Raw genomic sequence first — 55,202 nt, 5'->3', positions numbered from 1 at the left:
CAGCGACGCGTCCGCCGCCGCGTACTCCAGGGTCGCCGAAGCGGGATGACGGCAGTCGTTGTCGCCGCCCTTGGCCGGACAGTCCTTCCCCGGTTCCAGCCCGCTGGGGATGTAGCCACGTTCCTGGTAAGCGGTGATGCCCGCGCGGCCGTTGTAGGGGGAATCGTCCGGCGGCGCACTGAGGGCGTTCTTCCTGAGGAGCGCGTACGCCTCCTTCTCGTGGCCCGCGAGCAGGCCCTTGGACCACGCCTCGACGAGGAAGGGAGTCACCGGGTCACCGGTCATGATGTTGGTCTCGCTGTTGGCGAGTGACCAGCGCGGCAGCCAGCCGCCGTCCCGTCCGATCGCGACGACCGAGAGCGCGACATCGCGGGCGACCTTCGGCTGCAGCATCTGGAGCAGTTGGTTCTGCGGCCGGTGGGTGTCCCACAGCGACAGGTTCTGGTAGGGCGTGAATCCGGACGCGGTACGGTTCTTCCCGTCGAAGCCCGCGTACCGGCCGTCGACGTCCCCGGCGAGGTTCGGGTGCAGTTGCGCGTGGTAGAGGGCCGTGTAGAAAGCGCGTTGCCGCTCGGTGGACCCACCGTCGATCTTGACGGCGGCGAGTTGCCGCTCCCAGGTCGCGTGCAGCGCCGCGCGGGTGGCGTCGAAGTCGTACGAGTCGTCCGTCTCCGCCTTCAGGTTCTTCCGGGCACCTTCGACGCCCGTGTAGGAGAGCCCCACCTTGACGACGACGTCACGGTCGGCGCCGGCGTCGAAGGTCACCCAGGCACCGTTGCCGCCCTCACCGGCCGCGTCCCGCTCGCCGGGGGCGGGGGTGGTGCCCCGCCAAGTGCCGTGCGAGGCGAACGGCCTGTCGAAGGTCGCTGTGAAGTAGACGGTGTGCCGGTCCTTGCCCGCGCAGAAGTTGCCCGCCTCGATGCGGCCCTCGACCGTCCGGTCGCCGACGACATGCACCTCCGAGCCGTACACCCTCTGGTTGGCCTTGCCCGTGTTGAACAGGACGTTGGCGCGGTCGGTCGAGGGGAAGGTGTAGCGCTGCCATCCCGTGCGGGGCGTGGCGGTCAGTTCGGCGTCGATGTCGTACGTCTTCAACCCGACGCGGTAGTAACCGGGTTCGGCGTGCTCGTCGTCGTGCGAGTAGGCCGAGCGGTAGGCATCGGGATCGACGCTGCTCACCGCTCCGGTCGTCGGCATGAGCGGCAGCTCGCCCATGACGGAGCAGCCGACGCCGGAGAGGTGGGTCTGGCTGAATCCGTGGATCTTGTCCTGTTGGTAGTCGTAGCCTCCCTGGCCGCCGGTGTCCGGGCTGACCTGGACCATGCCGAAGGGGGCACTCGCGCCGGGAAAGGTGTTGCCGAAGTTCTGTGTGCCGATGAACGGGTTGACCAGGGAGGTGGGTCGGGGGGCGGCCGCAGGGGACTGGGCGACGGCCGGCGCCGGGCCCAGGGCGCCGCCGGCAACGAGCAGTGCGGCGAGGACTGTCGATGCGCGGTGACGCAATCGGCGGAGGGGTCTGTGCATGGAAGAGGTCTCCTGTTCCTCACCCGTCATGTGCTGCGCGACATGAGAGGCGATCTCCAAGCGACGGACGGAGTGGGCGCGTTCGATCGGTCGCGCGTGCGGTGCTCGGGTACGGGATGCGGGTAGGGGCTGATCGGTCCGTGTCAGATGTTCGCCGGGGGCACGGCTCCCGCACGGCCCAGGCGTGCGGGACGCACTCCAAGGCGCCGGACGCGCACGCGATGGAACGCCGGCCCGAGGGACCCGGCGCTCGTACACCTACTTGGTCTCATGCGCGGGAAGGCGGGGGTGTGCAGGTCATCGTGGTGAGCCTCCCTTCGCGGCGCGATCAGCGGCACCCGGCTGGATGGAAGCGGACTAGATCATGCGCCTGACATCGTTGTCAAGGCTTTTGGCGCAGGCCGGTACCGGCACATCACCCCGACTCGAAGCACCACTTGGGCGCGGACGGGCACGGCACCCGTCCGCGGTCCTGCCGACGGGCGGCAACCGTGACGGCGCCACCCGACCGCCGCCCCTGCCCGAAGCGGCCCCGCTGGTCCGCGGCCGGGCCGGACGGCCCACCGCCGGATCGGTCGCGGCCACCCCCGGCGCGGACGTCGACAGCAGTTCTTCGGCCCGGCGTCGGGCGATGGAAGTGCGATGCGTCGTGATGGACCCGATCGCACCGAGGGCCGCCATGGCCCGCAGGCGCTCGTCAGGCAGTGGGTGCTCGCGCTGCACCGCCCCGTCGACCCGCTCGACGAGGCGACCGGCCTTCACCCCGAGACGTCGGCGGTCCTCGCGGTCGAGGTACCGGGCCTCCCACCGGTACACGCCGCCCGACGCGCGATGAGCGACGGTGACCCGGGTGATGACGGTGAGCGCATCCGTCAGGGCCACCCGGCCGGCACCTCGTCGAGCACGGCGACCAGTCCGTCCACCATGACGTGGGCGCACGCGGCGAACAGCGCGTACTTGTTCGGGAAGTGCCGGTACAGGGCGGTCGCGGTGATACCCACGCCGGCGGCGACCTCCTCCACGGACGCCTTGTGGTAGCCGCGCTCGCTGAAGACCCGCCCGGCCGCGTCGACGATGAGCTGCTTGCGGTTACGGGGCCGAGTGGCCGCGGCCGGCGCCCGGACGGATCCGCGGAGTGCTGACGTTCAGGCGGGGACGACGAGGCCGCCGGTGAGCCGGGTGACGGGCGACGGCGCTCCTGTACGACCCTCTCCGGAGCGGATCGTGGTGGTGCCGGCTGTGCCGAGTTCCATAGGGAGCACCCCCTGTGAGTCGAAGATACTGAAACTATTGATTTGTTTCACGAGGGTCAATGCTCCGGACGTGACGGAGACGCGGAGACGCCCGTGGCCGCGGCCGGCTCCGCCCTTCCGACCGCGGCGCGTTCCTCGCCGACTGCCCGGCCGGCCTCGACGCCCCACTGCGTGAGCGTGCCGGCCGCAACGTGCCCGCCTGGCCGGCTCGCGTGCGGTCCGCGCCCTCCGTCCGGCGTGGGCAGTCGTCGGACGGAGGACCGGTGAGGCCCGCGGGCGGGTGTCCCGCGTGCCTCGGTGAGCGAGTACGTGAAGGTCACGCGGGTACCCGTCGCCGACCGCGCGGTACGCCCGTCGGGGCGGAACCGCGGGCCCGGGTTCTCCTGGCCCGGCGCTCCGGCGCTCCGGCGGTCGAAGAGGAGCGAGGAACGTATGCACACCCTCACCAGGCGCCCTGCCGCCGAGCTCCAGGGCTCGCCCCTGCGGGGGCGTGTCGCCGTCGTCACCGGGGCCGCCCGCGGTGTAGGCGAGGCCCTCGCACAGCGGCTGTCCCAGGACGGCATGCGAGTGGCCCTGCTCGGCCGTGAGGCCGAGACGCTGCGGCGGGCCGCGGCCTCGCTCCCCACCCCGAGCCTGTGCGTCGAGGCCGACGTCACCGACCGGACGGCACTCGACAGCGCCGCGCGGCAGGTGGCGGAACGGTTCGGCGACGCGGCCGTGGTCGTGGCCAACGCGGGTGTCGCGGCCGGCGGCCCCTTCCGCCGCACCGACGCCGACCTGTGGCAGCGCGTCGTCGACGTCAACCTGGTCGGGTCGGCGAACACCGCCCGGGCATTCCTTCCCCAACTCGCCCGCACGCGCGGCTACTTCCTGCAGATCGCCTCGACCGCCGCCTTCGGCTCGGCACCGATGATGAGTGCCTACTGTGCCTCCAAAGCGGGCGCGGAGTCCTTCGCCCAGGCCCTGCGGGGCGAGGTGGAGCCCGACGGAGTCGCCGTCGGCATCGCCTACCTCCACTGGACAGGCACCGACATGATCAGCGGCCTGGACGACCATCCGGTGCTGCGCGCCCTGCGCGCCCACCAGCCCTGGTTCGCCCGCAAGGTGCATGCCCCCGGCGAGGTGGCCGACTGGCTCGCCGCCGGTGTGCGGCGCCGCGCCCACCACATCTACGCGCCGCCCTGGCTGCGCGTGGGCCAGCCACTGCGGCCGCTGTTCCCCCCACTGGTCGCCCGCGCCGCCCGGCGCGAGCTGCGCCATGCCCCCGCCGCCGAACTCGATGTCGACGCCGACGTCATGGGCGCGGGCGGACGTGCCGACCGGGAGGCCCACAAGCCCGCGGAGCACTGGGCGCGGGGCGGCCCGCACGAGGAACCCTCCGGATGACCCCGCCGGCCGCTCACCGGTCGAGGCGGGCGATGGAGGCGTTCAGGGCGGTCGCGAAGCAGCACCGGGAGACATACGGAGAGGGCGCGCGGCCGTGCGGTCGACGCGTACGGTGCGGCAGGCCGGCGTTGCCGAGGCCGAGCAGCAGGGTGCCGGCCGGCCCGGCGGTGGGGCCGCGCCGCGCGCCGGCCGCCGCCGCGCCGTAGCACCAGGGCCGGGAGCGGGAGGGACCGCGGTGGAGATGTGTCAGCCTCATGGTCCACGAGTGCCCGACGGACGGGCGGCCTCCCCCGGACAGGACAGGAACCGGGGGCTTCGGTGCTCCGGCGGTCATACATGCATGAACCATGGTATTCCGCCCTGCCCGTGCGTAGGCTGTCAGGGACCCCTGCCGGGTGCGCGGCGCCGACACGCGCCGCGTCGTCACCTTGGGCACTCGAGCCCGTGGAACAGGCAGGGGCAGGCGATGGCCGACCGTCACACATGGGCTGGCACACAGGACTGGCTCGATCGCGCGGCTTGTGCCGGCGAGGATCCCGAGATCTTCTTCCCGCTGTCCGACACCCTTTCGCCCGGCGCGGAGGCCCGGGCCGCGCTGGCATTGTGCCGCCGCTGCCCCGTGCTGCCGGCCTGCCGTGGCTGGGCCGTCGAGCACGGAGAGGACGACGGCATCTGGGGAGCCACGACGGCCGCCCAGCGCCGGGCCATCCGGCGCGCGGCCGTGGACGACGGGACGCGGCCCACGTACCGGCGGCGCCGCGAGCCGACGGACAACGCCCCGGACGAGCGGCGTCCCCACGACGACCGGCCGGGCCCTGCTCAAGGGCGCACCGATCCTGTGGGGCGGGGCCACGGCCTTCCTGGACCGGAGGACGAACGGGCCGCATCGTCCGGCGCGGCGCGCAACTGCACGGACGGCCGTTGCAGGTGACCGTCACGGTGAGGGGGATGACCCGTAGCGGGGCACCGGCGGCGGACGAATCGGAGGATCCGCCGCATCAGGCGCCTGGCCGGGCACTCGGCCGGCCCCGGGCTGCAATCCCGCGCCCCGGGGAGAACCCCAGGCGCTCCTGGACGCGCACGGTGGCCGCCCGCGCCTGACGTCCAGGCACCTCAGCCCTCCATGCGGGAAGGCGCGCCATGGCCACCCCGTCCCGTGCCCCCGGGGAATGCACCCCAACGGCCCTACTTCTGGCCTTCCGCGGAGCGCGTCGCCACGACTGTCGTTAGCGTTGTCGCTGGACGGACGGTCCGTCATGAATATGGACGGGATTCGTCACGACAAGAGTGAGCATGACGAACTTTCCCAGTGATTCCGCGGGCCTTCTCGTACGTTCTCGCCCACGGTCCCCAGAACCGCTCGGGTGTCCTGCCCTCGGCCGACCGGCCCGACACGTCGCCGTCCGGCCGCACCGGCTTCGGGCAGAGCCCGGACGGCGCTGACTCTCTTCATTCCCACGAACACGGAGGCGACCATGGGCCTCACAGGCCGGCCCTTCATATTCCTTACCGCTGCGGTTCTCGGCTGCTCCGCCGGGCTCGCTCTCATCGGATCTGCGACGGCCGACGTGGCCCCCCGGAAGACGTCCTCGGCTGCGACACCCCGCCCTGACGACGGCTCCTCGGCGAAAAGCCGCACCATCCGCGTAGAGGCCCGGCTGCAAGTCGGCGAAGAGCTCGATCTGGGTGCGACGGGCCGCAGTGTCGGCGACCAGTTCGTCTTCAGCGGGAATCTGATGTCGGCCGAGGGGGCCGAAGAACGCCTCGTCGGACGCATCGGCGGGTTCTGCGTCATCACCGACCCCGAACGCAACGCGGGACAATGCGCGTCGACTGCGGTGCTGCCGGAAGGGCAGATCACCGTCCAGGGCGAGCAAGCCGGAATTCCGGTACCGGGCCCGGCAGTCAACGCGATCACCGGAGGTACCGGGGATTTCCGTAAGGTGCGTGGCCAGGTGACGCAGCGGGTGTTGACGCCGGCGACCTGGCAACTCACGTTCGAAGTCTCCGACGTGCAGCCTCATCGGACCGGGGACGGCCGCGGTCCGTCCGAGACGCCGATGCCTATGCCCATGCCTCCGTCCCACCCCGGCAAGTAGCTGCGCCGAGCGGTCTCGACGCCGTCCGGGACGCAGTGGCGAAAGCAGTGGCCCTCCCGCCCGCGCCAGGTATCGGACCGTCCCTGCCACAGGCCACAGGCCACCGGGCGGAGGCGGACCGTTCGGACCGATGCCGGCACAACCGTCGACCGGCCGTGAGATGCGCCCGTTCGGAGACGATGCGCAGCACCTCGGGAACCCGCACCGATCACCACACATGGAGACGTCGTGTCCAAGTACTTCCGCACACGCACAAGCTGGGGCCTCGCCCTGGCGGCCACCGCCACGGCCGCCACCGTCACGATCGGCGCAACCACCGGTGGTCCGCCGAACCCGCCGCCCGCCGACCCGCAGGCCCGCCCGACGGCCGGTCAGGGGAAGGAAACACAGACCGGGCCCCGGACGACGGAGCGCCGACGGATCGCCACATCGGTCCTGGACAGGGACTTCACATTCACCCTCACCGCCCTGAGGTCGCGGACCGATCCGCTCGCGGCATCCGTGCGCCTCCAGGTCTTCACCTTCGAGGACGGCGCGTGGAGAGAATCGGACCGTGCCCTGGTCGGCAAGGCGGATTCCTGGTTCTGGTTCCCACTGACCGGCCACCACGCGGTGTGCGAGTTCTCCACCTCCGGCACGGAGCCCGCAGCGGTCGCCGTCAGCATGCTGATCACGCCGTCGATCGGCTGCTCACCGGCCGAGAACTTCCGCATCGACCACGGGCGGATCGTCCCCGCCTGACAGCGGCCGGTGGCCGCGGCACCGACCGTGGCCGTCCGGGGCGTCCACGGTGTGGGACGAGCAGACCGGTGCTGATGCGGACGCCGTCGCCGAGGACACACCCCCTCCGCCTCTTGCTGCGCGAACGCGTGGCGCGACGGCGAGCACCCTGCGCGCGGTGATGCCGCTCCGCCCGTACGACCACAGGCCGGCGTCCGTCGTAGGCTGAGCCCCCGACGCGACGGACGGGAGACGGCGATGGCCGAGACGACGGCGGCCGAGGTGATGGCCGAGCTGGCCCGGCTGGACGATCCGAAGATCCGCGCGGTGAACGAGAGACACGGTGACGATCACGGTGTGAACCTCACCAAGCTGCGTGCGCTCGCGAAGCGGCTCAAGACGCGGCACGAGCTCGCGCGTGAGCTCTGGACGACGGACGACACCGCGGCGAGGCTGCTGGCGCTCCTGATCTGCCGCCCGAGGGCGTACGAGCGCGACGAGCTGGACACCATGCTGCGCGAGGCGCGCACCCCCAAGGTGCACGACTGGCTCGTGAACTACGTGGTGAAGAAGAACCCGCACTGCGAGGAACTGCGCCTGGCCTGGTTCACCGACCCCGACCCGGTGGTGGCGAGCGCCGGGTGGGCGCTCACCACCGAACGCGTGGCGAAGAAGCCCGAGGGCCTCGACCTCGCGGGGCTGCTCGATGTGATCGGGGCGGACATGAAGGACGCCCCGGACCGTCTGCAGTGGGCGATGAACCACTGTCTGGCGCAGATCGGGATCGAACACGCCGAGTACCGCACCCGCGCGATCGGTATCGGAGAGCGCCTGGAGGTGCTCAAGGACTACCCGACCTCCCCGGGCTGCACTTCGCCGTTCGCGCCCGTCTGGATCGCCGAGACGGTGCGCCGGCGGCAGGACGGTGCGGTGGCCTGAAGCAGGGCGGCCCGTACGTACGGCGCGTGGCCGACGGCTGAGGGGATACCGGCCGTATGCGTCGGGCCGTACGCGTCGGGCATTCGTCCACGACGCGGTCGTCGTCATGGCGCCGGGCGGTGACGTGCGGGTTCCCCGGGGCGGCCGTCACCGTCGCGCTGTGCGGGCACGGGAAGCATGGAACCTCCGTGCCGTCCGCGCCCCACCACACCGCCGCGGAGCCGCACGGCGCCGGGACGCGGCTCGTCAAGGTCGTCGTCCCGACGCCGGGTCGAGACCGCAGGTTCCCGAGGCCGACATGTCGTTCTTTCCCATGAGCCGCACGGTGGCCCGGCCGTCGGCGTCGTGGCTGTAGGCGATGGTGCAGATCAGCTGGCGCAGCGCGGTCCGGCCCAGTCCGTCCAGTGCGATGGGCAGGTCGGCCGTGACCTCCTCGCCGCCGGGCGAGACCTCCACCCGGAGCGGTCCGGCCGATGGGGCGGGGGGCAGGGATGTGCTGAGCCCTGCTTCGCGGTCCTGCTCGTCGGGACCGCTGAGCAGCGCGAGGATCACTTTCTCCGTCGGCACGGGCGGGGCGTCCGCGTCGTCGGGGTCCTGGCCGGCGACCAGGCCGCCTTCGGGACCGTACTCGAGCGTGGACCCGGGGGACCGGATCACCGGACTGATCCCGCCTTCACGGGAGTGGAAGAAGAGCAGCATCTTGTAGTCGTGGTCGACGAACGCCTCGACGGAGGCGGGACCGCCCGCCTCGATCACGTCGGTCTCCCGGATGCCGCAGCCGCCGAGCAGCAGCACCCCCGACGCGACGGCGACCGCGCCGGTACGCCGGCACGTCCGCGCACGCCTCATCCGTCGGCCTCCTCCAGGTGGAGCGGTATCTCGACGGTGAAGACGGCACCGCCTCCGGGAAGGTTCCCCGCGCGGACGGTTCCGCCGTGCAGCCGCACGTTCTCCTGGGTGATCGCCAGTCCCAGGCCGCTGCCCGCCGAGCGGGTACGTGCCGCGTCGGCCTTGTAGAACCGGTCGAAGATGTGGGGCAGGGCGTCGGGCCGGATGCCGGGTCCGCTGTCGGCGACCCGGGTGATCAGTACGGGCGGGCCGGGGGAGCGCGTTTCGCTGCGCAGGCTCACGGTGACGGGCGCACCGCCGTGCCGCAGGGCGTTGCCGACGAGGTTGGCGATCACGATGTCGAAGCGGCGCGGGTCGAGCCGGGCGCGGATGCCGGGGGGCAGCTCGGTGCGGACGCGGCCGTCGGTCCAGTGCCGGTTCTGCAGCGTCTTGCCGATGGTCTCCGCGATGTCGACCTCGTCGGTGTTGAGCTCGGCGGCGCGGGCGTCGAAGCGGGAGATCTCCATCAGGTCCTCGACGAGCACGGCGAGATTTCCGGTCTCGGCGCTGACCAGCCGGACCGCGCGGGCGGTGTCGGGGTCCAGCCGGCCGGCGTCCTCGTCGAGGACCTCGGTGACGGCGAGCATCCCGGCGAGCGGTGTGCGCAGCTCGTGGGAGACGTCGGAGGCGAAGCGGCGGGCGCGTGCCTCGGCCTCGCGCAACTCACGTACGGAGCGTTCGAGTTTGCCGGCGGACTCGTTGAAGGTGCGGGCGAGGTCGGCCAGTTCGTCACCGCCGCGCACCGCGATCCGTGTGTCCAGTCTGCCGCTGCCCATGCTCTGGGCGGCCTGGCGCAGTTCCCGCACCGGCCGCAGCACGCTGCGCGCGGCGATCAGGCCGGGGATCAGCGCGATGGCGAGGCCGGGCAGGGCCCCGTCCCGGGCGGCCACCAGGAGCGCGTCGACGTTGGCCTGCTCGTCGGTCATCCGCATGACGGCGTAGAGGACGAGCCCGCTGGGCAGCACGCCCTCGGGGCCGGTCTTGAACACGGTGGGCATGGCGATGGTCAGGTAGGGCACGCCGTCCTTCACGACCCGCTCGAAGCTGCCGTTGGGGTGGGCGCGTGCGGCGTGGCGCAGTTCGGGGGTGATGACGGTGGAGACGGGGTTCTCGCCGGAGGAGGCGCGGACCGAGCCGTACTCCGCGAACACCACCCAGGGGCGCGGCTTCCCCTTGCGGGCGATGTCACGCAGGACCTCCTCCAGCCCCTCCCTCCGCACGGGCAGGGCCCAGCCTGTCTGCTGGACCTGGTCACGGAACGAGGAGACCGCGGTGTCCTGGGCGGTCTTCAGCAGGGCGTTGCGGGCCTCGCGGTAGGTCAGCGCGGACGTGGTGCCCGCGCTGACGACGGCGACCAGCAGGAAGGCGAACACCAGCCGGGTGCGCAATCCGAACGCCCTGGCCCGCGCCCGCCCCGCGGGAGCGTCCCCGGGCGTGTCGTCGTCGGCTCCGTGGCGGCGGCCGCCGGTGTCGGAGAGGCCGCGGAGGAGTCGCCGTGCCGGGCCGGGGCCGGAGGTCACAGCGGTCCGAAGCGGTAGCCGAAGCCCCGCAGTGTCTGGATGTAGCGGGGGCTGCCCGCCTCGTCCTCGATCTTGCCGCGCAACCGTGCGACGCAGGCGTCGACCAGTCGTGCGTCGGCGTGGAAGCTGTGCTCCCACACGTGCTCCAGCAGCTGCTGTCTGCTGAACACCTGCTCGGGGGCGGCGGACAGATGGAGCAGCAGCTTGAGCTCGGAGGGGGCCAGCGCGAGGTGTCTGCCGGACTTGGTCACGCTCAGCCCGGCCCGGTCGATGGCCAGTTCGCCGTAGACCTCGATGGCCGTCCGGCCCTGGCCGGTGTGGTCGATGCGGCGCAGCACGGCGCAGATCCGGGCCTCGATCACCTCGGTGCGGGCGGGCTTGACGATGTAGTCGTCGGCACCGGCCTCCAGGCCGATCACCACGTCGAAGTCGTCGCCCCGCGCGGTGAGCATGATGATCGGCAACTGGCTCTGATCGCGGACCCGCCGGCAGACCTGAACCCCGTTCATGCCGGGGAGCATCAGGTCCAGCAGCAGCAGGTCGGGCCGGAATTCGGCCAGCGCGGCGAGACCGGCCTCACCGGTCGCGGCCACCCGTACCTCGTGTCCACGGCGGCGCAGACCGAGCTCGACCCCTTCGCGCACGGAAGGGTCGTCCTCGATGAGGAGCACGCGGGGCATGGGCAGTTCTCCCTCGGTGGTGGTCAGGCCCGGGCTGCTCTCCGGCGTACGCCGGAGAGCAGGGCGTCGAGTTCGGCGAGCCGCAGCGGGCGGGCGAGCAGGGCGAAGGTGAGCACGATGACGGCGGCCCCTGCGGTTGCGGCGGCGAGGGCTCCCGCCCGTGCGGCGCCCAGTGCGGCCAGGTGGCCCAGTACGGTGGCGGGTACGGCGGCGAGGACGAGCCGTGCGTGCGTTCTCGCGGCGGTCGAGCGCAGTGGACGGGCGACGGCGAGACGGCGGCTCAGCACCCGGGCGGTCACCGCCCAGCCCGCGCACAGCGCCACGGAGTACGCCGCTGCCATGCCGGTCACGGCCCAGCGGGCGGGCAGCAGGTGGGCGGCCGCCACGGACAGTCCCGCGTTGAGGGCGACGATCACCAGGTTGAGCAGGAACGGCGTACGGGTGTCGGAGAGCGAGTAGAAGGTGCGGGACAGCACGTACTGGCCCGACATGGCGACGAGTCCGGGCGCGAAGGCCGTCAGGATCGCGGCCATGGCCGCGGTGTCGTCGGCGCTGGTCCTGCCGTACCCGAAGACGAGGGTCATCACCGGCTGGGCGAGGGCGAGCAGCATGCACGCGGCGGGTACGACGGCGGACGCGGAGGTGCGCAACGCCCGGGAGACGTCGCGCCGCAGGGCGGCGGTGTCCCCGTCGGCGGCGGCCGCGCTCATCCGGGGCATCAGCGCGGTCACCAGGGAGACCGTGATGATGCCGTGCGGTACGACCCACAGGACGTAGGCGTTGTTGTACGCGCTGTATCCGGGGCCGCCGTCGAGGCCCGCGGTCGTGGCCAGCCGGGTGGTGACCCAGTAGGCGGCCTGGTTGGCCAGCACCAGCAGCACCAGCCAGAAGGCAGCCCGCAACGGGCGGGTCAGTCCGCTGCCGCGCCAGTCGAAACGGGGCCGCCAGCGGAACCTCGCCGCGCGCAGCGCGGGGAGGAGGGCCAGGGCCTGGACGGCGATGCCGGCGGTGGTGCCCCAGCCGAGCAGGGCGGTCTCGGCCGGGGTGAGGGTGCCCCCGCCGTCCGTGGCGAAGGCCAGGTATAGGCCGAACACGGTCATGACGACCAGGTTGTTGAGAACCGGCGCCCACATCATCGCGCCGAACCGGCCGCGTGCGTTGAGGACCTGCCCGAGCAGCGTGAACAGCCCGAGGAAGAAGATCTGCGGCAGGCAGTAACGGGCGAACGCGGTGGTCATGGCGGCCTGCCGGCCGCTGTAGTCGGTGTACGCGTCGACGATCGCGGGAGCCGCCCACACCGCGGTCGCGGTGATCGCCAGCAGGGCGGCCGCACAGACGGTGACGAGCCGGTCGGTGTACGCGACACCGCCGTCCTCGTGCTCCTTGGCCGCCTTGACCAGCTCGGGGACGAAGACGGCGTTGAGCGCGCCGCCGAGGAGGAGCATGTAGACGATGGTGGGCAGGGAGTTGCCGACCGCGTAGCCGTCGGCGGTCGTCCCGATGGTGCCGAGCGCCGCCGCGACCACGGCGGAGCGGACGAAACCGGTGCCCCGGGAGACGATCGACCCGGCGGCCATGACGGCACTGCTGCGTGCCGTGGAGGCCGCCTTCGCACCGGCACCGCCGTCGTCGGACCGCTCGATGTCCGGCCGGGAGGCGGAACTGTCCGCACCGGTCGGAGTCGTGGCGCTCACCGGCGGTTCAGATACGCCTGGAAGGCGCGGTACAGCGTCTGGTTGGCGGTGCCGCCCAACGGTCTCTCCCATTCCCCCAACGTCTCGACCACCTGTCCGCCGGTGCCGAGCTTCCACCGCAGCAGTCCGTACGCACGTTCGGCAGGGTCGAGAGTGGAGGGTACCCCGCGCATGTCGTAGACGTCGGCGCCGAGGGCGTGGGCGTCCTGCAGCATCCGCCACTGCAGGGCGTTGGAGGGCCGTACCTCGCGGTGGTGGTCGGCCGATGCCCCGGTCTGGTACCAGACCCGGCGGCCCACCGTGATCATCGTGTGGGCGGCGAGGATCTCACCGCGGTGACGGGCGAGGTACAGCTTCATCCGCCCCGGCTCCTCGGCGTTGAGTGCCGCGTACTGACGCTCGTAGTAGGCGAGGGAGCGGCCGAGCCGGAAGCCGTCGCGCTGCTCGGTGATGCCCAGCAGCCGGTAGAACTCGGGGAGTTCGGCGGCGCTGCCCACGACCACCTCCACGCCCTCCTTCCGGGCGCGCCGGACGTTGCGCCGCCACTCCTGGTTGAGCCCGGACCACAGGTCCTCGGTGGTGCGTCCGGCCAGCGGTATCCGGAAGACGTGACGGGGCTGGGCGTCCCCGTCGTCCGCGGTCCCGTCACCGCCGCAGCGGCGCCACCCCCGGGCGCGCAGCCGCTCGGCGACGGCCGTGCCGAGCGGGTCGACCTCGCTGGCGAGCACGTCGCCCAGCCGGCGGCCAGGTCCGGCGAGCGGCTTCAGCGCGGAGGCGTCCCAGCGCCGGTACGCGGGCGAGGGGCCCATGCGTACGGCGAACGCGCCCGCGCCGCGCAGATGGTCGAGCAGCGGCGTGAGCCAGACGTCGACGTCGGGATCCGCCCAGTCGGCCACGGGACCCTCGGGAAGGTAGGCGAAGTACCTGCGGGTGCCGGGGAGCTGACGCAGCAGCACCAGCGCCACGCCGCTCAGTGCCCCCGATCCCGGATCCGTTCCCCAGCCGAGCAGCCGGGCCCGCCAGCCCTCCTTGACGTCGGCCCAGGAGGGGCACTGCAGGAAGCCGGGGCCGAGGGCCCGGCCGGCGGGTGACGCGAGGAAGCCGCGGTAGGCCTCGGGCGTGACGGGTCCGAGGAACACGGGTCCCTTCTCCGCCCGGGGGACGCGGCCGGGCGGTACGAGTAGTGCTGACACGGTCCGAGCCTCACTTTCTCCCCGGCTTGTCGCAGGGACGCCGACGATGCTCACAGCGGCCCGTGACCGCTCCGCGCGGCGAATATGACGGGACCATGACTGTTCCGCACCAACCGCCGTCACCTTGCTCCGTAGCGACTGACCTGGTCTTTTCCGGCTCTACAGTCACAATCGTCCGCTCGTCACCGCGGAGTTGTCCGCCATGGAGGTTCCCTTGCACCGCACACGTGTGTTCGCCCATGCCCCGATACGGGCCGCGGTCGCGGCAGTCCTGCTGGCGCCGCTCGCCGCCTGCTCGTCGAGTTCGTCGCCGACCGCGTCGGACGCGCCGCGGACCGGGAAGTCCGACGACCGGCCCGTCACGGTCACGGTCACACCCCAGGGGCGGCAGGCCGCGCCGGGCCGGCCGGTGACCGTCACCGCCTCCCACGGCCGTCTCACCTCGGTGACCGTCACCGACGCCGACGGCCACCGCCTGCCCGGCAAGGTCGCGGCCGACAGCGGAAAGTGGGTCTCGGACCGCAAGACCGCGCCCGGCACGGCGTACACGGTCGCCGCCGCGACCCGGACCGGGGGCGGTACCGCCACGACGACGAAGGCATCCTTCACCACGGCCGAGGCGGACAAGGTCAACAAGGTCGACTGGCGTCCGGGCACCGGCACCACCGTCGGCGTGGCCCAGCCGATCTCCTTGGTCTTCGACAACCCGGTCAGGAACCGGGCCGAGGTCGAGAAGCAGCTCGAGGTCACCGCCTCGGACGGCACCGAGGGCTCCTGGGGCTGGATACGCGACTGGTCGGGCAGGGACCGGGTCGACTGGCGTCCGAAGTCGTACTGGAAGCCCGGGACGAAGGTGACGCTGAACGCCGAACTGAACGGCACCGACTCGGGCCCCGACGGCGGCTGGTTCGTACGCGACTACACGACGACCTTCACCGTCGGCGCCCGGCAGATCGCCGAGGTCGACCTCGACCGCCACCGGCTCACGCTGGTACGCGACGGCAGGACCGTCCGGAGCATCCCGGTCTCCGGCGGCACGCCCGGTGGCGACAAGCGCTCCTGGCGCGGAACGGCCGTGCTCATGGCCAAGGAGGGCACGATCAACATGAACTCCGAGACGGTCGGCCTCGGCGACGCCTACGACAAGATGGTCGACTACTCGATGCGGCTGACCTGGTCGGGCATGTACGCGCACGCCGCCCCGTGGAACGCCCCCCACTTCGGCAACGCCAACCGCAGTTCGGGCTGCATAGGCATGAGCGACGCGGACGCGGCCTGGTTCTACGGGCAGGTACGGCCGGGCGACCCGTTCGAGATCACGGGTGAGGAGACCAAGGGCGTGGTCGACCCGGGGAACGGCTTCGGTGCGTGGAACGTGTCGTGGACCGACTGGCAGCAGAGGAGCGCGCTGCGGTGAGGACGGCCTCCGTCGGCGGGGACGCGGCCTGGTCGGCTGATCGTTGCCGGAACGAAGAGCGCGGGCGGCGAGGGCGTTGCCTCCCGGACCGTGGGAATGGGCACCTCGCTGTGAGAAGTGTCGGTGTCCTCCTGCTCCGATCGCCGAGGCCGGCGATCACGCGCCTCTGTGCGTCGACGCCCGTGCACGCGATCACTGGAGGGCGCCGCTGCGCCTGCCCTCGTCGAGCAGGGCCCGCACCAGGGTGGACTTCGCTCCCGGCGCCACGAACCAGAGGGGCGTGGAACGGCTTCTGGAGATTTCCATGCGGTGGCAGCCCATGACGAGACCCACCACCGCCATCTGCTGCACCCCGGTCACCTCGCTCCACGCCACGGAGTCGCGTACCCGGCCGAACCGGTCGGTGACGGCCACGCCGTCCGTGAACAGGTAACACCTGTTCACACCGAGCAGGGCCGTCAGCCGGCGCCATCCGAACTTCAGGGCGTACACCACGGCCACCACGGCTGTCGCGACAGCGGCATTGTCGTTGACCGCGTCCGGGTTGACGACAGTGGTCACCAGCAGGGCGATCCAGAGAAGCAGCAGGAATCCCCGCAGCACTTGCATCATGGAGCCTGTCGCCGGGTTGATGACGGCGTAATCACCGCGGATTTCACCGAGTCCCAGGCCAGCCACTCTGTTTCGCACTGACGCCCCCTTGGACGAAGCCGGATCCGCGCGCATGACATACCCGCGCCGTCAGTGCTTCGAACGGGGTTGCCACGGCGGGTTTCCCAACGCCTCTGTCCCTCAAGTGACTTGTGCAGCACAGCAGTTGGTTTTCACGAGCGTGCGTCGTAGGCCCGTCGACCGGAGGCGTTCCCGCGAGACGTCAGCCCGAGGACACCACCCCCGCAGCGGTCGGCGGGCGACGATCCGCGCATGTCGGGTGGTGCCGGAACAGGAGAGGTGACGGCTACGGCCCGGACGGTGCGACCGGTGTTCCTGTGCGGCCGGTCGCAGGACTCGGTGGAGCCGCGGTGGTACGGCCGGGAGAAGGCCGGCCCGACGCCGTCGCTCCACCGGGAGCGGCCGAGCGCTCTGCTTCCTCAGGAGCCGTCGGCCGGCCCACCCGTCTTCGGGTCCCGCCCCGTCAGGCAGTAAACACCGCCGGCCGGATCCCGCATCACCGTCCAATGGGCTCCTCGGGCGACGAGGCTCGCGCCCAGTTCCTCGTGCCAGGCGCGGGCCGCATCGACATCCGCGCAGGCGAGGTCCAGGTGGGCGGAGGCGGGGCGCTCCTCACCGAGCCGTTGGAGCAGGACGCGGACCGGCATCCCGGACGGCGGCGCGAGCACATGGAACTCGGGGCGGGAGCCGGGCCTCGACTCCCAGCCGTCCAACAAGCCGCTCCAGAAGACGACTTCGGCGTCATACAACGAAGGTGGTACGTCGACGCAGACCTGGTCGAGGCGGCTGCCACGCACCACGGGCGGGCGCACCGACTCCCGGTGCCAGGGCACCGCGCAGAACAACTGCCCCGCGGGCGAACGCAGCACGGCCCACCCCTCGTGCTCGGCGACCACACCCGCCCCCAGTCGCAGTGCCGATCTCACGAATTCCCGCGCGTCGTCCACCGAGAAGTCGAGATGCGCGCCACCGGAGCCCGAGTCGACCCCCTGTGCCTTCACACAGGGATCAGCTCCGCCCTCCGGCAGCAGGGTCACGAACTCTCCCTGCTCACCCCGGAATCCGGACGGCCGAGTGTCCGTCACCACGGTCCAGAACGCGTGGGCGAGGCCGAAGGACGCGGCGGGGCGGTCGACGAAGGCGTAGGTCCAGCGGATGCTCATGAGGAGATCGTAGGTCGGTGGGCGCGGTGGCGAGCCCGGCGGGGCCGGTGGAGCCGTCCGCGCGCGATCCCACGGACAGCCGGCCGGCCTGCAGCGACGGCTCGGCCCACTGCCGGCGGGCTTCGAGGGGTCGGTCGGCGTGACGGGCGTGGCCCTGAGCAACGACGCGTACCGCCTCGAACTGCCGGCCCCGGGCGTTCGAGGCGAGAGCCGGTCGATCCGGGCGAACCTGTCCGTGGCTCCCGCAAGGCCGGCACGTGACCCTTCGGCTTCGCCCAGCCGTCCTTCTCGCTCGGCCTCGGCGACGCGGGCGATGGGGTGGTCACGGATGTCGACGAGCCGTGCCCGCCGGGCCGGGCCCGGTCGTAGGAGCGGGCATCTGGGACAAGGGGACGAGGACCGTCGCCCGTCGGCGGTTTCCCGGCCGTCCGCCTCCGGCCGGCGAGGCGGTGCCGGCGGTCCGGGCCGAACCGGCCCGGAGGCGTGATGGCCGTGGCGTTCGGTGCCGTCAGTCCAGGAAATCCATGAGCCGGTCGTTCAACTGTTCCGGTGCGGTGAGTGGCAGGGAGTGGTGGGTGGCTTCGGGGAGCAGTGCCACCTCGCCCTGCGGGAGTGCCCGGCGGGCTCTGGCGGCGACCCTGGTGGCGTGGTGGGCGCGGCTGTGCTCCGCGAGCAGGACCAGCACCGGCATGCGGAGGTCGGCGGTCCGGGGACGGCGGCCGGCGATGAGCTTGCGGCCGGGGACGGTGGTGGCCAGCGCGTAGAGGCGCTGCCAGGTTTCGTCCGGCTGGGCGTCCGCCGTCTCCCAGGCCAGGAAGGCGCGGGCACGGGTCCGGCTCGGGCGGATCAGGGTGGGCAGTGCGCGCAGCAGGTAGCCGGGGCGGAACCCGGCGAAGACCTGGGTGGGGTCGACGAGGGCGAGGCGGTCGACCCGCTGCGGCGCGTGCAGTGCGTACCTGACGGCCAGCCAGGCGCCGTACGAGTGGCCGCACAGGTGTGTGCGGGTGAGCCCGAGCCCGTCCAGCAGCGCGTCCAGCCAGGCTGTCAGATCGTCGGCGTTCTTCAACGGCGTGCCCCGGCGCTCGGTGCGGCCGGCGTCGCCCAGCAGGTCGACCGCATGGACCCGGTACCGCTCACCCAGAGCCGGTGCGTTGGCGAACCAGACCAGGCCGGTGGCCGAGCCGCCGGGCAGCAGCACCAGGGGGCTGCCGTCCACCGGGCCGTACACATGGACCCGGGTGGGCCCGTACGGCGTGGCGACGTCGTGTTCCTCGGTGGACTCGGGCCAGCGGGCGCGAAGCTCGGCGTAGGCGAGGTCGAAAGCGGACAGGGACACGGGGTATTCCTCTCGCCAAGCGATAATCTCGGTCAACGAGATACTATGCGGGAATCCGAGGGAGTGTGCATGGACGATCAGAACCCGGTGATGGGACTGGTTCACTTGCTGCGCGCGGTGACCGTGGAGTTCGACCTGCTCGGTGCCGAGTTCGCCGAGCGCCACGGGCTGCATCCCACCGATGTGCGCGCGCTGATCCACCTCCTGGACGCGGCACGGACCGGTGTCCGTGCCACGCCCGGGTGGCTCGGTGAGCAACTGCGGCTGAACTCGTCCGGGACCACCGCCCTGGTGGACCGGCTGGAGGGGCTCGGGCTGGTCCGGCGCAGCAGGGACACGGCCGATCGGCGACGCGTGCTGCTGGAGGTGGAGGAGAAGGCCGTGCAACTGGGGTGGACCTTCTTCGGGCCGGTGATCGACGAGGTGGTGGCGGCCGCGGAAGGTTTCGAGGCGGGCGAGTTGGAGACGGTACGTCGCTTCTTGACCTCGGTGTGGGAGTCCGCCGGGCGGGCGCGTTCAGCCTGACAGGGTGTCGGCGTGACGGTTCCGGTGCCGCGGCGGCGGACGTCGTGGGCGCCCCAGCGGATGCGGAAGTCCTTGCTGAGGGTGGGCAGTTCCTTGGTGCGGGGACGGCGGAGAAGGAGGGCCTGTCCCGACCCGTGGACCTCGGGTTTTCGCGTCAGGGCCCGTCCAGCGTGTTGTTCACGGGGTGCGGTCCGGTGATCGTCGTGTGAAGGCCGCTACGTCCTTGTTCATCCCGACGGTCAGACTGCCGTCAGGGGTGAACTCGACGGTGTGCGGACTGGGCACCCGTACGAGCCCTATGGTTCGGGCGGTGCGCGGGTTCCAGATCTTCACCGTGTCGTCCCGGCGTCCGCAGGTGGCTGCGACGGGGACACCGTCGACGGTGGAACACGCGACGTCCGACACGCCGTCGGGGCGGCCGTCCCACGGCGTGCCCATGGCCATTCCGTTTCCCAGGTCCCACATCTGCAGCCGTCCGTCGTCTCCGCCGCTGACGGCGACGACCTGTCCGTCGACGGCGGTGCACGCGAGTCCCGAGACACCCCCGATCGGTCCGTGCAGCGGACCTGTCCGCGCCTGTCCCGTGCGCAGATCCCAGATGTCCTCCCAGGGCAACCCCTGCCCCTGGGCGAAGGCCAACGGACGCAGGAGGTCCGCGGCCCGCTGGGCATCGGTCCCGAGGCGGTTTGCGAGGTCGTCGCGCATGGCGTCCCCCGCATGGCGCGGAAGGCCGTCCTGCCAGACTCCGTCCTGCGGGTCGCAGACGACCTCGGACTCCGCTGCCAGAGTGCCCGCCGTGATACGGGCGACGAGGAACGAGGTGCCCGCGGCTGCCGCGACCGCTTCGGCCACCGGCCGTAGCGCGTCGGGGCGGAGCCGGTAGGGCGATGCCCGGTGGGACTCGACGAGGACCCGCACGGTGTAGGCGGTGAGGGCCTGGGGATCGGTGTAAAGCGGATCGTCCAGGTCGATGAGCCGATATGTGCCGATGCCGTCGTACGGCCGGGGGCCGAGTCGATCGACCAGGGAGCGGCGGGTGCCCAACAAGAGCCGGATCCGGCCGTCGCTGTGGTCGATCAGCGGTCGCAGGACCTGGCTGCACAGGGTGTCGGGCGTCGCGGCCTCGTCGAGGGCATCGATCAAAGCGGTGAACGGGCGCCCCTCGGCACGGTCCTCCAGAGCCAGCAACAGCTCGCCCACGGTGTCCGCTCGTACGTGCGCCGCAGCGGCCAGTCCTTGGAGCACGTCGGTGTCGGTGAGGTTCTGGGCGTACATGGCGACGTCGATGGATCGCGGTGCGGGCACCTGCGACAGATCAAGTCCCAGTGAGCCGACCGGTACCGAACGGTGGCGTTCGGGATGGGTCAGTGCTGCCGTGAGGCCAAGGACGGCGGTCTTGCCCGAGCCCGGGCCGGCGGTGACCACGAGGGCTGCCGTGCCGTCGTCGGCAGGTGCGCCCAGCCAGTGCGCGAGGTCGGTGAGTGCGGCACGGCGACCGCAGAACCACCACCCCGGCAGGACATCACCGTGATGGCCCATGGCTCGCACCAGCAGCCGCCGGGTGAGTTCCGTGTCCCGGCGGCGGGCCTGTTCGTCGAACTCGGCTGCCTGCTGAATGGCCAGGTCCACGGTGGTGAGGACCGCGCTGTGCCGGGGGTTGGCGAAGAACGCCGGCGGCTCCCCGGTCAGTCCGACCATGGCCAGGTTGACGCGCTGGAACGGGGGTCGGTCGCGGTGGTCGTTCATCTGCTGCACCACGGTGGACACGGGCAGTGCGGTCGGGCCGTGGCCCGCTGTCGCCCAACTGCGCACGGCGTCCGTGAGCAGGCGGGGGAAGAGCCCGGCTCGGGCCTGCTGGTGCGGCTGTGCCGAAGAGAGGATGGCCAGCCCGGAGCCGGTGGCCTGGCCCCACCCGGCGCTGATGCGCTCCAGTGCCGCCGCTGCCAGTTCGTTGCCGCCCTGCCCTGAGTAGCAGGTGTCCAGCACCAGCAGGAGGCGCCGTACCGCCGTGCCGCGCAGTATCGCCCGGGCCAGTTCCACCGTGGGAAGCGCGGTGCAGGCGATGTCGTCGGGGTCGGTGTCGGCGGTCAGGAGCACGTGCTCGCCGCCGTCGTCGAGGACCTCGCCGTGGCCGGAGACGTAGACGGCGAGCAGGTCGTCCTCCCGTCGGTCCGGTGAGCGGCAGAATGCGCGGATCCGATCGGTCAGCTCGACGCGCGTCGGATTCATCGCCAGGGCGGTCTCATGCCGATAGCCGAGCTCCCCGGTGAACAGCTCGATGATCCTGTCCCGGGCCCCGCTCAGTTCAGGCCGGTTCCACTCGGGGCACTTGGGATAGGAGGAGACGGCCGTCGCCGGCAGGAACCGGCGCGGCTCCTCATCGTTCCCCGTGGTGTCGTCCCTGTCGCGGCGGCGTGTCGTGGGACTCATGTCAGGCCGACTGCGACGGCGTTCCCGCAGAGCACGTCCGTCAGGTACGCCGTCGCGTCGTGTGCGTGCGAGCCATTGTGCACCTTGGCCGACCGCACCGCCGAGCCGAACGCCGGCCGCAGGTCCTTGACCAACGCGACCACGTCCCCGTCGTCGGCGATGTTCGTCCACGTCAGGTCCGGGCCGCCCGGCCACACCCCCTGGACGACGCCGTCCCGCGCGAGTGGTTCCGGCCGCAGCCGGTGGAGTATGAGGTTCGGGATCCCCAGTGGGGAGCCCAGCGTGACGAAGGCACGCACTCCGTGCCCGGGCCGGGCGCACAGCGCCTCATGGGCGATCACCGAACCCAGCGGGTGGGCCACCACGACACGCGTATCCGCATCGACCGCCTCCAGCACCCGGCTTCGGGCACGCTCCCGCACATCGGCATCCCGCAGGTAGCTGTGCACCTGTTTCAGGTCGGACACCATGGCCCGCAAGGCGGCGCCGGCGAAGAACCGCGACCCTGACAGCGCCCGGAGCGCGGCCTGAACGGAGCGGGGGCCGCGGCAAGCGTGTTCGCGCCGGGAGGCACCGCTGCCGGGTCGGTCTTCGCGGCCTCGCACCACCACCGCAGCAACAACTCCTGCTCGAAACCCTCCTCGACGTCGGCGGCGCCGAAGCGAGGGCTGCCAGGGGCCAGCAGCTGTCCGGCAGGACGGAACAGGTCACCGTAGAACGCCATCGCCGTGTCCGGCCGCCGCGCGACGCCGTCCGCTCCCGCTCGGCGCAGGCCGTCGGCCAGGGCGGGCCACCACTCCTTCAAGAGGCTCTCCTCGCCAAGGAGTTGCTTGCCTATCCCGTGCACCGCCACTACACGCGCCACTTGCACCGCCCACCTGTGCCCCACTGGTCGCTGCCACTCCAGGAGTTGTCGGGACCACGGGACACGATGGAGCAGGAAACCCCACGGCGCGAGCCGTAGGGATCCCCCTCCGTCAGGAGGAAGTCAAGGCTGCCCAGAACTCGTCGAAGGACATCCGGCGGTCACCGTCGGTGTCGAGTGAGTCGATCAGTCCCCGGGCCTCCGACTCGGTGATGTCGGTGCCCTCCAGCTCCGCCACGACCTGCCGGTACTCCTCTGCGGTGACCAAGCCGTCACCGTCCAGGTCGTAGCGCTCGAAGACACTCCGCGCCGCCTTCTCCACCATGTCCGCCATGTGCTTCTTCCTTCCGCGATCTTCACTTACGGCGCCAGCCTATCCGTCGGTCTCCGAGCGGCCGGGCGGGCGGGCACGCCCTTCCCGACCAGCGCCCCGTCCCGACCGCTGCGTCACCCATCGGTGACTGCGCCGAACCGCACGGCAGGACGCCGGCCCCCATCGCGCGGCCCTCGGCCGCACACGGCAAGGCGCCTCTCTGCGGCACGTCCCGGACCGCACACCGGATCTCGCGGATTCACGCGATGTGCGCCCCCGCGCCCGTTGGCACGGTGTCCGGAAAGCACCATTGCTGAAGGGCGGAGAACGTGGCACCCGATTCATTGCCGCCGGACCCCGGGAGACGGCTGTCAGGCACCGTCTGCACCACGGATTCGGTGCCCGCCCACCGAAGACGGACGTATTGGCGCGCGGTCCTGTCCCGGATCCAGGTGTTCATCGACCGGCACCTCGCTGATCCGGACCTGACTCCGGAGGTCATAGCCCGCGCCCACTCCATCTCCGTGCGCTACTTGCACAGGCTTTTCCAACCCGAGGACCGCACGGTCAGCCGGTGGATCCAGCGGCGTCGGCTGCAGGAGTGCCGGCGTCAGCCGGCCGGCCGGGAGGCGGCGGGCCGGACCATCGCAACCGTGGCCCACCAGTGGGTTTCACCAGTGCCGCCCACTTCAGCCGGGTGTTCCGGGCCGCCTACGGGAGGTCCCCGGCCGAGTGGCGGGGCTCCGCGATGCGAGCGCGCCGTATGCCTCCCTCACCGAGCGGCGTGTCAGGAGGACCGGAAGCCGCGACCGTGTCGTCGTCCCTGAGGCCGTCGCCAGGAGGAGCAGGGGTCCGGCCGCCCATGGACGCTGGGCCGTCTGCGGGGGCAGCCGTCGGTAGGACGTCAGGAGCGCGGCGAGGACCGGGGTGCCGTGGCCGAAGTCGAGGAAGCCGAAGCCGGCCGGGGCCGGTGGCCGTCACGATCCGGCCCGCCGGCCACGACGGGTCGCCCAGCACGTGATCGGCGGTGGCCGCGTACTGGTCGAGATCTGAGCCTGCACCTGTCGTCCCGTCGGGTTCAGCAGTACCCCTTCGCGAAATGCCGGGGTGTTGGCCTGTTCGGCGTGAGGTCGTCGCATCCACCAGAGAATAGTAGCCATGGATATAATGTCCATGTACTGTATCTGTATGAGCAAGGGTTCACCGGGTCCCACGCCCGGCTTCCTGGTATGGCGGCTCGCCAACAAGTGGCGTGTCGCGGTCGATCGCGCGGTGGCTCCGCTGGGCCTCACGCACGCGCAGTACTCACTGGTCGCGTCGCTGTACGGCATGCAGCGCGCCGGTGAGCGGCCCAGCCAGCGCCGACTCGCCGACCACACCGGCCTGGAGGCGCTGTACGTCTCGAAGCTGGCGCGCGCCCTGGAGTCGGCCGGCCTGATCGAGCGGGCCCGCGATCCCCGCGACCCGCGCGCCGTACAGCTCGCCCTCACCGAGCGGGGACAGGCCGTCACTCGGCAGGCCGTCGCGGTGGTCCAGGAACTGCTCCAGCAGTTGCTGGAGCCGCTCGGCGGCCTCGACGCCTCGCGGACGCGCGCGTTCACCGACGAGCTGACGACCCTGCTCGACGTACCTCTCACACCATCCGTATCGAACGACGAGAGCACTCAGGGGACAACACCATGACCACCACCGCGTCCACCATCGCACCCGTCGCCGACGCCCGCGCCCTCGGCCTGGCCCACTACGCAGCCCGCGGTGTCCTGGAGCACGTCCTGGCCCGGTACGGCACCACGTTCCAGCAGCAGATCGCCCTGCGCGCCGCCGTCACCGCCGACGCCCCGCAGACACCGGACGATCTCGTCGCCCAGGTCCGGGACTTCCTCAAGGCCGATCCGGTCGGCATCCGCGTCACTCTCGACGAGCTGCTGGCCAAGCAACTGCTCGTCACGGACGGCGCGCACCTTCGTCCCACGGACGCGGGGCGCGAGCTGATCGCCGCCGTCGGCGCGGAGACCGCCCCCATCAGCGCCCGGATCTGGGGCGGGATACCCGCCGAGGACCTCGCCGCCGCCGGCCGCGTCCTCGCCCTGGTCACCGAGCGCGCCGACGCGGAACTTGCTGCGCTGACCACCTGACCACGTCGATCGAGGTCTGCTGCGACCGCGCGGTGACGTCTCAGCCGGTATCCGGAGGGGGCCAGGAAGGACGCGGGCGCGCTCTGTCGCACTGTGGCCGGGAAGCGGACGTACGTGGATCTCGGCATCACCGCGGAGTTCCTGCGGACGCTGGTTCGCAAGGGCGGGGCCCTGCGCTCGGTGGCGCGCCGCGGCGCTCCCGGCGCCAGTCCCCGATGAGCCGGGTGACAAGGCGGGGACGGCCCGTCCACGGCTCGCACGCCACGATCGCGTCGGTGGGGACGAACTCGGTGGTGACGACCTGCTCGAGCTGCCCGATCGACCGGTACGGGTCGATCGGGGACGTCGCCGGGTTCCCCGAAGACCGCCGCGTCATGGGTGGGAGCAGCGTCGGAGGTGGAGCAGCCGACATGGGGGAGGGGCCGGCCGAGGTGCCAACCGCCGACGAAGACGGCGTACAGCGCCCGGACTGCGCGGAGTCGTCCAGGTGGGCACGGTCCGTGGTGGTCCACACGCACGCCGGGCCGGTTCGGCTGTGATGACGAACAGCGGGGGAATCGCGGCGCGCATGCCGACGCCGATCGGGTCCGCCGTTCGCGCCGGCCTTGACGGCCGGGGTGTTGCACCGGGCTTCCTGCGGTAACGGCCGGCTATGACCGTGCCATCACCACTGGCTGCCCCGGGTGATGGAGAGGTTTCCAGGGGCCGGACAGGTGTCGCAGGGCGTAAGTATGCGGTTACGGGTTATCTGAGGCGTATGACGGGGCGGTTGCCCGAGAGGGGAAATGTCGGCTGTCCAGCAGCCAGGAGCCACGGGCCATTTCGGGACTGCCGCCACGTTTCCGAATTCCGGCGGCCGGATGTGAAGGGAAACTCCGGACGGGACCACAGGGGACGAGTAAGGGGCTGATCGCGATGACTGTGATGGCGCAGCAGGGCAGTGGGGGAGGCTCCAGCGGTCTGTACGACGTGCTGGAGTTGATTCTCGACCGAGGGCTGGTGATCGACGCGTTCGTGCGGGTCTCCCTGGTCGGTATCGAGATACTCAAGATCGACGTTCGGATCGTGGTGGCCAGTGTCGATACCTACTTGCGCTTCGCCGAGGCGTGCAACCGTCTCGATCTGGAGGCGGGACCACGCAAGCCGGCCGGGCTGGTCGAACTCCCGGGACGGATCAACGAGTCGGGGGCTCGGGGTGTGACCAAGGGAGTCTTGTCCGGTGCCGCGCAGACGATCTCTGATGCTTTCCAGCAGGCCCGCGACCAGGCACGGCAGAAATAGGGCGGTGCGCGCAGGGGATGAGAGGTACGGCGGGGAGCCCGCGCTGGCGTCCCCGAGCGCCCGCTGGACCTCGACGTGCCGCTGGAGCAGGGGCGCGCGGCGGCGTGCCGGCCGCTTGCGGCACGTTGTCCTGTCAGGAGGAACTGACCTTCGTGCACGGCTTGGAGCGCGTCGCTCATCGGCTTGAAGTCTGTTCCGGTCCCAGCGGGTTCCTGCGGGCCGAGTGCCAGGTCGCGGGCCTCGAAGCGGTCATCCGGCCGAGTCAAGATCACGTCGATGAGCAGCTCGCTTCGACGCCGCTGTCGACGAACGAGTCGATGTTGATGGAGTACCCGGCCCCGGTGGTGAGGTCGGGGCGGCTTCCGTGGCCGTCCTCCGCGAGGCGTTGAGGGGTGAGGAAGACGATCTGCAGGATCGTCCCCTCTCTGGCGAAGCACAAGTCGTCGGGCAGGGATTCGGGGGCCCGGTGCCAGCCGTCCCGTACCGCCGCCGTCCGGTAATGTGCGGCCACTTCGGCCTGCGTGCCGGGGAAGGCGTACGTCCGGCCGGCGTACACCGAGACATCACCGCTGTCCGCCCAGCAGCCGGCGTCGACCCTCTCGAACCCCTGGGCGACGGTGGCCCCGGCAGGCCGGGAGTCGAGTATGTCGAGCGCCGCCAGCTCCTTCACCCGGTTGTCGGTCCCCTCGCAGTCCCTGGTGAGTTCCAGCAGCGCGCAGCCGGTGAGCGTTCCGGCCGCGAGCGCGATCGTCAGGAGCAGGGGTATCGGGCGGGTGGTACCTGTCCGCAGAGGCAAAGCGGGCTCCAGGGTGAAGGCCGGGGCGGGAGGAGGGGACCCGCCGGACTGGATGGTTGTCCGTGCTCGCTCCGGAGCGGCACCGCCCAGTTCTACCAAGCAGCCGTCACTCCCGCATCGTTCCTGATGCGGGCGTGACATCGTGGCGACACCTCCCAGGACGTGTGTCGGAAGCGGATCCCGAATGTGAGTTGATCTCGGTTCGTGTTTGAAGACACGGGGTCGTGGCCGCGAGGTACGACAAGCTCGCGGTCCGCGACGAGGCGATCGTCCTCGTCGCGGCTGTCAATGAGTGGCTGTGACCAGCGCATTCGGTACACGCTCTTGGGTGCTGAACGAGAAGCCCGCCGAACTTCTCCTGAGATGGGGCTCGTTGATCGCCCTGATCAGAACATCGTGCAGGTGCGGGGTGTTTTCGGCGGTCGGACGGCGTCGTTGCTCAGTCGCCGTCGAAGCCGCCGGAGTCCACGTCGGCGCCGTCTCGGCTGTCCCCCAGTCGGACACGCCCGAGGGCCCGACCGCTTCGCGGCGTCGCGTCCTCACCTTGTCGGAAAGGACCGTCCCGGTGATCAAGCCCGCTGTACAGGACGGTCGAACATGCGCCGCCCCCGTGTGTGGGTACTGTCCCGGGCTTGAATCATGCCCACGTCAGGGAAGTCGTAGATGAGGGAGACCGGACGGCGGAGCGGGGTCGGGGCCCGGAGGACGAGAGCGACGAGGACCGAGCCGTCCATAGGGCCGGATCGCCGAACCCGGCACTTCTTCGAGGTGGTGCGCCTCGACGGACGGAGCGGCGCCGGACTCAAGATCCACCAAGTGGATCCATGCTGCTCACAGCCTCGCCTATTTGACAGCAGGCTTCGCTGGTGTGCCCGAGTCCTTGTCGTGTACGAACCCTGAGCCGGGCGGAGTCGCGTACGACTGGCGGCAGCGACAGGGCGCACACAGACTGGATACAGAGGGCCTCCAGCGGTAGTCCGACCAGGAGGAGACTCAGGTGTTCGGGCACGTGCGAGCAATTTCCGACAGCAGTCCGATCTTCATGATCAGGGTCAGTGTCCATGGCGGTGATCTGACTGAGATCGATCACGTCTTCACCGACGAAGAGGGCCGCTACAGCGTGGCGATCGCCGCAGGCGAAACGGTCACCGTTCGGTTCGACACCCACCACTCGCTCACCAACGCCGAGGACTGGCAGCCGTCGGTGGTCGCGAACGCGATCACCAGCGACGAGACCCCCCTGGACCGCTGCCTGCTTCCAACAGGTCAGGATTTCGGCGCAGCGTCGAACATGGACGCTCTGAACGGGTTCGTGATCGCGGCGGCAGTGGGTGAGGGCGAGGAGTACGCCGCCACAGCGGTGAGACGCCTTGCGATGCTCAAACAACCGAACCCGGTGCTCCAGGGGCTCGAACAAAGGCTTCTCGACCACTTCAGCGAACCGACGTGAACTCGTGCACGGTAGGCGGTGAGGTCTCGGGCTCCTGATCATCGAGCATGGCCGTGTGGTGGGGGACGCGTCTCGTACGGCGGTCACCAGCGATCGGAGGATCGCGGGTCCGTCGACCGACGTGATCGCTGAACTCGCCACCGGAATGGGCCCGTTGTGGTAGGAACGGCACCAGGTCAGGCGTGCCTCCAGTGTTCGGCCGCGAGGGCAGTGCCACCCCGCCGGGTGCCGCGTCGGCCGAGTACGGGCGCATCGGCAAGACCGTGCTCCTGCCCGCCCTGGTCGACCCGGTCGACGACACCCGCCGGAGGCTGATGAATCGGCAACTCACCGTGCAGGAGTCCCGTCACCGGTTCGCGGGCGCCGTCTGCCACGGCGGCCGGGGCCGGATCCGCCAGGCGTACCGCGAGGGCCGGGAGGGTCGGTTCGCCGCCCTCGGGCCGGCCCTGGATGATCCGCGAGCCGGTCAGCCCGTCGGGTGGGAGCCCGGCGTGTGGCCGAAGGTGCGTCGGAAGACGTCGATGAACGCGCTGGCCGACGACCAGCCGCACCGGTGCGCCACCGCGGTCACCGGTTCCTTCTCGGCCAGCAGGACCAAGGCGTGCTGGAGCCGCAGTTGGGTGCGCCACTGGGGGAAGGTCATGCCGAGGTCACTGCGGAAGAGCCGGGAGAGGGTGCGGCCGCTCGCGCCGACCTGGCGGCCCAGCTCGGGGAGGGTGCGGCTGTCTGCCGGAGCGGCCTGCAGGATCTCGCACAGCGCGCGCAGCGGGGGTGAGGCAGGCGTGGGCAGGTACAGCGGTTGCTGGGGGGAGGCCCGCAGCTGGTCGAGCAGCACAGCGCGCAACCGTGTCCGCTCGGGGCTGTCGTCGTCGGGGGCACGGGTGTAGGCGATGATCAGTTCACGCAGTAGCGGCCCCACGGCGAGCACGGTGGGGACGTCCAGGCCGAGCGGGTTGTCGGCGGCGAGCAGCCCCACCAGGTGCAGTTCGAGTTCCCCGTGGGCCCGGTGGGCGTGGACGATGCCGGCCGGTACCCAGATGGCGCGGGTGGCCGGGGCGACCCAGGAACCCGCGCTGGTGGTGACGGCCAGTACGCCCCGGCCGGCGTAGACGATCTGGTGGTCGTCGTGCCGGTGGGAGTCGATTTCGCCGCCGGGCGCCAGCAGTTGGGTGCGCGTGGGGGCGACCGACGTGTGGCGGATATCCGTCATTGTTCGGCAGTTTATCGGAAGCACGACACGCGGGTGACTCCGGACCATGGCGGGGTGCGAAGGAATACCTCGATCACTCTGCTGTCCGTCGGGCACGCTTGCGTCGACGTCTACCAGGGCGCGGTGGCGTCCCTGGTCCCGTTCTTCGTCGCTGAGCGGGCCTACAGCTACGCGACCGTCTCCGGGATGGTGCTGGCCGCCTCTTTGCTGTCGTCGGTGGTACAGCCGGTGTTCGGCGTACTGACCGACCGCCGGGCGATGCCCTGGCTGCTGCCGGTCAGCACGCTGCTGGGCGGTGTGGGCATCGCGCTGAGCGGGGTGAGCGGCTCGTACGGTCTTCTCCTGTTGTCCGTGGCGGTTTCCGGGGTCGGTGTGGCCGCCTACCACCCCGAGTCCGCGCGGATCGCGCGGTTCGCCGGCCGGGGCAGCCACAGTGCCATGGGCTGGTTCTCGACGGGCGGCAATGTCGGTTTCGCCCTGGCGCCGCTCATGGTCGGCGCGGTGGTGGGGGCCGGCGGGCTACGCCTGACGCCGCTGCTGGTGCTGCCGGCGCTCGTGGGCAGCGTGCTGTGCCTGCCGGTGCTGCGCGCGCTGGGGCGGCGGCAGGCCGCCGGGGGCAGCGCGGCGGCGCCGCCCGGAGAAGACGACCGGACGTCGTTCGTGAAGCTGTCACTGGCCGTGGCGTGCCGCTCGATCGTCTTCGTGGGGCTGAGTGCGTTCATCTCGCTGTACGCCAGGCAGCGCATGGGTGACAGCGCCACAGCCGGCACCGTGGCTCTGTTCGTGCTCTACCTCGGCGGCGCGGTCGGCTCTGTGCTGGGCGGCACACTGGCGGGCCGCTGGGGCCGGGTCGCAGTCGCCCGATGGGCGTACCTCGTCTCGACCGGAACGGTCGCGGGTGTGGTGTTCGTACCCGGTCCGGCCATGTACCTGTTCGTGGCCCTGACCTCGGTCGGCCTGTATGTCCCCTTCTCGCTCCAGGTCACGCTCGGCCAGGACTACCTGCCCTCACGGGTCGGCACCGCCAGCGGGATCACGCTTGGTCTCGCCGTCAGTGTCGGTGGCCTGATCAGTCCCGTCATCGGCAGCCTCGCCGACGCAACGTCGCTGCGGACCGCGCTGACACCGTTGATTCTGATGCCGTCGGTGTGCTGGCTGCTGTTCCGCGCGCTGCCCGAACCCCCCGCACCGCACCACGGAACTCCTCCGGATTCGCGGACGGACGATACGGATGCCCCACCGGCCCCCGCCCGCCCGGCTCGCTAAGAGCAAGGTCCGCTGCGACAACCTCGAGGCCGCCGTCGCCCGGGTACGCGGGCCGAGCCGGGCGAGGGCGGAGGCCGACCGCAACCAGTGACCACGGGGCCTTTGCCGGCTGGATGATCAATTGCCTGGGGCCGGCGGATCCTCGGGAGGATCTCGAGTCCGGCGATCCGTTTCGACCAGTCCGGTCCTGCGGCTACGCGTCGGCCCCGTACGTCCCGTACTGCGGGCTGCCCGTCGACTCGTAGACGTGCACCGCAATCCCGCTCGGCGTCGTCTCGCTGTGCAGCAGGCGCAGGCCGGCCGGGGCACCGCCGTCCGGGAACAGGCGCCGTCCGCCGCCCACGACCACCGGGGCGATCGCGAGCCGCAGCTCGTCGACCAGGCCGGCGGCCAGCAGGGACCGGCCGAGCCGGGCGCTGCCGTGGATCTGGAGCTCACGGCCGGGCTGCCGCTTCAGTTCGGCGACCCGGGCGGGGATGTCGCCGGACAGGATCGTGGTCGGCTCCCACCCGGCCTTGGTCAGGCTCTGGGAGGCGACGTATTTCGGCGAACCGTTCAGAATGCGGGCGTTGGGGTGGTCGGTCATCTCCGGCCAGTCCCGAGCGAAGTTCTCGTACGTACGGCGGCCGAACAGGAACGCGTCCGCCTTGCCGAGCCAGCCGGCGGCCACCCGGTCGAACGTCCCGTCCAGGTGTGGTACGAACCAGCCGCCCCGGGTGAACCCGTCGCTGGTGTCCTCGTCCGGGGAACCGGGCCCCTGGGAGACGCCGTCCAGCGACAGGAACTCCTGCAGTACCAACCTCATCGCGCACCACTTCTCTCTCGGGCAAGCGGACATTCGTCCCCGCCCTTTCAGACTTCGTGACGTACGGAAACTCATCGATCCCCGCGCGGCGCGTCCTCGGCCGGCCAACGTGTTTTCCGTCCGCCCCTTACCCGAGGTGCGACCACGGCGTGGAGCGCCGGCGCCGGCGGTGAGAGCCGAAACGCCAACGCCTTCGCGCGGTAAGCGGGATTGCTGAGGTGTCGGCTCCGACGGTACCGGCCGGTCCGTGGGGGAGTCGGCAGGCTTCGGTTCGTACGGGCAGAGCAGCGTGTAAGAGCCCTCCTGCGGCTGCGAGGCCCCGCGGACCAGGAGGCAGCGGTCGTGGCGGACGCGGAGGGATCTCCGTCCCGTGCGCGACACGGGCCCGAGGTCAGACTCGACGCTGCCCACCAGACCTTCCGCGGTGTCCGCGAAGGCCCGGCTCGTCGCGCACACGCTGCCCCGGTGGTTGAGCCGCTCCATGCGGGTGACCGGTCTGCCCAGGACGGTCTCGAACCAGGCGGTGCACCGCTCGGCGAACGGCTCCCGCAGTCCGGCCAAGGGGTCCTGTTCGAACCAGTCGGCACGGACCCCGTAGGCGGACTCGGGTCTGCGCCGACTGCTGACGGAGGCCACCCGCGTGCAGGAGCGGGCCGGCGACTTGCTGAGCGGCGCCGGTACGGCCGCGGACATGAGGGCATCCGTGCACTCGGCCACGCAGGCCGCACGGCCGTCATGGACGCCTGGAGGTCATGGACCGGGTTCCTGCTGACCTGCGCGGTCGACGTCGGCCCGATCTTCGGCCCGGTGGTGCTGGTCGGCCCCCTCGGCGAAGGCGCTCCGCTGCTCGTCCGGCTCAACCCGCTCACCAATGTCCTTGTCCGCAGCCTCATCCGGCCCCTGATGAGCACCATCTGGCGCGGCAAGGCGCCGGAGACGTGGCGAGCCGCCCCGCACCGCCGTGCTCTCCGAGGGCCGGCGGAGCCGACCGTGTGCGTCCCGTACAAGTCCCGGGCGGGAAGAGTGACGCAAGCCATGGCGACATGCTGTCCGATCGGTCAGAACTGACCGATCGGACAGCTATGGTGGGGGCATGGCACGCTCCGCCTCCGCCATGCGCGGTCAGATCCTGGAGTCGGCACTGCGACTGTTCGCCGTGCACGGCTTCCGCGGCACCTCGTTGCAGGACATCGCCTCCGACGCGGGCTGTTCGAAGGCGTCACTCCTCTACCACTTCGCCGGCAAGGAAAAGATCCTCACCGAGTTGCTGACGCCGGCCCAGGACGCCCTCTCCGCACTGCTCGACCGCGTGGCCGGGCTGGAGGGCGGCCGGCTGGTGGAGGAGACCGTCATCGGGTACGTCGACCTGACGCTGCGGTTCCGCCGCGAGATCCGGCTTCTCTTCGAGGACATCGCCGAGATGTCCTGCCACCAGGACCTCAACGTCATGGAGTTGGCGGACGGGCTGCTGGACGCGCTGGCAGGCCGCTCACAGCACCCGCCGGCCCGGGTGGCGGCGTGGATGGTGCTGGGCGCCGTCTTCATCACGGGCGCCACCGACGACGAGGTGGCGCCGGACGAGGTGCTGCGCGCCGAAATGATCCGCAGTGCGCTGCGGACGCTTGACCACACCCCCGGTTGACCCCCTAACGGAAAGACTTCTTCTCCATGGCGACCTTGCTGTACCGGCTCGGGCGGTTCTCCTTCCGCAGAAGAGGCCGAATAGCCGCGGTCTGGCTGCTCCTGCTGACCCTGCTGGGTGTCGGAGCCGCCACCCTGATGGGCCCGACCAGCGACAAGTTCTCCATGCCGGGCACCGAGTCCCAGCGGGCACTGGACGACCTCGAGCGACAGTTCCCGCAGGCCGGCGGAGCCACCGGCGCCGTCGTCGTCGCCGCGCCCGAGGGCGAGAAGCTGGACCCCGCCGCGGTGGCACCCCTGGTGAAGGAGGCCTCCGGGATCGACGGCGTCACCGCCGCCATGGACCCGTTCCAGGCCGGCTCCGTCTCCCGGGACGGCCGCTACGCCCTGATCCAGGTGCAGTTCGACAAGGCCGCCGACGAGGTCACCGACGAGCAGAAGTCGGCCTACGAGGCCGTCGGCGCCGACGCCGAGGGCCTGCGGGTCGAGCACGGCGGCGAGGTCATGGGCGGTGAGGTGGAGATCGGCTCCACCGAGGCGCTCGGCGTCCTGGTCGCCGCGGTGGTCCTGGTCGTCACCTTCGGCTCGCTGGTCGCCGCCGGCATGACCCTGCTGAACGCGCTGATCGGCGTCGCGGTCGGCATGGCCGGCCTCTTCTCCCTGACCGGTGCCATCGAACTGACCTCCACCGCGCCCGTCCTGGCGCTGATGCTGGGCCTGGCCGTCGGCATCGACTACTCGCTCTTCATCACCTCCCGCTACCGCCAGTACCTCGCCGAGGGCCTCCGGCCCGAGGAGGCCGCCGGCCGCGCGACCGGCACCGCCGGCTCCGCCGTCGTCTTCGCCGGTGCCACCGTCGTCATCGCCCTGGCCGGCCTCTCCGTCGTCGGCATCCCCTTCCTGAGTGTGATGGGCCTGGCCGCGGCGGGCACCGTCGCCGTCGCCGTGCTGGTCGCCCTCACCCTGCTGCCGGCCTTCCTCTCCTTCGCCGGCAACAAGATCCTGCCGCGCAAGCAGCGCCACGCGGACGGGCACACCGCCGAGGACGGCACCGTCGCCGAGAGCTTCGGCTTCGCCTGGGGCCGGCTCGTCGCCAAGCTGCGCGTCCCGTTCCTGATCGTCGGCATCCTCGGGCTGGGCGCGCTCACCCTCCCCGCCCAGGACATGCGCATAGCCCTGCCGGACGCGGGCACCGCCGCCGAGGGCTCCCCCGCACGTGAGGCGTACGACCTGACGTCCGAGGGCTTCGGCGAGGGCTTCAACGGCCGTCTCGTCGCCGTCGTCAACGGTGGGGACGCGCAGTCCACCGGGGCGGCCGCCGAGAAGGCCACCGCCCTCATCAAGGACACCGACGGCATCCTGACAGTGGCCCCGCCGCAGCTGAACGAACAGGGCACCACCGCCCTGCTGACCATCATCCCCGAGGCCGGCCCGACCGCCGTCGCCACCGAGGACGCCGTCCACGACATCCGCGACCGGGTCGCGGACATCGAGGGCGCCGACATCGCCCTCACCGGCGCGACCGCCCTGGGCATCGACGTCTCGGAGAAGCTCGCCGACGCCCTGCCGGTGTACCTGCTCCTGGTGGTGGGCCTGTCCATCCTGCTGCTCATGCTGGTCTTCCGGTCGGTCCTGGTACCACTGAAAGCAGCCCTGGGCTTCCTGCTCACCGTGGGCGCGACCTTCGGCATCACCGTCGCCATCTTCCAGGAGGGGCACCTCGCCGGCCTGGTGGGCGTCGACACCCCCGGCCCGCTGGTGAGCTTCCTGCCGATCCTGCTCATCGGCATCCTGTTCGGCCTCGCCATGGACTACGAGGTCTTCCTCGTCTCCCGCATGCGCGAGGACTTCGTCCACGGAGCCGACCCGCAGGCGGCCATGATCAGCGGCATGGGTCACAACGCCCGCGTCGTCACGGCCGCCGCGCTCATCATGACGTCCGTGTTCGGAGGCTTCGTCCTGATGGACGACCCGATCATCAAATCCATCGGGTTCGCCCTCGCCGTCGGCGTGGTCATCGACGCCTTCGTCGTCCGCATGGTGCTGGTCCCGGCGGTGATGTCGCTGCTCGGCCGTGCCGCCTGGTGGCTACCCGGGCCCGTCGACAAGGTCCTGCCCGACCTCGACATCGAGGGCGAGAAGCTGAACCGGCAGCTGGCCGCGAAGACGCGCGAGGAGACCCCCGTCCCGGTCTGACCCGCGCACCGGATCGCAGCTCGGAGGACGGGACCCGCACAGCGGTCCCGTCCTCCCCGTTGTCCTCACCCTTTCTCGGCGGCGTCGCCCGGGTGCGCTCACCGGCCGGCCCGCACGCGGACTGCCTGGAGCCGGTCGTCCGCCGCTTCTCCGAGTGCCGCCGAGGTCAGGCACCGGCGAGGACGTGGCGTCCCCGTTCGTCGAGTCCGGCCACGCGCCGCAGGTCACGGGCCCCAAAGCGCGCGAGGTCGCTGCGCATGCGGGAGAGTGCCTTTCGGGTCCCGGACGCAGCGGACACCGCCCATGCGGTCGACGGCCCGGTGCCAGGTGGCGCACGCCTGCTCGACGCCGCCTCGTTTCGCCTCGTTCGAGGTGCGTCCGCGCGCCCGCGACCAGGCTCCGGAGTGACAAGTGACAACGCGTGCGTGGGTGTCCGCCGCCCGGCGCTTCTTCGGTCGACCGATGACGAAGCGCGCGATCCCACGGGTGGTCGTCACGGACAGGCTCCGCTCCTGCGGCGCCGCCCATCGCGAGGTCATGCCCTCCGCCGAGCACCAGCGGTCGAGGTGCCTCGACAACCGGGCGGAGAACAGCCACCGGCCCACCCGCCGGCGTGAACGCGCGATGAAGGGCTTCCGCCCGGCCGGCGGGGCGCAGCGGTCCCTGTCCGCGTCCAGCGGTATCCCACTGCGCTTCCGGCCCCGGCGGCCGCCATGGCCGGCGGGCACCACACCCGGTACACCCCACGGCGGCTCCGTCGTCCCACCCACCACACGGGCTTTTACGGATACGTAATACTCTCCATATGAAGTCGAGCATTACGCCCGCGCGTGACGCGATCGCCGTACGACGGGCCGTCGCCCGGGACGCCAAGCGGCTCACGCGGCTCGTGCGCGGCTCGCGCGCCTACGAGGGCCAGTACGCGGCGATGGTCGCAGGCTACCGCGTCGGCCCCGACTACATCGAAGCCCACAAGGTCTTAGTGGCCGTCGACACCGATGATCCCGCGGGCCGGGTGCTCGGTTTCTACTCGCTGGTTCTCGTACCGCCGGAGCTGGACCTGCTCTTCGTCGCCGACGGGGCGCAGGGACGCGGCATCGGGCGGTTGCTCGTCGAGCACATGAAGGCCGAGGCGCGGGCGGCGGGGCTGGACCGTGTCCGCGTGGTGTCGCATCCTCCGGCCGAGGGGTTCTACCGCAGGGTGGGTGCGCTGCCCACCGGGACCGCCTGCGCGAACCCGCCCGCGGTGGCGTGGGACCGGCCCGAGCTGGAGTTCTTGATTCCGTGAGCTCTTCCGGCGTTGCCGCTCCAGGGTGAGGACGGCTGAGGCGATCGACGTCATTGGATTCGGGCTGCATCGGGCCTTGCGAGGACCAGCCAGGGCTTCAGGCGGACTACATCGTGTTCCACCGGTGCCCGCCGTTACGCCGACCCTCGCCCGGGAACACCGGGGGCACCCGGTGGGAGAGGACCCGCCGACTTGTCCGGCCGTCCGCGCACGTGACGATCCGCGCACCCCGGCTCACCCGCTGATGGACGCCGGGCTGCTGCGCGGCCGGCTGTCCGCGCTCACGCTTCGCGGCGCTGCCATGGAGCCGCCGTGGCCGGCGTCGCCGGATATGGGCGGCCCGCGCCGTGCCCGGCATGACAAGCTGTGCTTTCACTGCCCGACCCCAGGAGGTCACCATGACTGCAGATTCTCCCTCGCAAGAAGGTTCGGAGACGGCTGACACCGAGAGCGGCGCCCTGGTGCCTGACGATGACGGCCAGTACGACCTGAAGGGCAAGTTCCGGGAGGCCCTGGCGCGCAAGCGGGACAAGCAGGCGCAGGCCGCGGCCCTCGCTGCGAACACCGATGCGTCGAAGGTCCGCGGCACGCACGGCCCGGCTGCGAGCCAGCGGTCGTTCCGACGGAAGAGCGGCGGCTGAGTTCGAACCGCCGCTGGACGGGACCCGGCGAGACACCGTCCGGCCGCCTTGCCGGTGATGCCGAGCCGGGTCCCACCGGGTGGCAGAGGCGACTGTCCGCTGTCTCGCCCACCAAGCGGGTATGGCCGAGGACGCCGTAGTGTGCGGCAGTTGTCGCATCTGCTCCGCCCGCCGCCGCCCCCTGTCCGGTGGCGAGGGCGGGCGGCGGGCTGCTCGTCGAGGAAGTGTCCGCGGGCCTTGACCGCCCGCCGGATACGGGCGTTCACCGGCTCGATCGCATTCGTGGTGCGGACGATCGAGCGGATCGACAGGTTGCACAGCGGCCTGAGCGTCCAGCCCTGACGTGTCTTCCCTTCCAGCGCCGTGACCGAGAAGCTTCACCGGGGTCAGGAACTACCGTTCGTCATTGGCGGAGCCAGATGGCAGTGGCAGCGAGAGCGAGGGTGGAACCTTCCCCTTATCGGGTGGCACGTGCACCGTCGTCCTGCAGGCATCTGCGAATGCTCACACTCGCCGATGATCTCGGTCACCTTTCCTGCGTCGTCGCCGGCGACGGGCCGCCCGTCGTACTCGTGCACGCCGACGTCGCCGACCACCGGATGTGGGACGCGATCGTGCCCGACCTGGCAGAACGGCACACCGTCATCCGCTACGACTTGCGCGGCTTCGGTGAATCGGCGCCTCCGACCGGCCCGTTCAGCGAGACCGACGATCTGCGCCGTCTCCTGGACCACCTCGGCCACGAACGTGTCCGGCTCGTCGGTGCCTCTTGGGGCGGCCGCGTGGCCCTGGACTTCGCTCTCACCCACCCGGGCCGTGCGCACTCCCTGGCGCTGCTCGCCCCGCCATGGCCGGGATACCGTTGGTCTTCGGAAATGGTCGCGTACGACGAGGCGGAAACGGCGGCCCTGGCCTCGGGCGACCTGGACGCCGCCGTCCGTATGAACCTGGACATGTGGCTGCGAGGGCCGGCTCGAGGTTGGGAGGACGTCGCCACCGGACTGGCCGACCAGCTCCGCGGCCCGATGAGGACGTCACTGATGAACCAGGGCATCGTGGCGGAGCACTCCCAGGGCACTGCAACCGGCGACATCGCCGCCGTCTCCGTCCCTGCACTGGTCGGGATCGGCAAGCTCGACGTCACCGACTTCCAGGACATCGGCCGGCGCTACGCCACTGAGATCCCCGACGCCCCCCTGGTCGAGTTCGCCACCGCTGCTCACCTCATCGCACTGGACGCGCCCACCGAACTCAACGCGCTGCTCAGCCCGTTCCTCGCCCGTTAGTGCCGGGGATCCTCCGCGGGACACCGGGCCTGGGCTCGTCGGACATTCCGTCCAGGTCCCGTTCGAGGAAGCGCCGCCGCCAGGTGCGGACCGTGTCCGGAGTGATCCGCAGCCGGCGGGACACCTCCATGAGTGACAAGGGCGGAATCTTCGGACGCGGGCGACTCGTACCCGACCGACTACGGATCTCCGGCTCAGGTCACCGGCCGGTGACCGTGTCGCGTGGCTCGCCGCCGTCGGCCAGGGCCTCGGCGGCTCGCCCCCGGTAGGCGCGGAAGCGGCGCAGGTACGACCGTGCCATGGGACCCGGCGGGACGCCCCGGGCGAAGGCGCGCATGTTGCGTTCGCCCGTGTTGTAGCCGAGGGCGAGGAGTTCGTCGCGGGTGTAACGACGTACGTGCCGCCTCGGAAGGCTCCGGTCGAGGTCCTTCAGATGCAGGGCGGCCGTGCGGATGGCGAAGGCGGGGTCGTCGCGCAGGTCCTGCCATCGTCCCGGCAGGCCGTGCGTCCGCCGGACCCGTTCGAACGTCGCCCGGTGCATGTTGGCCAGGCCGAAGGACGCCCCGGGCTTCCACCACTGCCACAACCGCTCCAGCAGGGGATGGTGCGGCTTGTACGCCTCGTTGTGGAGCACGGTCATCACGAGCAGGGACGAAACCCCGGCCTCCCGGGCACTGCGTACCACGGCTGCCGCGTAGTCGGCCGGCTCGTAGCCGCCGGGTCGCAGCGGCGGCGTCCGGGCGTCCTCACGGTCCGCTGTTCGGGACCCTTGCTCCGCTGCCGCCACCGATCGTTCGGCCATTGTCGATCACCTCTCCACCGTCCTGAAGTGCACGTGCCCCCGCGGCCCTGCCCCAATCCGGGCCTGTGGCGGGTGAGGACCCGGATCTCGTGGACATCGCTGTGGGTGTCGTGGCCGGGGAGGCGTCGACGACGGAGACCGACGCGTCGCCGCCCTGACGCCGGGGCGAGCCGTACGACCGATCGTTGCTCGACATCCTCGCCGCGGGCGGGATGCGCGTCACCCCGGCGTGAACCGGCCGCCGCGCGGCCCTCGCTGGCGCCTTTCCCGCGTCGGGCCGGGCCGGCCACGCGCCCGCCCCGATCGGGTGCGTGCCGACAGGGCGTACGCTTCCCGTGAGAACCGCACCCACCTGCGCCGCCACGGGATCCGCTGCACCATCCCGGACAAGGCCGGCCGGGCGCGCAACCGCCAAAAGCCCGGCTCCCGCGGCGGCCGGCCGCCACTTTTCGGCCCGGCCGACCACCGCGAGCACCATGCGGTCGAGTACGGGATCAACCGGCTCAGGAGACACCGCGCCGTCGCCACGCGATACGACAAGCTCGCCGTCCGCTACGAGACGACCGTCCTGGTCGCAGCTCCTGACGAATGGCTTCGCTCGCAGGTGGCCTTCCCGTCCTCGTTCACCAGTCCCGGCCGGCGGTCAGCATCTCCTCCTCGGCGTCCGTGAACCCGTATGCCGACGCGACGAAACAGAACTCGTCACAGATCCACTCACGCGCGACCGTCTCGATCCCACTCCCGGCTGCCACGAACTCCCTGTCCAGCAGGTTGAACTCCTCCGTCGCGGACTGGGTAAGCGCATACAAGGTCCTCGGACCCGACGGCTGCTCGGCCTCGATCCGCTCACAAAGCCGCACCAGAATCGCCTTCCCCCGGTCGACCACGCGATCAGGGAAGTACGAGTCGTCGTACATCTGCCGCAGGAACGCGTGTCCCGCCACCTGTTGGTTTGTGATCGGCACAGTGCTTTCCCACCTCCGTGAGGAACTGACGCGCCGATCATGCACAGCACCACTGACAACGGCGCCACCCATGTACGCCAGACCCCATGCGACCAGGGCTTTCCCAACAGGCTCCAGGACCGGGCGGTTGATCGCGGCTTTCGCTTCGGGGCGCGGGCGAGTCGGTTCTGCTCGACGGTCAGGCGGGAACACCGGCCCGGTTCAGGACGGCGGCCATCTCGTCCCCGGGGAACGCGGGGGCCGGCAGCATGCGTTGCCGCACGCTCTGCGGGGTCCTACTCGGCCTTCCTGAACAGCTCCGACATCCCGTCCCCCGTGTCGGGATCCAACCGTCCCGGTGCCTCGGAAGAGACCAGCCCCACCCTGGTGGCCAGTTCACGTCCGTGGACGTCCACGGCGGCCTCGACCAGACCCGCGAGCGCGTCGAGGGCGGTGCGGGAGCGGGAGCGGGCCACGACCACGCAGCCGAGGGCCGCCAGGGCGGCCGGCCACCACCAGCAGGCGAGCAGCGCGTAGCCCACGGCCCAGGCGGCGAGGCGGGCGGCGGCACCGAAGGAGTCGTGGGCCGACTGGATCTGCCGCACGGCGGTCTCGGGGAGGATCAGCCACAGCCGGGGCCAGAGGGCGGCGAGGTCCACCCCGTAGGCCGCCTCCACCCGGTCGGCCGCCGCCTGCATCCGGTCGCCGTACCAAGTGGGACGGACCGGCTCGCGCAACGCCACCCGGTCACGGGCTTCGGCGAGGCCCTGGACGCGCGCCAGCAGGCTGCCCGGGACGCTCACCGTGCCGGAGGGGCCGACGGAATCGGCGTGCGCCCTGCCCACCGCCTCGCCCAGCCTCGCGTCCAGCTCCCGCCACCTGCGCGCCCGACGGGCTGCGAGGCGTCGTGAGATCGCGTCCCGGCCGGGGCGCAGACACCACCGTTCGATCGCGCCGCCGAGGAACTGCGCGGCGAGCGAGGCCGCCGTCGCCGCGAGCAGCACGAGGGCGACCAGGAGCGCGGCGGTGCCGGTGTGCTCGAGGGCCGGGCGGGCGGCGAGGCCGTCCAGGCGGGCGCGCAACCGGTCGATGTCGTGCCAGTGGCGGTGGCCCAGCGTGGTGCCGACGGCCGTGGCGGCGAGGAACAGCGCGCCGGGCAGGACCAGCAGGTTGAGCCAGCGCTCGGTGAGCTTGCCGCCCAGGGTGGCGAGGAGGGAGTTCATGGAGGCGGCGTCACCGCGCGGGGCCCAGCCTGCTCTTGCGCATCCGGGTGCCGTTGACCGCACAGGGCGGGGCCGGCAGCAGATCGCGGGCCCGCTCCACGCGTGCGCAGCGCGCCGGCCCCGGGCACACGGCCACCTTGATGTGCTGCGCGACACCGGGGACCGTGGCTACCCGGGGCCCGCTGCCCAGTCCGCGCGCGTCCCCGCTGCGGCGCAGGGCCGTGTCCAGGGCGTGGTAGCCGGCCGCGAGTTCACCGTCGGCCGCCCCCGACCGCAGCAGCTCCCGCGCCCACTCCGCGGCCTCCCGCACCCCGGGCTGCCGCAGGTCCTGCGGTGAGCCGAGCAGGGCGCACAGCGCGGCTGCTGCTCTGTCGTCGTACGGGGGAATGCCGGGAGATGCGGTCATGGTCCAAGTGTGCCGCACATCAGGCAGAGTTGAGGGTGAGTCGAACGTGCCACCGGGTCCGGCAGCGGCGGGGGAGTGACTGACAGGTGAGGTACGACAGGGACCGGTTCGTGCAGGCGATCCGAGAGCGCCTGGAGCGGGCCGGCACGGCAGACGGCGGTGTGGACGCGCGCGTGGTGTACGGCCCCCGGGCGGACGCGGAACTGCGCGGCCTGCTGCGGACGGCCGACACGCGGACCGACATGGAGGCCCGGCACGCGGCCGGCTGGCTGTGCGTCGCCCGGGCGATGGCCGACCCGGGGCGGCGCGGCAGCGTACAGGGCTGCATGGCGGGGACGCTGCTGTTCCCGGTGTGGGTCGCCGAACCGGAGTCGGTGCCACCGCTGTTGGCGGCCGGATTCGCGGCCACCGATCCGGCGGTCCGTCCCGACCCGGCCGACGCGGACGGGCCCGCCGAGTGGTGGGCCGAGAGTGCCGCGTCCCTGATCGCGGCGGAGGGCCGGGCGCACGACGTACCGTCCGACGCCCACGAAGGCCTGCGCAGACTCCACCGTCTGGCGGCCACGCTGGTCTCCTCGACGCCCTCGTACGAGGTCCGGCTCGCCACCGCGGTCGGCTGCGGCAACCTCACCATACTGGCGACACCGGAGTACGACCCCGGGTACGCGGACCGGCGGGCGGCCCTGGACCGGGCCCTGGCTGTCGCCGGGCTGCCCTGGCCGTTCGAGGACGTGCCCGAGAGCTCGGGGACCGGTGACCCGGTACTGCTCGCCCACCGGGCCCTCAAGGGCCTCCCGGCCGGCTCACCCGAACGGTCGCGCGCCCTCTCCGCTCTGGGCGGCCGCCTCCGGGACCGGTACCTGGAGTCGTACGACCCCGAGGACCTGTACGAGGCCGTCGGCATCGCACAGGACGTCCTGGCCCGGTTACCGCCCGGCAGCCCGTACCTGCCGCGGAGCCTCAGCGCGCTCGGGGGCGCGCTGGTGCTGCTGCGGCAGTACGAGGGCGCCACGCCCGAGGAGTGCGACGAGGTGGTGGACCTGTGCCGGCGGGCGCGGCCCGGCAATCCGGAGCCCGTGAGCGCCGCACACGACCTGGGCATGGCCCTCGTCCTGAGAGCACAGCACACCGGCCGGACGGAGGATCTCGACGAGGCGGCCGCCGTGCTGACCGAGGCACTCGCGGTCGCCGGAAATCCCCACGAGGAAGCCGCCCTGCGCAACGCCCTCGGCAATGTCCTGCGTGCCCGTTCCGTCGCCACCGGCTCGGCGGCCGACCTGGACGCGGCGCTCGCCCTCACGGACCCGGCCACCGCACCGGCCGGTCCCGGCCCGCACCTGGCGACCGCGATGGCCCTGTACTCCCGCCACTCACGCGATCCGGAAACCCACGGCTCGGACCTGGACGCGGCGTTGCGCCTGCTGCGGCAGGCCGAGTCGTTCATGCCGCCCGGCCACCCGGACCGCCCCACAGCGCTCGGCGACCTGGGGCTGGTGCTGATCGCCGCGTATCGACGCTCCGGGAAACCCGAGGAGTTGAACGAGGCGGTGCGCTTCCACCGGGAGGCGGTGGCCCTCACCCCCCAAGGGCACGAGATGCTCGGCGTGAGGCTGCTCAACCTCGGCACCGCCCTGGGGCTGCGCCACCAGCTCACCGAGGACGGCGAGGACCTGCGCGAGGCCCAGGAGTGCCGGCGCCGGGCGGCCGCACTGCCGGGCCTGGGGCGGGCGCACCAGGCTGCGCTGCTGAGCTCCACGGCCATCAGCCTGGTCATGGGCGTCGAACGCGCCGCCGACCCGGCAGCCCGGATCGACGAGGCGGTGGACCTCTTCCGGCAGGCGATCGCCGGCACACCCGAGGGCGACCCCCGGCTGCACCGGCGGCGTCATGGGCTTGCCGTCGCCCTGTTGGTCCGCTTCGCCCGGACGCCCCGTGCCGGCGGCCTCCGCGAGGTGCGCGAGTTGGCGGACTCGGTCGTCGCGGCGCTCCCCACGCACTCACCCGACCTGCCGAGCGCCCTCATGGTGGCGGCGAGCGCGCGGCTCGCGGATCCCCTCGCGCTGCTGTCGTCGGCGGCCCGGGAGGAGGCGGTCGCGCTGCTGCGCCGCGCGATCGAGGCCACCCCGCTCGGCGACGGGCGGCGCACCTCGCGCCTCATGAGCCTCGGCCACGTCCTGCGCGACCGCGGGCCCGGCCGCCGGCGGCGCGCGGCCGATCTCGCCCGGGCCGCGGACGTGTTCCGGGCCGGGGCCCTGGACCGGAGCTGCGCGCCCCACCAACGGCTGGAAGCGGCACGCGCGTGGGGCGAGACCCGTGCGGAGCTGGGGGACTGGCAAGGTGCCCTGGACGGCTATGTCGTGGCCGTCGACCTGCTGCCGTCCGTGGCGCCGCGCCATCTCGTCCGCGACGACCAGGAGTTCGTGCTCGGCCGGACCGTCGGGCTGGGCGCCGCGGCGGCCGCCTGCGCGGTGCGGTGCGGCCGGCCCGGCCTCGCCGTCGGCCTGCTCGAACGGGCCAGGGGCGTGATCCTCTCCCACGCCCTCGACGCCGACAGCGATCTGACCCGGCTGAGGGAGGCCGCGCCGGACCTCGCCGACCGCTTCGAGGAGCTCCGCGACGCCCTCGACACCGCCACCGACACCCGGGAGTTCCTCCAGGAGGACGGAGCGGCCGGCACCGACGCACGCGCCGATCTGCGGCAGCGCCTGGCGGCAGATTGGCGCGAGGTCACCGATCGGATCCGCGCCGAGCACCCCGAGCTGGGACTGCTGCGCCCGGTACGGGACCGGGACGAGCGCGAACTGCGCGCGACCGCCGCCGAGGGCCCGGTGGTCCTGGTCGACGTCTCACCCCACGGCAGTCACGCCCTCGTCGTCACCGAGCACTCCGTCGACGCCGTACCTCTGCCGGGGCTGGATCCGGCGACGACAGCGGCGCGCCGGCGGACCTTCGAGAACGCGCTGGTCCGCCTCCGGACGACCGGCATCTCCCGCAGGCAGTCGCAGCGCGCCCAGCAGGACGTACGGCAGACCCTCGGCTGGCTGTGGCGGACGGTCACCGGCCCGGTCCTCGGCCGGCTGCCCGCGGCGACCCGTGTGTGGTGGTCGCCCGGCGGCCTGCTCGGCACGCTGCCCCTGCACGCGGCGGGCCCCGACGGCGCTCCCGGCGCCCTGGACCGGGTCGTGTCCTCCTACACACCGACCCTGCGCGCCCTGCGGCACGCCCGCCGGCGGCTGGCCCGCCCGGCCGGCCGCGGCACGCTCGTCGTCAGCGTCGCGGAGGCAGCGGGCCAGATCCCGCTGCCGGGCGCCCGCCGGGAGGCCGACCAGCTGGCCCGTGCCCTGCCCGCCGCCTCACTGCTGGCCGACGCCTCCGCCACGCACTCCGCGGTCGTCGCCGCCCTGCACCGGCACGCCCACGTCCACTTCGCCTGCCACGCGCTGGGCGACCCGGAACACCCCTCCGGCAGCCGGCTCGTCCTGCACGACCACCTCGAACATCCGTTGACGGTGCGTCACCTGGCGCGGCTGCGGCTGCCGTCGGTCCGCCTCGCCTACCTCTCCGCCTGCGACACCCTGCGCACCAGCCCCGAGCTGGCCGACGAGGCCGTCCACATCGTCAGTGCCTTCCAGATGGCGGGCTTCCCCCATGTCGTCGGCTCGCTGTGGCACGTCGACGACGTCATCGGCGCCGAGGTCGCCCGCAGCGTCTACCGGACGCTGGACACCGGCGACGGCACCCTCGACGTCGGCCGGACGGCCGAGGCCCTCCACCACGCCGTACGAACCCTGCGCGACACCTACCCCCGGACCCCCAGCCTGTGGGCGTGCCAGGTGCACGCGGGACCCTAGGAACCTCTGACAGGTTCCCGCCTGCCGCGCGCATGCGCCGCGGGCCCAGGGCGTCCCGAGGCTGTGGTGCCGAGCGGTCACCCGTGCGGCATGCCGCCGAGGGGCCGACCACGGCCAACGGGAACGACCGCCGCGCACGGGCCCCGTGCGCGGCGAGGGCGGCGAGTCGGGCCCGAGGGGCCGGTCAGCGGGCGGCGAGGAGCTCGAGCGTGTCGATCACCCGGTTGGAGAAGCCCCACTCGTTGTCGTACCAGGCGACCACCTTGACGTGGCGGCCCTCGACGCGGGTGAGGGCCGAGTCGAAGATCGACGAGGCCGGGTTGCCGGTGATGTCGGACGACACGAGCGGGTCCTCCGAGTACTCGAGGACACCGGCCAGCGGGCCCTCGGCCGCGGTGCGGTACGCCGCCAGCACGTCCTCGCGCGTCACCTCGCGGGCGACGGTCGTGTTGAGCTCGACGATCGAGCCCACCGGGACCGGCACGCGGATCGAGTCGCCGGACAGCTTGCCGTCGAGGCCGGGCAGCACGAGGCCGATCGCCTTGGCGGCGCCGGTCGTGGTCGGCACGATGTTGACGCCGGCGGCGCGGGCGCGACGGGGGTCGCGGTGCGGGCCGTCCTGCAGGTTCTGCTCCTGGGTGTAGGCGTGCACCGTCGTCATGAAACCGTGCTCGATGCCGGCGAGGTCGTCGAGTACCGCGGCCAGCGGCGCGAGCGCGTTGGTCGTGCACGACGCGTTCGAGACGATCGTGTGCAGGTCGGGGTCGTAGGCGTCGGTGTTGACGCCGTACGCGAGCGTGACGTCGGCGCCGTCCGAGGGCGCGCTGACGAGCACCTTGCGTGCGCCCGCGTCGAGGTGGGCGCGCGCGGCCTTGGCCGAGGTGAACCGGCCGGTCGCCTCCAGCACGATGTCGACGTCGAGCGCCGCCCAGGGCAGCTGCGCCGGTTCGCGCTCGGCGAGGACCTTGATGCGACGGCCGTCGACGACGAGGACGCCGTCCTCGACCTCGACCGGGCGGCCCAGCCGGCCGGAGGTCGAGTCGAAGGCGAGCAGCCGGGCCAGGGCGGTGGGCTCCGTGAGGTCGTTGACGGCGACGATCTCCAGGTCGCTGTCGCGTTCGAGGAGCGCGCGCAGCACATTGCGTCCGATGCGGCCGAAGCCGTTGATGGCGATGCGAGTCATGAGTGGTGTCCCTTCGGTTCGCCACCAGCCTCGCGTGTGGCGTCCGCCCGTGGCCCGGGCGTGAGCGCCATGGTTCGCAAGGATCTCGCCAGGCCCCGTCTGCGGCTACTCGCCGCGGGTGAAGGTGCGCCGGTATTCGCTCGGTGTGGTGCCCAGGATCTGCTGGAAGTGCAGGCGCAGGTTCGCGCCGGTGCCGAGCCCGACGTCGGCAGCGATCTGTTCGACGCTGCGCTGCGAACGCTCCAGCAGTTCACGGGCCAGGTCGATGCGGGCGCGCATCACCCACTGCATCGGCGTGTAGCCGGTCTCCTCGACGAAGCGCCGGGAGAACGTGCGCGGCGAGACCCCGGCCTGCCGCGCCAGTATGTCGAGGGTGAAGGGCTCGCCGAGCCGGTGCAACGCCCACTCGCGGGTGGCGGCGAAGCGTTCGCCGAGCGGTTCCGGAACGCTGCGCGGTACGTACTGCGCCTGTCCGCCGCTGCGGTAGGGGGCCGCGACCAGGCGCCGGGCCGCGTGGTTGGAGGCGGCGACGCCGAGGTCGCGGCGCAGGATGTGCAGGCACAGGTCGATGCCGGAGGCGGCGCCGGCCGACGTCAGCACGCTGCCCTCGTCGACGAACAGGACGTTCTCGTCGACCCGGACGAGCGGGTGCTTCGCCGCCAGCGCCCGGGTGTAGTGCCAGTGCGTCGTGGCGCGTCTGTCGTCGAGCAGGCCGGTCGCGGCGAGCGCGAAGGCCCCCGTCGAGATGGCGGCCAGCCGGGCGCCCCGGTCATGGGCGGCGAGCAGCGCGTCGACGACCGCCTGCGGAGGGTCCTCGCGGTCGGGGTGACGGTAGCCGGGGATGAAGACCACGTCGGCCCATTCGAGCGCCTCCGGGCCGTGGGCCACGTGATACGACAGGCCGTCGCCGCCCGTCACCAGGCCCGGCGCCGCGCCGCACACTCTCACCTCGTACGGCATGCTCGCGCGGGTCGTGAACACCTGCGCGGGGATGCCGACGTCGAGCGGCTTGGCTCCCTCGAGCACGAGGACGGCGACACGTTGCAGGCGGGAGGACGGCACCCGCAAAGGGTACGGGGCATCGCACGGTCCGGCTCAACCGCCGGACGGCGGCGGCGCTACGCCCATTCCACGTCCGGCTTCCGCAGCGCGTCCTGTCCGGGATCGATTTCGGTGATCAGCTGTTGCCGTCTTCTTCTGCGCGCCGGTTGCCTTTGCTGATCGTGGGCATGTGCCGGGCGGGGTTCCCCCAGCTGGCGGCGGCAGCGGGTTCGCGCGTGGTCGGTGGTGGGACGGTCTCGCGTACGAGGACGGCGGCGGCCCCGCCCACGTGCCGTGCGGTTGGCGGTTTTCGGCCTGACCATCCGAGCCGGAGAGGCGCATAGTGGCAGGTACATGCCATAGGAGGCCGTCATGAGTCCCCTGCGTTTTGAAAGACCCCTCCGGACCGTCGTCGTCCTGACGCTGCTCTTCGGCTGGTCCGCCGTCATCGGATCGGCCGCGCATGCCGGGGAGCGAGCGGGGCAGCAGGCGGCCGTCGCGGTGCGCGGGGGCGACACCCTCTACAGCACCGGCACCCGCTGCACCGTGGGCTTCAACGCCCGCTCCGGTTCCGTGCTGTACGCGCTCGTTCCGGGCCGGTGCGCCCAGGGCGCCCGTACCTGGTACGCCGACCCTGCCCTGACCGTCGGCGTCGGCGTCACCGCGGGAGTGAGTTTCCCGGGCAACGACTACGCGAGCGTCCGGTACACCAATACGGCGGTCGCCTACCCGGGCGAGGTCTCGCTGGGCGCCGGTTCCGGTACCCGCGACATCACCAACGCGGCGAATCCCGTCGTCGGGCAGTCGGTCTGCCATGTCGGACGGACCACCGGATACCGCTGTGGGACCGTCCAGGCGGTGAACGTCACCATCAACTACGGCGGGGGGACCGTATACGGACTGTTCCGGTCCACCATCTGCTCCGAGCCCGGAGACACCGGCGGCCCGGCTTTCTCGGGCGGCACGGCTCTCGGCATCATCGTCGGCAGCAGCGGGAACTGCGGCTCGGGAGGCTTCACTTACTACCAGCCGGTGGCCGAGTGGCTGTCGGCGTACGGCCTGAGCGTCTACTGAGGCAGCTGAACCGGCCGAGCGCGCAAGGCTCCGATGCGGCGCTCCTACCGGTGGGTGCCCGACGGACGCCACGGCGACCAGCCGCGTCCGCCGCCGCTGCCGGTCCTCAACCACGTCGGCCCGCGCAACCCGGACACCGTCGTCGCGCAGCCGGCCGGGCGGCACTGGCAGGGCACCGTCCACGACGGCTTCCACCTGTACGACGGCAAGCTGCCCGTCGTGGTCACCGGCGTGAGGCTGCTGAAGGAGCAGGGCCCGGCCGGGGCGGTCTTCCGGCGCTTCGGCCGCCCGCACGGCCAGACCCTCCTGGAGACGATCGGCAACCCCCGCCGCGAAGCCCACGACACCCGCCGGCAAGCCGGGTACGAGGCCCGCGAGCGCGAGTGCGAGGCGCGGCCGCGCCGCACGGCCGAGGAGCGGTGGGCTGGGCGGGAGGCCCGCCGCCCCGTGTGCGCCGGCCGCGGCACCCGGTTCGCCGGCGAACGGTGGAAGGCCCTCGAACCCGCCGGGTGGGTCGCGCCGCGGGACGCCCACCCCGCACCTGCGTGACGACTGCAAGCAGCGCGCCCACGCCGCCGAACCGCCAAGCCGAGCACACCGGGCACGGGCACCAGGAGCCCGACCAGGCCGCGTCCGAGCAGAAGGCCGACAACACCCGGCTCCCCGGCTTACGCGACCGGCCCCGGTTGTCCGTGGGCGAACGCAGGCAGGAACATGCCCAGCGTGGACGGGGCGCGAGTACCGCCGGCATCGCCCGGTGACAGACCTGCGCCCTCCTGACGAACCCTGTGACGGGACCTGTCCGCCACGTGATCAGCGGAGCGCCGGGGGCTCCGGCTCACTCGTCGATCGACGTACCGAAGCGCGCGTCGGTTCCGGAGGCGTCGAGCGAGCCTCCGCCGTACGACCACGATCCGGTGCTCACCGTCCCGGTCGTGGAGGCGGCAAGCCACCAGACCACCCCGTCGTCGGTGTTCTCGCCGGGTGCCGCGGCCAGCAGCTCGGAGCGGCCGTCGGCGTCCGTGTCGGCGAGCCGGACCTGTCCGCCCCAGCGGTCCCCCTTCTCCGCCGTGCCGGGCACGCCCGCCGAGCTCTGGTCGAAGGACTTCGCGCCCACCGCGGTCAGCCCGGCGGCCGAGCCGCGCAGGATCCGCACGCCGCCCGCGTCCGCCACGGTGCCGATGTCCTCGCCGGGCACGCCCACGGCCAGGTCGGCGTAACCGTCACCGTCGATGTCGGCGAGGGAGACATCGGCGCCGAAGCCGTCGCCCAGTTCGGCGGTGCCCGGCACACCGGCGGTGTACTGGGTCCATACCTGTGCGGGAGTGCCGAGTTCGTCCACGTTCTCCATGCCGTCTTCGGAGCCCAGGTAGATGCCTACGGATCCGCCCGTGAGGGGTTCGTTCTCGTCCTCGGGCTTGTCGGGCTTGCCGTAGACCAGGTCGTCGTATCCGTCGTTGTTGATGTCGCCGGACGCCGTGGCGGAGCCGCCGACGAGGCCGCGGGTGTAGACCGGCCCGTCTGCGGCGCCCATGTACAGGGAGGATCGTGGCCTGTAGTCCTCCTCCAGGCTGCTGCCGGACACGAGCAGGTCCGCGTACCCGTCGCCGTCGTAGTTCCCGGTGGTCAGGGAAGCGGGCTGCATCGAGTCGCGGCCGGGAACCCCGGCGGTGTCGAACCGGCCCGTTCCTTCCAGGGAGCCGGCGCCGTAGGCGAACAGGGAGGCGCCCCCGCGGTCGGCCACGGCGAGGACGTCGCCCGGCGTGGTTCCGGAGAGCCGGGCGGCGGCGACGGCCAGGCCGAACCGGGTGTCCGCCGCGGGCGCGTCCGACCCCAGGGTGACGCTGCGGGCGGGGGTCAGCCCGGCCCGGGATCCGTAGAGGACCGTCACCCGGCCCGCGTCGCTCACGGAACCCTCGTCCTCACCCGGCGCGGCGATGATCGCGTCGTCGTAGCCGTCGGCGTCGAGGTCTCCCGTGGCCACGGCGGTGCCGAAGCCGTCACCGGACTCGGCGGAGCCCGGGACGCCCGCAGTCGCCTGACCGAAGACGGCAGTGCGGACCCGGGGGGTGCTGGTGGCGGTGCCTATGCCGCTCGCGGCGCCGTACTGGACGGTGACGTAGCCCGCCCCCTTCTTGCCGCCGTCGGTGCCGCCAGGAGCGCCGGTCAGGACGTCGTCGTAGCCGTCGCCGTCGAAGTCGCTGTTGCGGTCGTCGGCGTAGGTGCCCCCGGGCGTGCCCGCGAAGGCTGCGGGCGCGGCGGTGAGGGCCACACCGCCCAGCAGCAGGAACGACGCGGCAGCAACGGCCGTGGAACGTCTGTGGATCATGATCTGCTCCCATGCGCGGGGGAAACGGTGGGTCGTGGTCGCAGGTTGGATCCATGGCGCACAGGCAAAGTTGCGGCCCGCCGGTCTTCTGTGACAGAGCGGTGACGCCGGGAGGAGGGCTTGTCGGTTGGTCGAGGGGGCGGCGAGGCCGTGTCGGCTGCTGAAACGCGACGTCAGAAGCGCCATGTCGTCGAACTCGGCGGTGCCGTGCGTACGGTCTTCGCCTGCGACCACCTCGCCGGCCCCGGCCTGCGCCGCGAGATCCACTGCGGGCTCCGGGCCGTCGAGAACCGGAACAGCGTGAACACCGTGCTCCACTACGGCAAGGACGGCGCCCTGACCGGCCCGGACAAGGAGCACGCCGAGACCTCGATGCCCGCCCTGCACCTGCTCCGGTCCGCGCTCGTCCACGTCAACACCCTGCTGGTCCAGCAGGTCCTGTCCGAACCGGCCCGGGCGCAGAAGCACAGCGGCGAAGACCGGCGAGCCCGACCGCGCTGTTCTGGTCCGACGCCAACCCCTACGACACCTTCCGCCTGGATACGGACAAGCGTCTCGGCCTGGGGGGCGGCGTCCGCCGTACCTCGCCCTCGCCCTCCGGCCGACGCCGCCGACCGATCGAGTACGGAGATGCGGTGAAGGACTTCCAGGACCCCCCCGATCCCGTTTGACCTTGACACGGTGGCAAGGTCTTCACTGCTTCCCGAGGAGGTGGTCCGATGACCATGACGAGACAGGACACGGATGCGGCACGAACGCTCCAGGCACTGGAGGACAGTCGTTCCTCCGTGCGACTGAGGGCTGCTCTGGCGGTCGGTACGGCGCCTGACCCGTGCTTCGTCGACAAGCTCATCGAACGATGCGCGATCGAGCCCGAGTTCTTCGTCCGCGACATGCTGACCTGGGCGCTCACCCGCCACCCGGTGTCCCTGGCGCTCCCCGGGCTGCTCCGAGAAGTCCGCTCGGAGCGTGCGCAGGCACGCAGCCAGGCGCTGCACACGCTGTCCAAGATCGGTGACCGGCAGGTGTGGCCGGCGATCACACGGGCACTGCTGTCCGACGCCGACGACGAGGTGGCACGGAGCGCCTGGCGGGCCGCGGTCGTGCTCGTGCCGGAAGGTGAGGAGTCCTCCCTGGCCACGGTCCTGGCGACGCAGCTCGGGCGCGGTGAGCAGGAGACACAGCTGAGTCTCAGCCAGGCGCTGGTAGGGCTGGGTGAAGTGATCGTGCCGGCTCTGCGTGCCGCGACGACGGCCGACGACCCGGGCGTGCGTGCGCACGCGCTCGCCACACAACGGCTGCTGCGCGACCCGGACGCCGGATTCGAGTCGGCGATCGAGGAGGCCAAGCGCATCGTGGTCCTCACCGGGGCCCCTCAGGACGGACAATAAGAACTGTGCTGATCGGTGAGGTGGCGAGACGGTCCGGGGTCAGCGCCCGCATGCTCCGGCATTACGAATCGCTCGGCTTGGTGCGGCCTTCGGGCCGTACGGACTCCGGTTATCGGGAGTACTCCGCGAAGGACATCCGGCGGATCTTCCACATCGAGAGCCTGCGGTCGCTGGGTCTGTCGCTGCGTGAGATCGGGCGCGCGCTCGACGATCCCGGTTTCACGCCCTCGGCGCTCGTCGGCGATCTCATCCGTCAGACACGCGACCGCATCGCGGCCGAGACCGAGCTGCTCACGCGGCTGCGCCGGATCGACGCCGCAGACCCCACCGACTGGGAGGACGTCCTCCAGGTCGTTGCGCTCCTCCAGGCACTGGGGTCGCAGAACGCCGACGCCCGCCAGCGCGCGGCCCTCTCCTCGGCCGACGGGGTTCCGGTGCCGGTGGAGGCCCTGGTCGAGGCGGTACTGAGCGAGACGGAGCCGAACGTCGCCGGCGCCCTTCAATGGGCGCTGGCGCGATCGGGCGACGGTGGCCCGGCACTGCTGGCGAAGGGCCTCCGCTCACCGGTGGCCGCGGTGCGGAAACGTGCCGTCCAGTCTCTCGCCGAGATGCCGGGTGGTGAGGCGACCCCGCACCTGCGGGACGCTCTCACGGACCCCGACGCCGGGGTCCGCGGGTACGCGGCTCTGGCGCTCGGGACACGTGGAGTGGTCGAAGCGGTCCCGACGCTCATCGACATGATCGTCGCGGGAAGGAACGACACCGATGCGGCCGACGCACTGAGCAAGCTGGCGGGCGACACCGCGACGGCCGATCGGATCGCGACCAGGCTCGTCGACCTCCTCGCCCACGACACCATGGGAACGCCTGCACGCGGGCGGCTGACCCAAGCACTGGCGGGCATTCCGGGGACGACGGTGTCACGTGCCCTCATGGAGTTGTCACATGACGAGGACCGGGCTGTTGCGCTGACTGCTGCGTACCTTCGTCAGCTCCGCGACGCACGGTGAGGGATCTCTCCCCGGACGCCCCGCACGGGACTTGCGGGGCGGAGGGGTCCCGGACCTGCCGCTGTCCAGCGAAAGGGGACAGCGGACTTCCGGGTGGTGTGCCGGATGCCGGTTCCTGTACGGATGCCGCCGTGAGCGCTGCGGACGTCATGGCCGGGGCTTGCGCGCGAACACCCACCGGTTCCCCCCAACGCGTCGTTCGGCTCGGGGAGGGGGCCGCGTCCGTGCTGGTGGGTGAAGTCGAAGGGGGTGTGCACCGAGGTGGACCAGCCCTTGGCCGTCAGGTCGCCCGCGGAGTCGGGTCGTGGTCCCTTGTCGAAGAGGCGGAGCAGGTCGATGCCGATCTGTTCTCGCGTCGCCGTGCAGATCGCGCTGTCGCGGTACTCCAGCAGGTCCTTCCCAGCTTGGCCTCGAAGGTCAGTGCGCTGCCTTCGGTGGTCAGCCGGTCCACCGTGTCGATGAGGTACGTCTCGGCGGGGCTCGGCAGGTAGAAGAGCAGTCCCTCGGCCAGCCAGACACTCGGTGCGGCCGGGTCGAAGCCTGCGGTGGTCAGCGCGGTGACCCAGTCGGCGCGCAGGTCGACCGGTACGGGGACGCGCTTCGCCTTCGGGATGGCCGGCAGGTCCGTGAGCACCCGGTGCTTGAACGCCAGCACACCCGCCCTGTCGATTTCGAGGACCACACAGTCGGACGGCCAGTCCAGCCGGAAGGCGCGGGTGTCCAGGCCCGCGCGACGCCGTCCGGGGAGATGAGAAGCAACACCATGGGCTCCTTCCGCCGCATGTCCGCCTGGCCGAGGGACAGGGGTGCGGATCAGGGTCTTTGAGAAGTCTCGAGTTGGGTGATTCGTCTGCTGAGCGCCGGATATGGCGGCTTGTCGCAGCGGCCCTGGACGCGGAACAGGCATGGCCGCTGGTGATCATGTGGGTGTCGAGTCCGTATGAGCACCGAGCGAGTCCATGCCTGCGCGTCCGTCTTCCCGTATGCCGTCATGTCTTCAGCAACTGGGGGACGCCTCCGGCGGCCCTGCCCTGCCGGAACGGGTTGCCGACCTGCGGAGTCATCTGGCCGCGGTGCCTGACCCGAGAGCCCGTCGCGGCATCCGTCACCCGTGGACGGCCCTGCTCACCGCTGCGGCCTGCGCCGTCCTGTCCGGCGCCGCCTCGATCACAGCGATCGGCGAGTGGGTCGCCGATGCCCCGCAGCGTGTCCTGGCCCTGCTCGGGTTCCGGCCCGACCCACTGACCGGCCTGATCCGCCCGCCCCACGCCACGACCATCCGCCTCGTCCTGGCCGCCGCGGACGGCGACGCCCTGGACCAGGCCATCGGCCACTT

At 71.8% G+C, this 55,202-nt stretch carries 51 protein-coding genes and 7 pseudogenes (1 of these 58 running past the window's edge); 29 read left to right on the top strand and 29 right to left on the bottom strand.

Annotation, left to right across the window (positions count from 1 at the left end):
• Both ACH4VX_RS23150 and ACH4VX_RS23145 read right to left on the bottom strand, forming a co-directional pair.
• Window positions 1–1,524, bottom strand: partial view of a GH92 family glycosyl hydrolase gene (locus tag ACH4VX_RS23150; RefSeq protein WP_398369669.1) — the start only. Its footprint begins 1,761 nt before the window's first position; 1,524 of the gene's 3,285 nt are visible here — the first part of the coding sequence; it begins with the start codon at window positions 1,522–1,524; its stop codon lies beyond the left edge, outside the window.
• Window positions 1,525–2,073: 549 nt separating this feature from the next.
• Window positions 2,074–2,600, bottom strand: a pseudogene (locus ACH4VX_RS23145) (TetR/AcrR family transcriptional regulator); the annotation flags it as partial.
• A 609-nt stretch (window positions 2,601–3,209) separates the two neighbouring features.
• Here ACH4VX_RS23145 and ACH4VX_RS23140 point away from each other — a divergent pair.
• Window positions 3,210–4,163, top strand: coding sequence for an SDR family oxidoreductase (locus ACH4VX_RS23140; protein ID WP_398369667.1), 954 nt, complete (start codon window positions 3,210–3,212; stop codon window positions 4,161–4,163).
• A gap of 13 nt (window positions 4,164–4,176) precedes the next feature.
• Here ACH4VX_RS23140 and ACH4VX_RS23135 read toward each other — a convergent pair whose 3' ends face one another.
• Window positions 4,177–4,419 (bottom strand): hypothetical protein, encoded by a 243-nt coding sequence (locus ACH4VX_RS23135; RefSeq protein ID WP_398369666.1) that lies wholly within the window; start codon window positions 4,417–4,419, stop codon window positions 4,177–4,179.
• 210 nt (window positions 4,420–4,629) lie between these two features.
• Between ACH4VX_RS23135 and ACH4VX_RS23130 the strand changes: the two genes are divergently transcribed.
• The 4 genes from ACH4VX_RS23130 to ACH4VX_RS23115 all read left to right on the top strand — a co-directional run bounded on the left by ACH4VX_RS23130 (window position 4,630) and on the right by ACH4VX_RS23115 (window position 7,921).
• Entirely contained in the window at window positions 4,630–5,094 is a 465-nt protein-coding gene (locus tag ACH4VX_RS23130) for a WhiB family transcriptional regulator (RefSeq protein ID WP_398369664.1), read from the top strand.
• A 544-nt stretch (window positions 5,095–5,638) separates the two neighbouring features.
• A complete protein-coding gene (locus ACH4VX_RS23125) occupies window positions 5,639–6,262 on the top strand; it encodes a hypothetical protein (protein WP_398369662.1) in 624 nt (207 codons plus the stop codon).
• Window positions 6,263–6,490: 228 nt separating this feature from the next.
• On the top strand, window positions 6,491–7,003 hold the full coding sequence (locus tag ACH4VX_RS23120) for a hypothetical protein (RefSeq protein ID WP_398369660.1): 513 nt from the start codon (window positions 6,491–6,493) through the stop codon (window positions 7,001–7,003).
• Window positions 7,004–7,240: 237 nt separating this feature from the next.
• Complete coding sequence (locus ACH4VX_RS23115; protein WP_398369658.1) at window positions 7,241–7,921, top strand: DNA alkylation repair protein; 681 nt, start codon at window positions 7,241–7,243, stop codon at window positions 7,919–7,921.
• A gap of 246 nt (window positions 7,922–8,167) precedes the next feature.
• Here ACH4VX_RS23115 and ACH4VX_RS23110 read toward each other — a convergent pair whose 3' ends face one another.
• The 5 genes from ACH4VX_RS23110 to ACH4VX_RS23090 form a co-directional block, all read right to left on the bottom strand.
• Complete coding sequence (locus ACH4VX_RS23110; RefSeq protein ID WP_398369656.1) at window positions 8,168–8,770, bottom strand: hypothetical protein; 603 nt, start codon at window positions 8,768–8,770, stop codon at window positions 8,168–8,170.
• The gene (locus ACH4VX_RS23105) at window positions 8,767–10,197 is read right to left on the bottom strand and encodes an ATP-binding protein (RefSeq protein WP_398369880.1); all 1,431 of its coding nucleotides are present in this window, start codon (window positions 10,195–10,197) and stop codon (window positions 8,767–8,769) included. The genes ACH4VX_RS23110 and ACH4VX_RS23105 overlap by 4 nt, the downstream gene beginning before the upstream one ends.
• 128 nt (window positions 10,198–10,325) lie before the next feature.
• On the bottom strand, window positions 10,326–11,009 hold the full coding sequence (locus ACH4VX_RS23100; RefSeq protein WP_398369654.1) for a response regulator: 684 nt from the start codon (window positions 11,007–11,009) through the stop codon (window positions 10,326–10,328).
• A gap of 23 nt (window positions 11,010–11,032) precedes the next feature.
• Complete coding sequence (gene murJ, locus ACH4VX_RS23095) at window positions 11,033–12,586, bottom strand: murein biosynthesis integral membrane protein MurJ (RefSeq protein WP_398369878.1); 1,554 nt, start codon at window positions 12,584–12,586, stop codon at window positions 11,033–11,035.
• Window positions 12,587–12,699: 113 nt separating this feature from the next.
• Window positions 12,700–13,896 (bottom strand): lipid II:glycine glycyltransferase FemX, encoded by a 1,197-nt coding sequence (locus ACH4VX_RS23090; RefSeq protein ID WP_398369652.1) that lies wholly within the window; start codon window positions 13,894–13,896, stop codon window positions 12,700–12,702.
• A 202-nt stretch (window positions 13,897–14,098) separates the two neighbouring features.
• Here ACH4VX_RS23090 and ACH4VX_RS23085 point away from each other — a divergent pair, with 202 nt between their 5' ends.
• Window positions 14,099–15,313 (top strand): Ig-like domain-containing protein, encoded by a 1,215-nt coding sequence (locus tag ACH4VX_RS23085; RefSeq protein ID WP_398369650.1) that lies wholly within the window; start codon window positions 14,099–14,101, stop codon window positions 15,311–15,313.
• 192 nt (window positions 15,314–15,505) lie between these two features.
• Here the strand turns inward: ACH4VX_RS23085 and ACH4VX_RS23080 are convergent, their stop codons facing one another.
• The 3 genes from ACH4VX_RS23080 to ACH4VX_RS23070 form a co-directional block, all read right to left on the bottom strand.
• Complete coding sequence (locus ACH4VX_RS23080) at window positions 15,506–15,922, bottom strand: hypothetical protein (protein ID WP_398369876.1); 417 nt, start codon at window positions 15,920–15,922, stop codon at window positions 15,506–15,508.
• Window positions 15,923–16,404: 482 nt separating this feature from the next.
• Complete coding sequence (locus ACH4VX_RS23075) at window positions 16,405–17,148, bottom strand: VOC family protein (protein ID WP_398369648.1); 744 nt, start codon at window positions 17,146–17,148, stop codon at window positions 16,405–16,407.
• Window positions 17,149–17,656: 508 nt separating this feature from the next.
• On the bottom strand, window positions 17,657–18,484 hold the full coding sequence (locus ACH4VX_RS23070) for an alpha/beta fold hydrolase (protein ID WP_398369646.1): 828 nt from the start codon (window positions 18,482–18,484) through the stop codon (window positions 17,657–17,659).
• Window positions 18,485–18,553: 69 nt separating this feature from the next.
• Between ACH4VX_RS23070 and ACH4VX_RS23065 the strand changes: the two genes are divergently transcribed.
• Window positions 18,554–19,009, top strand: coding sequence for a MarR family winged helix-turn-helix transcriptional regulator (locus ACH4VX_RS23065; RefSeq protein WP_398369645.1), 456 nt, complete (start codon window positions 18,554–18,556; stop codon window positions 19,007–19,009).
• 177 nt (window positions 19,010–19,186) lie between these two features.
• On the opposite strand, the gene ACH4VX_RS23060 is transcribed toward ACH4VX_RS23065, so the two are convergent.
• From ACH4VX_RS23060 to ACH4VX_RS23045, 4 genes are all read right to left on the bottom strand, one after another.
• Window positions 19,187–21,439, bottom strand: coding sequence for a caspase family protein (locus ACH4VX_RS23060; RefSeq protein ID WP_398369643.1), 2,253 nt, complete (start codon window positions 21,437–21,439; stop codon window positions 19,187–19,189).
• Window positions 21,436–21,909 (bottom strand): hypothetical protein, encoded by a 474-nt coding sequence (locus tag ACH4VX_RS23055; RefSeq protein WP_398369641.1) that lies wholly within the window; start codon window positions 21,907–21,909, stop codon window positions 21,436–21,438. The genes ACH4VX_RS23060 and ACH4VX_RS23055 overlap by 4 nt, the downstream gene beginning before the upstream one ends.
• Complete coding sequence (locus tag ACH4VX_RS23050; RefSeq protein ID WP_398369640.1) at window positions 21,894–22,304, bottom strand: hypothetical protein; 411 nt, start codon at window positions 22,302–22,304, stop codon at window positions 21,894–21,896. Before ACH4VX_RS23050 ends, ACH4VX_RS23055 begins: the two co-directional genes overlap by 16 nt.
• A gap of 112 nt (window positions 22,305–22,416) precedes the next feature.
• Window positions 22,417–22,638: an EF-hand domain-containing protein gene (locus ACH4VX_RS23045; protein WP_398369638.1), complete on the bottom strand. Its 222-nt coding sequence runs from the start codon at window positions 22,636–22,638 to the stop codon at window positions 22,417–22,419.
• A 407-nt stretch (window positions 22,639–23,045) separates the two neighbouring features.
• On the opposite strand from ACH4VX_RS23045, the pseudogene ACH4VX_RS23040 reads away from it, so the two are divergent.
• The 4 genes and pseudogenes from ACH4VX_RS23040 to ACH4VX_RS23025 form a co-directional block, all read left to right on the top strand.
• Window positions 23,046–23,359 (top strand): annotated as a pseudogene (locus tag ACH4VX_RS23040) (helix-turn-helix domain-containing protein); the annotation flags it as partial.
• Window positions 23,360–23,805: 446 nt separating this feature from the next.
• Entirely contained in the window at window positions 23,806–24,300 is a 495-nt protein-coding gene (locus ACH4VX_RS23035; RefSeq protein WP_398369636.1) for a MarR family winged helix-turn-helix transcriptional regulator, read from the top strand.
• A complete protein-coding gene (locus tag ACH4VX_RS23030) occupies window positions 24,297–24,752 on the top strand; it encodes a MarR family transcriptional regulator (RefSeq protein WP_398369635.1) in 456 nt (151 codons plus the stop codon). The genes ACH4VX_RS23035 and ACH4VX_RS23030 overlap by 4 nt, the downstream gene beginning before the upstream one ends.
• Window positions 24,753–25,667: 915 nt before the next feature.
• Window positions 25,668–26,033 carry a gas vesicle structural protein GvpA gene (locus ACH4VX_RS23025; RefSeq protein WP_398369633.1) on the top strand — a complete coding sequence of 122 codons (366 nt, stop codon included), beginning with the start codon at window positions 25,668–25,670 and terminating at the stop codon, window positions 26,031–26,033.
• A gap of 268 nt (window positions 26,034–26,301) precedes the next feature.
• On the opposite strand, the gene ACH4VX_RS23020 is transcribed toward ACH4VX_RS23025, so the two are convergent.
• On the bottom strand, window positions 26,302–26,829 hold the full coding sequence (locus ACH4VX_RS23020) for a hypothetical protein (RefSeq protein WP_398369632.1): 528 nt from the start codon (window positions 26,827–26,829) through the stop codon (window positions 26,302–26,304).
• A gap of 997 nt (window positions 26,830–27,826) precedes the next feature.
• Between ACH4VX_RS23020 and ACH4VX_RS23015 the strand changes: the two genes are divergently transcribed.
• Together ACH4VX_RS23015 and ACH4VX_RS23010 are read left to right on the top strand one after the other, a co-directional pair.
• Entirely contained in the window at window positions 27,827–28,279 is a 453-nt protein-coding gene (locus ACH4VX_RS23015; RefSeq protein ID WP_398369630.1) for a carboxypeptidase regulatory-like domain-containing protein, read from the top strand.
• Between the two features lie 206 nt (window positions 28,280–28,485).
• Window positions 28,486–28,731, top strand: a pseudogene (locus tag ACH4VX_RS23010) (Tn3 family transposase); the annotation flags it as partial.
• A 14-nt stretch (window positions 28,732–28,745) separates the two neighbouring features.
• Here the strand turns inward: ACH4VX_RS23010 and ACH4VX_RS23005 are convergent.
• Window positions 28,746–29,489 carry an AraC family transcriptional regulator gene (locus ACH4VX_RS23005; RefSeq protein WP_398369629.1) on the bottom strand — a complete coding sequence of 248 codons (744 nt, stop codon included), beginning with the start codon at window positions 29,487–29,489 and terminating at the stop codon, window positions 28,746–28,748.
• A gap of 54 nt (window positions 29,490–29,543) precedes the next feature.
• Here ACH4VX_RS23005 and ACH4VX_RS23000 point away from each other — a divergent pair, with 54 nt between their 5' ends.
• The gene (locus tag ACH4VX_RS23000) at window positions 29,544–30,755 is read left to right on the top strand and encodes an MFS transporter (protein ID WP_398369874.1); all 1,212 of its coding nucleotides are present in this window, start codon (window positions 29,544–29,546) and stop codon (window positions 30,753–30,755) included.
• Window positions 30,756–30,948: 193 nt separating this feature from the next.
• On the opposite strand, the gene ACH4VX_RS22995 is transcribed toward ACH4VX_RS23000, so the two are convergent.
• Window positions 30,949–31,560 (bottom strand): dihydrofolate reductase family protein, encoded by a 612-nt coding sequence (locus tag ACH4VX_RS22995; protein ID WP_398369627.1) that lies wholly within the window; start codon window positions 31,558–31,560, stop codon window positions 30,949–30,951.
• 735 nt (window positions 31,561–32,295) lie between these two features.
• Here ACH4VX_RS22995 and ACH4VX_RS22990 point away from each other — a divergent pair.
• The 5 genes and pseudogenes from ACH4VX_RS22990 to ACH4VX_RS22970 all read left to right on the top strand — a co-directional run bounded on the left by ACH4VX_RS22990 (window position 32,296) and on the right by ACH4VX_RS22970 (window position 36,685).
• Window positions 32,296–32,628 carry a hypothetical protein gene (locus tag ACH4VX_RS22990; protein WP_398369626.1) on the top strand — a complete coding sequence of 111 codons (333 nt, stop codon included), beginning with the start codon at window positions 32,296–32,298 and terminating at the stop codon, window positions 32,626–32,628.
• Between the two features lie 25 nt (window positions 32,629–32,653).
• Window positions 32,654–33,202 carry a TetR/AcrR family transcriptional regulator gene (locus ACH4VX_RS22985; protein ID WP_398369624.1) on the top strand — a complete coding sequence of 183 codons (549 nt, stop codon included), beginning with the start codon at window positions 32,654–32,656 and terminating at the stop codon, window positions 33,200–33,202.
• 26 nt (window positions 33,203–33,228) lie between these two features.
• Entirely contained in the window at window positions 33,229–35,397 is a 2,169-nt protein-coding gene (locus ACH4VX_RS22980; protein WP_398369623.1) for an MMPL family transporter, read from the top strand.
• A 429-nt stretch (window positions 35,398–35,826) separates the two neighbouring features.
• Window positions 35,827–36,105, top strand: a pseudogene (locus tag ACH4VX_RS22975) (DDE-type integrase/transposase/recombinase); the annotation flags it as partial.
• Between the two features lie 97 nt (window positions 36,106–36,202).
• Complete coding sequence (locus ACH4VX_RS22970) at window positions 36,203–36,685, top strand: GNAT family N-acetyltransferase (RefSeq protein WP_398369622.1); 483 nt, start codon at window positions 36,203–36,205, stop codon at window positions 36,683–36,685.
• A 9-nt stretch (window positions 36,686–36,694) separates the two neighbouring features.
• Here ACH4VX_RS22970 and ACH4VX_RS22965 read toward each other — a convergent pair.
• Window positions 36,695–36,816 (bottom strand): annotated as a pseudogene (locus ACH4VX_RS22965) (IS5/IS1182 family transposase); the annotation flags it as partial.
• A gap of 267 nt (window positions 36,817–37,083) precedes the next feature.
• Between ACH4VX_RS22965 and ACH4VX_RS22960 the strand changes: the two are divergent.
• Entirely contained in the window at window positions 37,084–37,326 is a 243-nt protein-coding gene (locus tag ACH4VX_RS22960; protein ID WP_398369621.1) for a DUF5302 domain-containing protein, read from the top strand.
• Between the two features lie 197 nt (window positions 37,327–37,523).
• Here ACH4VX_RS22960 and ACH4VX_RS22955 read toward each other — a convergent pair.
• Window positions 37,524–37,613 (bottom strand): annotated as a pseudogene (locus ACH4VX_RS22955) (transposase); the annotation flags it as partial.
• Between the two features lie 213 nt (window positions 37,614–37,826).
• On the opposite strand from ACH4VX_RS22955, the gene ACH4VX_RS22950 reads away from it, so the two are divergent.
• Window positions 37,827–38,612 (top strand): alpha/beta fold hydrolase, encoded by a 786-nt coding sequence (locus ACH4VX_RS22950; protein ID WP_398369619.1) that lies wholly within the window; start codon window positions 37,827–37,829, stop codon window positions 38,610–38,612.
• Here the strand turns inward: ACH4VX_RS22950 and ACH4VX_RS22945 are convergent.
• The gene (locus tag ACH4VX_RS22945) at window positions 38,590–38,742 is read right to left on the bottom strand and encodes a helix-turn-helix domain-containing protein (RefSeq protein ID WP_398369873.1); all 153 of its coding nucleotides are present in this window, start codon (window positions 38,740–38,742) and stop codon (window positions 38,590–38,592) included. The two genes, ACH4VX_RS22950 and ACH4VX_RS22945, sit on opposite strands and share 23 nt — an antisense overlap.
• A gap of 69 nt (window positions 38,743–38,811) precedes the next feature.
• The gene (locus ACH4VX_RS22940; protein ID WP_398369617.1) at window positions 38,812–39,414 is read right to left on the bottom strand and encodes a lytic transglycosylase domain-containing protein; all 603 of its coding nucleotides are present in this window, start codon (window positions 39,412–39,414) and stop codon (window positions 38,812–38,814) included.
• Between the two features lie 229 nt (window positions 39,415–39,643).
• On the opposite strand from ACH4VX_RS22940, the gene ACH4VX_RS22935 reads away from it, so the two are divergent.
• Window positions 39,644–40,084 carry a transposase gene (locus ACH4VX_RS22935; protein ID WP_398369616.1) on the top strand — a complete coding sequence of 147 codons (441 nt, stop codon included), beginning with the start codon at window positions 39,644–39,646 and terminating at the stop codon, window positions 40,082–40,084.
• Here the strand turns inward: ACH4VX_RS22935 and ACH4VX_RS22930 are convergent.
• From ACH4VX_RS22930 to ACH4VX_RS22920, 3 genes are all read right to left on the bottom strand, one after another.
• Window positions 40,038–40,379 carry a DUF5713 family protein gene (locus ACH4VX_RS22930; RefSeq protein ID WP_398369615.1) on the bottom strand — a complete coding sequence of 114 codons (342 nt, stop codon included), beginning with the start codon at window positions 40,377–40,379 and terminating at the stop codon, window positions 40,038–40,040. The two genes, ACH4VX_RS22935 and ACH4VX_RS22930, sit on opposite strands and share 47 nt — an antisense overlap.
• A 275-nt stretch (window positions 40,380–40,654) precedes the next feature.
• Complete coding sequence (locus ACH4VX_RS22925) at window positions 40,655–41,581, bottom strand: hypothetical protein (protein ID WP_398369613.1); 927 nt, start codon at window positions 41,579–41,581, stop codon at window positions 40,655–40,657.
• Window positions 41,582–41,591: 10 nt separating this feature from the next.
• Window positions 41,592–41,987 carry a hypothetical protein gene (locus ACH4VX_RS22920; RefSeq protein WP_398369611.1) on the bottom strand — a complete coding sequence of 132 codons (396 nt, stop codon included), beginning with the start codon at window positions 41,985–41,987 and terminating at the stop codon, window positions 41,592–41,594.
• 86 nt (window positions 41,988–42,073) lie between these two features.
• Here ACH4VX_RS22920 and ACH4VX_RS22915 point away from each other — a divergent pair, with 86 nt between their 5' ends.
• Window positions 42,074–45,838: a CHAT domain-containing protein gene (locus ACH4VX_RS22915; protein WP_398369609.1), complete on the top strand. Its 3,765-nt coding sequence runs from the start codon at window positions 42,074–42,076 to the stop codon at window positions 45,836–45,838.
• 184 nt (window positions 45,839–46,022) lie between these two features.
• On the opposite strand, the gene gap is transcribed toward ACH4VX_RS22915, so the two are convergent.
• The gene (gap, locus tag ACH4VX_RS22910; RefSeq protein WP_398369607.1) at window positions 46,023–47,021 is read right to left on the bottom strand and encodes a type I glyceraldehyde-3-phosphate dehydrogenase; all 999 of its coding nucleotides are present in this window, start codon (window positions 47,019–47,021) and stop codon (window positions 46,023–46,025) included.
• Window positions 47,022–47,126: 105 nt separating this feature from the next.
• On the bottom strand, window positions 47,127–48,083 hold the full coding sequence (locus ACH4VX_RS22905) for a GlxA family transcriptional regulator (RefSeq protein WP_398369605.1): 957 nt from the start codon (window positions 48,081–48,083) through the stop codon (window positions 47,127–47,129).
• A gap of 351 nt (window positions 48,084–48,434) precedes the next feature.
• Here ACH4VX_RS22905 and ACH4VX_RS22900 point away from each other — a divergent pair, with 351 nt between their 5' ends.
• On the top strand, window positions 48,435–49,136 hold the full coding sequence (locus ACH4VX_RS22900; protein WP_398369603.1) for a S1 family peptidase: 702 nt from the start codon (window positions 48,435–48,437) through the stop codon (window positions 49,134–49,136).
• A 33-nt stretch (window positions 49,137–49,169) separates the two neighbouring features.
• Window positions 49,170–49,685 carry a hypothetical protein gene (locus ACH4VX_RS22895; protein ID WP_398369601.1) on the top strand — a complete coding sequence of 172 codons (516 nt, stop codon included), beginning with the start codon at window positions 49,170–49,172 and terminating at the stop codon, window positions 49,683–49,685.
• Window positions 49,686–49,974: 289 nt separating this feature from the next.
• On the opposite strand, the gene ACH4VX_RS22890 is transcribed toward ACH4VX_RS22895, so the two are convergent.
• Entirely contained in the window at window positions 49,975–51,465 is a 1,491-nt protein-coding gene (locus ACH4VX_RS22890) for an FG-GAP repeat protein (protein ID WP_398369599.1), read from the bottom strand.
• A 150-nt stretch (window positions 51,466–51,615) separates the two neighbouring features.
• On the opposite strand from ACH4VX_RS22890, the gene ACH4VX_RS22885 reads away from it, so the two are divergent.
• The 3 genes from ACH4VX_RS22885 to ACH4VX_RS22875 all read left to right on the top strand — a co-directional run bounded on the left by ACH4VX_RS22885 (window position 51,616) and on the right by ACH4VX_RS22875 (window position 53,866).
• Entirely contained in the window at window positions 51,616–52,104 is a 489-nt protein-coding gene (locus ACH4VX_RS22885; RefSeq protein WP_398369598.1) for a Tn3 family transposase, read from the top strand.
• A gap of 80 nt (window positions 52,105–52,184) precedes the next feature.
• Entirely contained in the window at window positions 52,185–52,856 is a 672-nt protein-coding gene (locus tag ACH4VX_RS22880; protein WP_398369596.1) for a HEAT repeat domain-containing protein, read from the top strand.
• A 5-nt stretch (window positions 52,857–52,861) separates the two neighbouring features.
• Complete coding sequence (locus tag ACH4VX_RS22875) at window positions 52,862–53,866, top strand: MerR family transcriptional regulator (protein WP_398369594.1); 1,005 nt, start codon at window positions 52,862–52,864, stop codon at window positions 53,864–53,866.
• Between the two features lie 147 nt (window positions 53,867–54,013).
• Here ACH4VX_RS22875 and ACH4VX_RS22870 read toward each other — a convergent pair.
• A pseudogene (locus ACH4VX_RS22870) lies at window positions 54,014–54,596 on the bottom strand (SAM-dependent methyltransferase); the annotation flags it as partial.
• A 343-nt stretch (window positions 54,597–54,939) separates the two neighbouring features.
• On the opposite strand from ACH4VX_RS22870, the gene ACH4VX_RS22865 reads away from it, so the two are divergent.
• On the top strand, window positions 54,940–55,202 hold a 263-nt coding region (locus ACH4VX_RS22865), incomplete at its 3' end, for a transposase family protein (protein WP_398369593.1).

Source organism: Streptomyces sp. NPDC020731 (genome assembly GCF_044334705.1).
Classification (GTDB): Bacteria; Actinomycetota; Actinomycetes; order Streptomycetales; family Streptomycetaceae; genus Streptomyces.
The sequence above is the reverse complement of the archived record's forward strand: the minus strand, read 5'-3'. Positions and strand labels throughout refer to the sequence as shown.

Bases quoted from the DNA above. Each gene is read 5' to 3' on its own strand.
- ACH4VX_RS23140 (WP_398369667.1), top strand. From the start codon at position 3,210: ATGCACACCCTCACCAGGCGCCCTGCCGCCGAGCTCCAGGGCTCGCCC.
- ACH4VX_RS23135 (WP_398369666.1), bottom strand. From the start codon at position 4,419: ATGAGGCTGACACATCTCCACCGCGGTCCCTCCCGCTCCCGGCCCTGG.
- ACH4VX_RS23130 (WP_398369664.1), top strand. From the start codon at position 4,630: ATGGCCGACCGTCACACATGGGCTGGCACACAGGACTGGCTCGATCGC.
- ACH4VX_RS23125 (WP_398369662.1), top strand. From the start codon at position 5,639: ATGGGCCTCACAGGCCGGCCCTTCATATTCCTTACCGCTGCGGTTCTC.
- ACH4VX_RS23115 (WP_398369658.1), top strand. From the start codon at position 7,241: ATGGCCGAGACGACGGCGGCCGAGGTGATGGCCGAGCTGGCCCGGCTG.
- ACH4VX_RS23110 (WP_398369656.1), bottom strand. From the start codon at position 8,770: ATGAGGCGTGCGCGGACGTGCCGGCGTACCGGCGCGGTCGCCGTCGCG.
- ACH4VX_RS23100 (WP_398369654.1), bottom strand. From the start codon at position 11,009: ATGCCCCGCGTGCTCCTCATCGAGGACGACCCTTCCGTGCGCGAAGGG.
- murJ (WP_398369878.1), bottom strand. From the start codon at position 12,586: ATGGCCGCCGGGTCGATCGTCTCCCGGGGCACCGGTTTCGTCCGCTCC.
- ACH4VX_RS23085 (WP_398369650.1), top strand. From the start codon at position 14,099: ATGGAGGTTCCCTTGCACCGCACACGTGTGTTCGCCCATGCCCCGATA.
- ACH4VX_RS23080 (WP_398369876.1), bottom strand. From the start codon at position 15,922: ATGCAAGTGCTGCGGGGATTCCTGCTGCTTCTCTGGATCGCCCTGCTG.
- ACH4VX_RS23075 (WP_398369648.1), bottom strand. From the start codon at position 17,148: ATGAGCATCCGCTGGACCTACGCCTTCGTCGACCGCCCCGCCGCGTCC.
- ACH4VX_RS23065 (WP_398369645.1), top strand. From the start codon at position 18,554: ATGGACGATCAGAACCCGGTGATGGGACTGGTTCACTTGCTGCGCGCG.
- ACH4VX_RS23060 (WP_398369643.1), bottom strand. From the start codon at position 21,439: ATGAGTCCCACGACACGCCGCCGCGACAGGGACGACACCACGGGGAAC.
- ACH4VX_RS23055 (WP_398369641.1), bottom strand. From the start codon at position 21,909: ATGGTGTCCGACCTGAAACAGGTGCACAGCTACCTGCGGGATGCCGAT.
- ACH4VX_RS23045 (WP_398369638.1), bottom strand. From the start codon at position 22,638: ATGGCGGACATGGTGGAGAAGGCGGCGCGGAGTGTCTTCGAGCGCTAC.
- ACH4VX_RS23035 (WP_398369636.1), top strand. From the start codon at position 23,806: ATGAGCAAGGGTTCACCGGGTCCCACGCCCGGCTTCCTGGTATGGCGG.
- ACH4VX_RS23030 (WP_398369635.1), top strand. From the start codon at position 24,297: ATGACCACCACCGCGTCCACCATCGCACCCGTCGCCGACGCCCGCGCC.
- ACH4VX_RS23025 (WP_398369633.1), top strand. From the start codon at position 25,668: ATGACTGTGATGGCGCAGCAGGGCAGTGGGGGAGGCTCCAGCGGTCTG.
- ACH4VX_RS23005 (WP_398369629.1), bottom strand. From the start codon at position 29,489: ATGACGGATATCCGCCACACGTCGGTCGCCCCCACGCGCACCCAACTG.
- ACH4VX_RS22995 (WP_398369627.1), bottom strand. From the start codon at position 31,560: ATGAGGTTGGTACTGCAGGAGTTCCTGTCGCTGGACGGCGTCTCCCAG.
- ACH4VX_RS22990 (WP_398369626.1), top strand. From the start codon at position 32,296: ATGGACGCCTGGAGGTCATGGACCGGGTTCCTGCTGACCTGCGCGGTC.
- ACH4VX_RS22985 (WP_398369624.1), top strand. From the start codon at position 32,654: ATGGCACGCTCCGCCTCCGCCATGCGCGGTCAGATCCTGGAGTCGGCA.
- ACH4VX_RS22980 (WP_398369623.1), top strand. From the start codon at position 33,229: ATGGCGACCTTGCTGTACCGGCTCGGGCGGTTCTCCTTCCGCAGAAGA.
- ACH4VX_RS22970 (WP_398369622.1), top strand. From the start codon at position 36,203: ATGAAGTCGAGCATTACGCCCGCGCGTGACGCGATCGCCGTACGACGG.
- ACH4VX_RS22960 (WP_398369621.1), top strand. From the start codon at position 37,084: ATGACTGCAGATTCTCCCTCGCAAGAAGGTTCGGAGACGGCTGACACC.
- ACH4VX_RS22950 (WP_398369619.1), top strand. From the start codon at position 37,827: ATGCTCACACTCGCCGATGATCTCGGTCACCTTTCCTGCGTCGTCGCC.
- ACH4VX_RS22945 (WP_398369873.1), bottom strand. From the start codon at position 38,742: ATGGAGGTGTCCCGCCGGCTGCGGATCACTCCGGACACGGTCCGCACC.
- ACH4VX_RS22940 (WP_398369617.1), bottom strand. From the start codon at position 39,414: ATGGCCGAACGATCGGTGGCGGCAGCGGAGCAAGGGTCCCGAACAGCG.
- ACH4VX_RS22925 (WP_398369613.1), bottom strand. From the start codon at position 41,581: ATGAACTCCCTCCTCGCCACCCTGGGCGGCAAGCTCACCGAGCGCTGG.
- ACH4VX_RS22920 (WP_398369611.1), bottom strand. From the start codon at position 41,987: ATGACCGCATCTCCCGGCATTCCCCCGTACGACGACAGAGCAGCAGCC.
- gap (WP_398369607.1), bottom strand. From the start codon at position 47,021: ATGACTCGCATCGCCATCAACGGCTTCGGCCGCATCGGACGCAATGTG.
- ACH4VX_RS22900 (WP_398369603.1), top strand. From the start codon at position 48,435: ATGAGTCCCCTGCGTTTTGAAAGACCCCTCCGGACCGTCGTCGTCCTG.
- ACH4VX_RS22895 (WP_398369601.1), top strand. From the start codon at position 49,170: ATGCGGCGCTCCTACCGGTGGGTGCCCGACGGACGCCACGGCGACCAG.
- ACH4VX_RS22890 (WP_398369599.1), bottom strand. From the start codon at position 51,465: ATGATCCACAGACGTTCCACGGCCGTTGCTGCCGCGTCGTTCCTGCTG.
- ACH4VX_RS22880 (WP_398369596.1), top strand. From the start codon at position 52,185: ATGACCATGACGAGACAGGACACGGATGCGGCACGAACGCTCCAGGCA.